We start from the raw sequence: 56,491 nt of genomic DNA on the forward strand, positions 1-56,491 counted from the left end.
GGATCGAGTTTTGCTGATATTCATTGCCTTCGATTGTTACAAACATCTCGTGCTCCATCGGCAAATCTGATGCCGACAGAGTGCCCCGAAACGGGACGTTTGAAAATTCGCATAGATGAAGGAACACATATGGCTTCACCCATATGTACGAAGGTCAAGTCCGTATGAGATGGAGCTTGATGGCCTTGGCAACCGCGTGGGGCATGTTCACGCAGTCAAGCTTGTGCCGCGCCGAGCGCATGTAGGTGCGGACAGTATGGTCTGAAATGCCGATGATCTTGGCAATTTCCTTGTGGTCCTTGCCCTCGGCTGCCCAATGAAGCGTTTCCAGCTCGCGACGACTCAGGGCCGGGATCGGGTCGCTTTCCCCGAACTGCTCGAAAACCGCCTTTTTATGCAGTGTCTGGGCAAGATCTGCCCAATCCTGCTTGTTGGCCTTGACGAGCTTGGACCAGTTCTTTTCATCGACCCTGGAATTGAGAGAGAGCAGGGCACGTCGCCCAACCTTGTCGGTGATGGGAATGGAATAGCCTTGCGCCCCAAGACCATGGGCCTGAGAGTCTTGCAGCATTTCCGCTGATGCGTCAGAGACGTCAATCGTCGACCAGTCAAAGGGCAGGCTTCGTCTCAGTCCCTCCAGGATGACCGGATCAACCTTGACATAACCCTTTGTCAGATATCGGGCAATCCACTCGGCGGGGTAAGTCGTGCGGACAAATGGATTGTCGATCTGGATTTTTCCCGTGATGGTCTGCGCCAAATGATAGGTGACATGACCTAGCTCGTACCGGTCGCGCAATAGAAAGACGGCCTGTTCAACACTCTCGGCATCCTGGATTTCGCTGAATGCGAGACCATAGATTTTTTCACCGCTTCTGGACGGATCAGGCATCAACTTTTTGCTCTCTTACGCTCAAAGGGGCTATTTCTACATGCATCATAAGCCGAATACACGCAAGCCCTATCCTTCCAATGGATGAGAATTCCTCGCAAAAACTATCGGGAGGGTCTCATCGCAAATATGCCGAGGATAGAAATGACGAGAAAAGAGGCGATCGGGATCAGGCCCAGATGACTTCAGCGTCAAGAATGTCCGGTATGGAATGCTGCATCGAGCTGCTGTGAGAGCTGTTGAGCAAGGTGAGCATGTCGTCCAATGGAATCGGGCGAGAAAAGAAAAAGCCCTGATACTGATCGCAGTGGTTCATCTGCAACCAGGCCAGTTGATCCACATTCTCAACGCCTTCCGCCACGGCTGTGACGCCGATCAGACGGCACAGGGACAAGATGAGATTGACGACCGAACTCTGGTCTTCGATCATATTGATGAAAGACCGGTCGACCTTCAGGCTGGAAATCGGATATTCCTGAATATAGGCCAGATTCGAATAGCCGGTGCCGAAATCATCAACAGCGATGGAGAAGCCTTCTCTTCTGAGATCGATCAGCACTGACTTGGCGTCAAATCCGACTCCCATCAACATGCTTTCCGTAATTTCGATCTCTATATATTTGGCCGGGCAATGGCTGCGCGCAAGCCCCATCTTGAGCCGACGTACGAAGTCGCTCCGCTCAAACTGTTTCGGCGAAATATTGATCGAAATCGGGAAGCAATGGCCGTTCCTTTGCAGAAACTGCTGGTCAAGCCCGACCTGTTCGATCAACCAGTCACCAACCTGATGAATAAGGCCGGTATCCTCCAGCGCTTCGATGAATTCGCCGGGCGAAATCAGTCCGCGTTGCGGATGTTGCCACCGGATGAGGGCTTCGGCACTGACAACCTGCTGGCTCTGACAGTCCACGCGGGGCTGATAGAAGAGCCGGAATTCTTTTCGCTCGATGGCTGCCAGCAGATCATTTTCCAGATTGCGTTTGGCAATGGCTGCCTTCTGCAAGGAGGGGCGATAATAACGATAGGTATCGCGCCCGCAATTCTTGGCATCATGCAGGGCCAGATCACAATGTTGAAGCAAGGTTGGCAGATCTGTCCCGTGTTCAGGACAGAGCGCAATACCGATGCTCGCATTGGCATTCACCAGATGGCCATCGGCATGGCACTCTGTGGTGATTGCGGTGAGAATGGCCTGGCACTGCTCGTCAAGCAGGAAACTGGATGTGAAGGGCGCAACAATGACAAACTCGTCGCCACCCAACCGCGCGATATGGGCGTCTTTGCCGAAAAAGCGCTGCAAGGATTTCGCGACATGCCGCAGCAGTGCATCGCCGGTAGAATGCCCCAAGGTCTCGTTGATCGATTTGAAGTGATCAAGATCGATCACCATGATGACCTGACGCTCTTCATTCTCGATCGCATCTTCAATGATCGCCGGATAATGCGAGTTGACATAATTTCGATTGTGCAGACCGGTAAGCAGATCGAAATGCGCCAGATAACGGGCTTTGGCCTCTTTTTCCTTCAGCTTTGTCACATCGGTTTCTGACAACATGAAAGCAGGTTTGCCGGTCGGACCGTCAAAACAGCGCATGATTGAAAGCTCATGCCAGCGTTTGCCTTCAGAGGTTTGAACCTGGCAGATCTTGGAGGCCGACTCGCTTTCCTGAATGCTGGAGAGAATGAAATGATAGTCCGAATCCTTGACAAAGCGCTGCTTGAGGCTGGGCAAGGCGCTGCCATACATCTTGTGAGCGGCCACATTCGAATAGAGAGGTTCGCCAGCGAGATCAAAAAGGGAAATCCCTATCTTGATGTGGTTGAGCGCTTCGGCGCTGCGAAGCTGTACCGGTGCTTCCTTCGATTCGGCAAGGGCTTCGATGCGCAGTCCCATGCGTCCGTCGGGCAGCTCATGGCCACAAATGGCGATGCGATAGGTCCGGGCAACCCCTTCGGGGTAAAGGGTCCACAGTTCGTGAAATGTACGATCAGTATCAGGGGTGTTGTTCTTGTATTGCTGAAGGCGTTCTTTCACGGCAGAGCTGATGTCGGCGCTCAAGTCACGCAGGCACAGTTCTTCCATAGAGTCCGCCTGCCACAAACGGCAAGCCTCTTGATTGGCCCAGACGACGCGAGAATTGTCTGCATCAAACACCCAAAGCGGGATTGTCAGCTTATCGATGTCTGTTGCGTTGAAAATTGCCCGTGCATCACCTTCAGGGTTAACCCCGATCATGATTCTCTTCCCAACAAATACTATCAGTTTCTGGCTTCTGATTTCGCCCGGTGAGTAACGACATGAATCGTCGCAAGGTCAGCAAAAAATAGGAATGAATAGACCCGTTCCCGCCTTTTAACCCTCCACTTGAATCCAGATCACCCACAAGTTGATCGCATTAAACGCCTTGAGCAGTAAATAATAGTTTAAGTTGCTAGTCTCAACTAACATAACGGAGCAAGATTTTGAGTTATAGATGTTTTTGAATGCAATAAAGTATAGTCAAAATTGCCAATAATTTTTTTAGAGCTGTCACTTGCTCGGTGAAATTGTAGCTGATTGTGGCGTTATTTTAGGCAATAATGACGAATTCGAGGAAATTGCAGTTGTGGTAAAGAAACTATTTCGAATTACAGCACCTGTGCCAAAATCAGAGCTGATTTCCGATATTTGTCCACTTGAGTGTTTCAACATCGACTGGATATTGAAAAATCCATTCTCTGCTGACCTTGTCCGGCTCGGCTCCTTTGCGCAAGTAAAACCGCCTTGCTCTGTCATTGCCGACAAGAACAGTCAAATACACATCTTGATATCCATTTTTGTCGAGATGATAAAAGCTCTCCCGCAGCAACAAACCGCCGATGCCCCGGCCCGTATTGGATGGATCGCAATGTAAATGGTCGATAAAGGGGCGGGGGCGACACCAGACGGATATGAACCCCAAAAGGGCTTGGCTGGCCCGATCTCTGGCCAAGAGGACGATATCATCTTTTCCGATCTTGCAACCCGCCCACAGTGCATTGAGGTCGTCCTCTACGCGGCTTTCCAGATAGGAGCGCGGCAAGTGGTTGCTGTAGGCGCTGCGCCAACTTGCGGCATGCAGGCGGGCAATGTCTGCAAAATCGGCGCGAACCGCACGGTTGAGGATGATCTCGGGCACATTGCTCTCCAAAAAGTTGCCTAGGCCGGGCCACCCTTGGCGTCTTGCGAGCTTTCTGGATGCTTGGTATCGGCTTGCGTCTGTTCCCGGCCTTTGCGCAGATGCTCACAGGCAGCGCTCGTTTCGGGCAGTTCCTTTGCCACGGTTTTTATCAACTCGCGAAACCATTTGTGCCGTGGCGAGTGTCGATTGCGAATATGCCAGACCATGTGGAACTCACCGGGATCGAGTTGCAAGGGCGCTTCAACCCATGCGAGATCGCGAAAGATCGAATGTGCCAGCCGAGACGGTGCCGTTGCCAACATTTTCGTTCCCTTGATGACCATGGCAACCGATGTGAAGCTTGGGCCAAGATAGGACACGCGCCGTGACAGCCCATGCTTTGCCAGCGCCTTGTCGACAGCGGTACTCTCATTGACGTCCCAGGACAGGATCGCATGGTCTGAATCGACAAAATCGTGAAGCGAACCGGGGGCGTTCCGCATGCTCGGATCGTAATAGGTGATCATGCGGTCCGAACAGAGCTTGCTGACCACAAGATCCGAGGAATCCGCGGGGGCATAGGGGCAAAGCTCGAGATCGGTAAAGCCTTTTTCCAGAGGATCCGCCACGCCGAGATTGAGCTGATATGTCTTGAGCGAGCAATTGGGGGCTTCTTGCTTCAGCCGCTTGAAAATCGCCGGGACCAGCAGATCATGTTCATAGTCATTGCAGACGATCGAAAATCGGTCGCTGGATTTTGCCGGATCGAAAATCGCCTGACGATAGAGTGTCTCGATCCCGCTGATGATATGCTCGATCTCATCAATCATCGACTCGACCCGCTCAGTCGGTACCATGGAGCGCCCGACTTTCAGAAACAGCGGATCGCCCAGCAGGCCCCGCAACCGGTCAAGGGAATGGCTGACCGATGACTGCGTTACGCCGAGCAATCTGGCCGCTTCGGTGACAGAGCGATGCTCATAGATCAGCTTGATCATGTAAAGAGAGCGCCCGTCAAGGGAAAGATAATCGATGTTTTTCATCATAAAGGGCACAATAATGCATGGTACATCATGAGATCAATTCTCCTTTCAGATATTGCGACGTGAGGGACAATACTCTTGTTAAGAAGATAAAAAATGAATTTAAATCATAGTGTTGTTGCATATTGAAGGAGCTGGCGCGCACCACCTAAACGCGGCTTGAAGGGCGTTTTGCAGCTTTTCGGCCTTCATGCGCTCTCAGTCTCTCTCCGCAGAAATTACGAGGGATGACGCCTTGGGGTTTTTTGTGTGCGGTGGGCGCTGGGCAATTGAGATTGGTGGCAATCGGTCTTAAGCTGCCCCGGTGACATGGATGCCAGCTAGGGGTCAGGACGAATCGTGCGATGACAGGCATATATAAATTCCAAACTTCCCGTCTCGCCAAGCTGGCCTTGTGGCAGGCCCGCCTGTCTGCTCCGGTGGCCATCTTGTCCTTTTTGCTGATGCGCTTTGCCGGACTTCATCCCTCCATTGCCCTGTATTGTTTTGCTGCTGCCGTTCTGATGGCGACCTTGTCGATCCTGACAAGTTGGGCTGCGTTCCCCGGTATCTGGTTCAAGGGCATGAAAGGGGGGAAATGGCTATGGGGCGCTTTCGTGCGCAGCCTGTTCGTGCTTTTGCCTGCTGCGGTCTTTGCCTATTTCTATTTCACGACGCCTCCCTTTTCCGATCTCTCGACCAACCCGGTTGATCCACCCGAATTCACTGTCGCCTGGCAGTTGCGACAGGATCAGGACAATGATCTGACCATTGCCAGTCTGGCCGAACGCGAACAGCAGGCGTTGGCCTTTCCAGAGCTGGAAAGCCTTGAGGTCAATCAGCCCATTGCTCTCATGCAAATGCTGATTGCCGATGAACTGGCAAAACGGAAATGGAACGTCCTGAGGGCCGACGAGGCAACGGAAAATACCGAAGAGAGCGAATTTGAAGCTTCCACCCGGTCAATCATTACCGGCCTTGTTTATGTCATGTCGATTCGGCTGAGGTCTGACGGTGAGGAAACGACGATTCTTGATATGCGCTCGGCGTCCTTGTGGGGGCCAAGGGATTTCGGCCTGAATGCTGGCAGGATCAAGAGTTTCTTGGTCGATGTGCGGAGTCGTATAGATCAGGGGGTTCAGCGCTACGAGTTGAAGCTTGAAGAGCTGGAACGCCTGCGGCGGTTGCAGCAGGGCCCGCTGCCAAGACCAAGACCAAAGGATCTGGGACCCAAATCGTCGTCCGGATAGCCTCCTTGTTTCAATCGGTGGGCTTGGCGAGCATCGGCGTGCTCCTGACACATGATGGGAACGCCGGGGCCGTTGGCCGGTGCTGGTGGAGCCTGACCGGTGCTGTTGCTGCGCGGCGAGGCCGGTGCAGCGTGGCGAGTTCGACCGGTGCCCGAGCGCAATCCGGTCGCCGTTTTCAGGCAAGCCTGTAGCGGGCTGTCATGGTTGCTGTTTCATCCAGACACACCACCAGACCGCGAGCGAGAAGATATTCCATCTGCGCAAACATCGACAGGGCCGCCGCTCCATGTAGCGAGCGGTCAACATCCTTGTAGACGGTTGCCACCATCTCCGGGATTGTTTCCTCTCCTGCCTCAAGGCGGGCGATCAAGGCTTGTTCACGGCTTTGCCTGTGCGCCCGAAGGCCGGCCAGAAAGGGAGTGGGATCGGAAATCACACCACCATGGCCCGGCCAGTAAACGGCATCATTGCGTTCCATAAGGCGTTCAAGACTGTCCATATAGGCATGCATCGACCCATCGGGTGGCGCGACAATTGTCGTCGACCACGCCATGACATGATCGCCGGAAAACAGGCCCGTCTCATCGGGAAAGGCAAAAGCGAGATGATTGACTGTGTGTCCCGGCGTATGCAGGGCTTCAAGCGTCCAGCCATTGCCCTTGATCAGGGTGCCATCACCCACGATCTCGTCGATCACGAGATCCGCATCACCTTCTGCATCCAGCGGATTGCGTTCATCCTGATGGAGGTCACGGGCCGGGCGGTGCGGCCCTTCTGCGAAAATCGGCGCCTTGCAGATTTTCCTCAGGCGTCTTGCGCCCGCAGAGTGATCGACATGGCTATGGGTGATCAGGATATGACTGATCGTTTCTCCCCTTGTCGCCTCGATCAGGGCCGCAATATGCGTTTCGTCGTCAGGACCGGGGTCGATCACCGCGACATGACCTTCGCCCACAATATAGCTGTTTGTACCGTGAAAAGTGAAAGGACTTGGATTGTTGCAAGTCAGCCGCCGAACGCCTGGACCAAGAGAGATGGCTTTGCCATGGTTCGGTGAAAATGCGGTGTCAAAATGAAGTTTTGTCATCCTGGTGATCGCGTCCTGACAGAGTTCGTTACGGCCCGCTCAGGGCAATCAGCCACAAGGAACCTCATTTCGGGATCATATGGCTCTTGCCTGATCATGGTCTTCTGATCGAGCAGACATCGGCCCTTCACGAATAGCCGAATTTCTCTTTAGAGTCAGCATCTTTGATCAGATCCGGCGGCCTCTTTGGCCGGTTGGTGAGTAATGTATAGACAATGTAGATTCTGTAAATTAGACACAAAATACAAAATTACTTGTTTTTGCTAATCGTGTATTTGAATAATACTTTGTTACTAAGGCGATTATTGCAACGGTTCGGCCAAAACAGGATGGTATTTGGATTGAATTATGCAAAATAAACATAATAAAATCAAACTGATCGCAGTAGTTTAGAAATGAACAAAATTATATTTCAGCTATTTAGATAGTCTTAACTTTGCTTAGTGCAAACTAACATTGGTAATTATGCATAGTGGACTAAATCGAGGTGTCGGTGCGCTTCGAAGTAATAGTCAAATAGAGGTGTGAGTATAAATGTCGACAGAAGCGTCGCTGACCGGTGTTGAAAGACATTTTGGCGAGGATGACATCATCGTGAGCAAGACCGACCTCAAGGGGCGCTTGACTTACGCCAACAAGACCTTTTTGGAGATTTCGGGCTATTCGGAAAAGGAAGTTCTCGGACAGCCACATAGCCTGATCCGTCATCCTCACATGCCCAGAACCATTTTCAATCTGCTTTGGAGCACCATCGAAAGTGGCAAGGAGATCTTCGCCTACGTCAACAATCGTTGCAAGAACGGGGACAATTACTGGGTCTTCGCCCATGTCACGCCGAGCTTCGACGGCAATGGGCGGGTTGCCGGTTATCATTCCAATCGTCGGATTCCGGATCGCAGGATCCTCAGTGAGCATGTGTTGCCTCTTTATGAGCAATTGCGCAAAGCCGAGCAGTCCGTTGTCAATCGCAAGGATGGAATGCAGGCCGGTATGAAGATACTCGATGCCGTGCTGGCAGAGCGTGGACTGGCCTATGACGAGTTTATCGCAACCTTGGGGCAAAGACGCCGACGTGGCTATCGCTAGCTGACGGGCGCCGGACAAGGGAAACAGCTTGCCGGGAAGTCTTTTCGCCAGAGCTGACAAGAATAACAAGAATAACAAGAATAACGATCAAACACGTTCCTTGAGAGGGATACCGATGGGTTTTGTTAGCAACAAAGCAGCAATCAGCAAGGCGACCGAGGTTTGCAAGGCCGTTGCCAGTGGGGACTTTGAGGCCCGCATCACAAATATCGATCAAAGGGGTGAACTGGGCGAGCTGCTGCATGCGATCAACCAGATGATCGACCGCTCGGATGCCTATATCAGGGAGTCCAAGGCCTGTCTTGATTATGTCTCCCGCAACCAGCATTTCCGCCTGATCGTCGAGAAGGGCATGGTCGGCAATTTTAAGCAAGCGGCCGAAAGCATCAACCGCGCCACCTGGCAGATCAAGGGACGCCACGATCGTTTCAGCGAAATGGGTGAGCGGTTTGAAAGTGAACTCGATCACATCGTGGGTGCCATGACCACGATGATCACAAATCTTCAATGTTCATCGAGGGCGGTTTCCGATGCATCCTTCGGGGCGCAGGAGCAATCCTTGCTGGTTGCCTCAGGTGCAGAAGAGGCCTCGGCCAACATGCAGTCGATCGCAGAGGCCGTTGACGAGCTGAACAAGGCCATTTCCGAAATCAACAAACAGGTTGTTTCCAGCACAGGCATCACGCTTCAGTCCGTCGAGCGTTCGCACGAAATGAACAGCGAGATCGCCAGTCTCTCGAATGCTTCGCAGCAGATCAGCGAGGTCGTCTCGCTGATCTCCGATATCGCTGCCCAGACCAATCTACTGGCCCTCAATGCCACGATTGAGGCCGCTCGCGCAGGCGAGGCAGGCAAGGGCTTTGCCATCGTTGCTCAGGAAGTGAAAAATCTGTCCGCCCAGACCGCAGCGGCTACAGAGCAGATCTCGGACCAGATCAACGGACTACAATCGGCAACATCGCGAGCCGTGAAGGCAAACGAGGAGATTTCCTCAACCATCGAAAAGGTGAGTGAAATCTCTGCTGCAATTGCGGCCGCTGTGGAGCAGCAAAGTGCCGCCACGCAAGAGATTGCCGGCAATATCGATGAGGCCGCAGCCGGTACGCGTGATGTCTCCAAAGGCGTGACGGAAGTGAAAGAGGCAACCACGACCACCGAGAATGCCGCCAAAGAGGTGTTGGCCGTTTCCCAGCATTTGGTCGAGCAGGAGAGCAATCTGGAAGATTTGCGCAAGGAATTGCAGAAATTTCTTATGGAAGTCCGCAAAGTGGGCTGACCACAATGGCGCAATCCCGGACCCGCCGGGCATGCGCCGCAAAGACAAATGGTAAACCTCCCCCCAAGACGCCATGAAAAAGGCGGCGCCCAAGATGGTGCCGCCTTAACGCTGTGACTGATCGCGCGGTGAGGGGCCGCATCGGTGATCAGGTGATGACGTCCGGTTCCTTGCGGCCAATGCGCGCTTCAAGGCCGGTCATTTCCAGCATGGCCGATACCAGCGGTTCGAGAGCCTGTTGCGGATCCATGTCATGCTTGCCATGGGTGCCGACATACTGCTCGAGATAGACACGCAAGGTAGCCCCTTCAGTGCCGGTGCCTGACAGGCGGAAGACAACACGGGCATCGCCATTGAACCAGACGCGAATCCCCTGACCGGTGCTGACAGAGCCATCAACCGGATCATTATAGGCAAACTCGTCGGCCTTCTTGACAGTCAGCTTGCCAAATGTCTGGCCCGGCAATGTATCAAGCTTGCCTCTCAGATCATCCATCAACTCGCTGGCAATGTCGGACGGAATAGCCTCATAATCGTAACGGGAGTAATAGTCGCGACCGAATTTCGCCCAATGGGTTTCCATGATGGTTTTAACCGGCTGACGGCGTTCGGCAAGAATGTTGAGCCAAAGCAGAACCGCCCACAGGCCATCTTTCTCACGCACATGGTTCGATCCGGTGCCGGCGCTCTCCTCGCCGCAAATGGTTACTTTGTCCGCATCCAGAAGATTGCCGAAAAACTTCCATCCCGTCGGGGTTTCGTAGGAATCAATTCCCAGCTTTGCCGCCACCCGGTCACTGGCCGCGCTGGTTGGCATGGAGCGCGCAACGCCCGAAAGACCGTTGCGGTAGGCCGGGGCAAAATGGGCGTTGGCTGCAAGCACGGCCAAACTGTCCGATGGAGTGACATAGATGTTGCGGCCCAGAATCATGTTGCGGTCGCCATCGCCATCGGAGGCAGCACCAAGGCATGGAGCCTTGTCCGACATCATCAGGTCCACAAGACTCTTGGCCCAGACCGGGTTCGGATCCGGGTGACCACCGCCGAAATCCTCACTGGGTTCGGCATTGAGCACAGTGCCTTCAGGAGAGCCGAGCACGTCTTCGAAAATCGCCTTGGCGTAGGGGCCGGTGACCGCATGCATGGCATCAAAGACAATCGTGAATCCGCCTGCGAACAGATTGCGGATGGCTGCAAAATCAAACAGCGACGCCATCAGGATCTTGTAGTCGGCAACAGGGTCTATGACCTGGACTTCCATGTCGCCCAACTGTTTGGCTCCGATAGAACCAAGATCGACAACCTCGCCTTCCAGAATTTTGTAGGACTTGATCGAACAGGTCTCTTTATAGATTGCTTCAGTGACATTTTCCGGCGCCGGACCACCGTTGGGAACGTTGTATTTGATACCGAAATCAGCATCGATCCCGCCCGGATTATGACTGGCTGAGAGGATGAGCCCACCGTCGGTCTTGTATTTGCGGATAAGGTTGGAAGCTGCCGGTGTCGACAGGAGACCGCGTTGTCCCACGATGACCTTTTTAGCGCCGTTGGCTGCTGCCATGTTCAAAATGATTTGAATGGCCTTGCGGTTGAAATAACGACCGTCTCCACCCACTACAAATGTCTTGCCCTCAGCGCCGCCAATGGCATTAAAAACCGACTGGATGAAATTTTCCAGATATCCCGGCTCCATGAAAATCCGGGTCTTTTTTCTAAGCCCAGATGTTCCCGGTTTCTGGCCTGAGATGGGTTCGCAGTTGATTGTGTTGATATTCATAGTGCAGCCTCCAGGTCATAGATACCAGAACATTAATAATGGATCCGACCAATGAACATAGATATGGATCAAATGCGGATAGCAAATTCGCATTTGGTTTTTTCTGTCGTGAAATTTTTCGGGTAATATGCGATTAACTATCTAATATTACGGAATTTTCACGGATTTAAAAGAAACAGCTCCAGCGGCAATTTGCGCATAAGTCTTTAGTCGAGAGTCCTTTCAAATCAGCATTCACGCCAATTTCGCGAAAACACGGACATCAGGCATTCGTTGCCGTATGTCTGCTCTGTTATTACGAATGGAAATTTCTTTTTATGCCGCAAGAACTATATATTGTGCGGCTTTATGGTGTCTAGGGTCTTTCAAGCGATAAAATCTTTTGAAAAAGGGTTTATGCGGAGCCATGTTGTCGCAGGTTTGGCCTGCGGCTGTTCAGCACGATTCCAAGTGCGATGAAGGCAATGCCGAGAAAATGGTAGCTCTGAAGCCGTTCGCCCAAAAAGAAGTAGGCCAGAATCGCGACCCACACGGGCATCAGGTGAATTGTAACACCGGCCTTGGAGGGGCCGATCATCCCCACCCCCTTGTTCCAGCTCACATAGGCAAGCAGAGAGGCGATCAACGTCACGTAGATGATCGCGGCGACATTGGTCGGAGTGATCGTAACAGCCTGATAGGTATAGGTTTCCCAGATATAGAGTGGAAGCAGGATGAGCGCACCAACGCCCGTGATCACCATCAGCATGACGAGAGGATCAAGGGCAGGGGGACGCATCTTGACGGTAATGGAATAAAGCGCCCAGACAATTGCCGCGCAGATCATCCAGACATCGCCCATGGAAAAATGAAGGCTGGCCAGTTTCGACAGGTCCCCCGAGGTGATCACGATCGCGACGCCAACAAAGGATACCACAATGCCGGCAATCTGGGCCAGACCGATCCGTTCTTTCAGAATGATCATCGAGAGCAGCGCCATGATTGCCGGACAGGTGGCCAGAATGAGCGTGGTATTGATTGCCGTTGTGCTGTGCAAAGCCTGATATTGCAGGGGATTGAACGCAGAAATGCCAGTTGCCGCCATGGCCAGCAGTAATTTCCAATGCTCTTTGATAACGGGTAAATTCTGTTTCAGTTTCGGGGCCGTGAAGAAGAGAAGGATGAGGCAGCAGAAGAGCCAGCGCCAAAATGATAGTCCCAAAGGCGGCAAATCACCCCGCACCGCTCGCCCGATGACAACATTGCCCCCCCAGCAAAGAGTGGCCAGAGCAAGCGGAAAATAGGCGAAAAAAGAATTGTTCTTCATGATTGCGACTTTGCAAGAAAAGGAAGGTCCTGTCTCCTTGCCACATTTTTTTTTGAGTTAAAAGCACTATTCCGTGCAAAATGTGCGATGATGATCAGAAGTGGTGAGATGGACGCGAGAACCGGAGATGACCAAACATATAGGAATTTTGATTTTTGACGACGTGGAAGAGCTCGACTTTGTGGGACCTTGGGAGGTTTTCTCGATGTCCAATCTGGTCGGTGAAAAGCTCTTGAACAAAAAGGACATCCACAGGATGTCGCTGATCAGCGAGCATGACCGAACGGTACGTTGCGCCAAGGGTATGCGGGTCTTGCCCGACAGGACAATTGCTGAAACGCAAGCTCTTGATGTTTTGCTGGTCCCCGGAGGGCAGGGGACACGCAGTGAGGTTGACAACCCGGTTTTGATCGACTGGATCAGCATGATGGGCGAGCGCGTGGAATGGATGACCAGTGTCTGCACCGGCTCATTGTTGTTGACCAGAGCGGGTCTGACCAAGAACCGCAAGATCACCACACACAGCGCCTTTGCCCAAACCTTGAGCGAACGGCATGAAAAGCCCGATGTGAGACCGCAATACCGCTATATTCGCGATGGCAATCTGGTGACCAGTGCCGGCGTGTCTGCCGGGATCGACATGAGCCTCTGGCTGGTCGGACATTGGTATGGCCCGGACTTTGCCCGCGCAGTGCAAAAGGGCATGCAATATGATCCTGCGCCGCCTTATCAGGCCATGGTATGACGGCGGAGGCGCTGCCACATGATACCAAGGCGCAGCGCCTCTTCGGCAATAAGGATCGAATAGGCCGCCAGCAGCGGCAAGTCGAACACCTGTATCATCAGCAACAGAAGCGGTACGCCAAAACACCATTGCAGTCCGACCTGCACGGCAAACACCCACTTGGGATTGTCTACCGCTCTCAGAACCGCACCGATGGTCACCGACAGCGTGCGCACAAGCACGAGCATGGCACCGAAAGGAACCAGAGTCAGGAAGTTGATCCGCACCGGATCGGAAATATGCCATGAGAACAGATCCACCAGCAAGGTAACTCCGATAAACAGAAGGGTCAGCCGCGGGGCCAGAATGCGCAGCGCCGCCAGGATGGAGCGTATCGCGTTGGCGAGCGTCTCGCTTCCCCGCTCTAGATCCGCGCTGGAAAGCGTCGCAGACATGGCAATCGCCCGCCCGACCACATTGGCAATGGAAATCCACGGAGCCATCAGGGCAAGGGCGGCGAAGGACAGATAGGGCATCTGGGCAAAAAGCAACTGATAGGCCTGCGCCCCGACAATCAGCGCCGCGACATTGAGCGTAACAGGCAGCACCACCGAACGCGGCAGGATCTCGTCAGAGAGCGCATCGGACTGGGGGGGCGATGCCGGAAACTCAGCAGAGCGCCGGTTCAGGTCTTTGAGTGTTAGAACAACAAGATAACAAAGCCTTGCGCCCTGACTGATCAGTGTGGCAATGGCCGCTCCCCTGATGCCCAGTTCCGGTGCGCCGAACCAGCCATAGATCAGCAGCGCATTCAAAATCAGGTTGAGCGGCAGCTCAATGCCATAGCCGCGTAACTCCCGCATCGCCTGCCGCCTCACATCAAAACTGATGGTCAGCAGATAGGCTGCAAAACTAAGGGGTGGCGCATAGACCATCAAGGCCAGATAGCGCTTGGCGGCATAGCCGATGCCCGATGTCGTCGCCAGACGGTCGACCAGAAAATTGATGTTGAAGCGAAACAGCAGCACCAGAATGACACTGAGAGCGAGCCCGATGGCAAGAATGGCGAGGAGCCGCTTGCTGAAAAGCTCTTTTTGCCCCGCTCCGAACGCACGCGTCAGCAGGATCTGGGCCGCAGATCCCAAGCCGAACAGCAGCGCCATGAAGACCCCGTAAAGCCCTGCGCAAAGGCCGAGACCTGCAAGGGTTTCATCGCCAATCGGCCCAACCATGTTGGCATCGACCAGAATGGCCGAGGTTGACAGCAACCCGGACATGGACAGAAATCCGGCCAGCCGCAGGATTGAGGGTGCACCCCTGTCGATGGGCAAATTGGCAGATGGTGTATTGATAGGCACGGGCTTGAGCTCGGTCTTTGCTGGATCGATCTTGAGGCGAATGATTTGCGTTTGTCGCACATTAGGGCTATTCCCCAAAGGAGAAAAGCAGAATTCCTTGGCAAGGGCGGCGTGAGGTTGCTATTCACCTTCCAAAGGATCAGGTGGGCCGCAAAGGCAACCAGGCCGCAAGGAAACGCCCAATGAGGCAAACAGAAGGAGAGCGATGTGTCGCAACTGGCCATAACAAACCCCTATCTCGGGATTGCTCTGCTTGTTGTCTTTGTGCTTGCAGGGAAAATCTTTCGCGATAACTGGAAACAGCAGGGCACGCACTGGAAACGCAATTGCTGGCTGGCGGGTCTTGTCGCAACCGCTTGTTTCTGCATCCTCGCCTTTATTCCCTTTGTGCCCCACTAAGAGGAAAGACGAGGGGAGGGGGAGCCATCACATCTTGTGGTCAGCCCTCGATATGGTCGAGCAGGGACGCCCTGATCGATGCGAGAAAGGTGGCTCTGTCCGGGTGTCTGTCCGTGATACCGGGTGGAAGCTCATCCATGAAAGTGAAATGGCCGGTTTCAGCCAGCCGCTCAAGGCGAAAGGCGCATGCTGCCGGCAGGCCTTTTTCAAGGATCAGCATCTGCTCTGGTGGCGTTATGGTGTCGTTCTCGCCAACCCAGAGTCTGGTTTCGGCGGTCACCTTGTCAAGGCAATGCGGAGCCTGAAAGAAAGCAACGGCGGGTGCCAACAGTCCAAGCTTGCGAAATGCCAGCTTGCGCGGTGCTTCAATCATCTCGCCAGCTCGCGTATGGGCTCTCGCTCCGGCAAGGATCATCAGGGCTGTGCCGCCGATGGAATGTCCCACACCAAAAAGCGGCAGGCCGTCCGGGGACACCCTGTCCAGCGCCGCAGAGAGATGGGACACGCGCAACGCCAGATCGGCTTTTGAGACCAATCCGGGAGCGAGCAGGTCAAAATGTGGTGCGATAACGCTGTATCCGGCATCAAAAAAGCGGCTCAGCAAGGCCATGTGCCGTTTTGGTTGTCCACCACGCCCGACGGCGAACAAAATCAGCCCCCTCGGGTTGTCGACCTGCAAGCAGGTTGCTTCGAACGGGGTACCCATATCTTCGTTTTCGACAATCATGACGGTATCGCTCTGCGGATAGGGAGGGGCTTGGCGAGAGAATTCAGGCCGGTTACCTGCGGTCCAGCACCAGGCGCCCGGCGAACAGCAAGAAGGCAAGACCCGCGATGCCGTCGATCCAGCGCCGAATCCGGTGCGCCATTTTCGAGACGCGCTGCGTCGTGAAAAGGAATGCGACGAGCGAATACCAGACGATGGAAACAGATGCCATCACGCCCACCCCCAACAACCCGTAGGGCAGGGGCAGACTTTCCGGCATTGCGGCTGCGAACAGGGCGGAGACGAAAATCGCTGTCTTGGGGTTGCTGAGATTGGTCACGACCCCCGCACCATAGGCCCGGCGGGGCGAAGCCTTTGTTTTCGGTGCTTCCGCAGTCGCAGGGGAATAGTCATTGCGCCAGGCTGCGCGCAACATTTTCAGCCCCGTGAAAGCCAGATAGGCCGCACCGGCAAGCTTGAGAAAAAGGAAGAGCTGCGGAAAGGTCACGAACAGCGAGACAATACCGAGCAGCCCCGCAAGACCCCAAACCATAGTGCCACTGGCAATCCCCGCTGCGGCCGCAAGGGCTTGGGGGCGCTGGCCAATCAGGCTGTATCGCAGCACCAGAAACAGATTTGGGCCCGGCGATATCACCGCAACAAGCCAGATCAGCAGGACCGAAACAAGAAAGGACATCAGCCCTGCGTCGCCATCGCCGCTTCCCGCTCGGCTTTTTCACGTTCTGCCTTTTTGCGCGGGCATTCACCATGAATGCGTTCCTTGAGCGGGCTGTCCGGATCCACCGATGCACCGCAGATCAGGCAATGATCGGCGTCGGAAATGGCATTGAGGCCACCGCACGATCCGGCGATCGGTTTGCGCTTGAACATCACGCCAATCGCCATGCCGACAACCACAATCAAGAAGGCGCCAAACGCCACGATAAAGGTTTGCATATTTCCCTCCATGCATCCGCTTCGGACCGCATAACGGCCCACATCGGACAATCACTTATTTCGCTTCAGACATCAAGGCTTCGAACGCCTTGCTGGCCGATGTTTCGAATCCACCCGCTTCCCGACGGATGAAATAGGCCGGTATGTCGAGTTTGTCAGCAAGGGCGCGTCCATCCGCCTCACCCAGTGCCAGAAGGGCGGTCGCCCATCCGTCGGCATCCTTTCCATCCGGGGCCAAAACGGTCACCGATGCCAGACTGTGCGTCACCGGACGCCCGCTCACCGGATCAATGATGTGTGATTTCCGCCGCCCCTCGCTGTCGAGATAGAAATTGCGGTAATCACCGGACGTTGCAATGCCCATGTCGGTCACCGGTACGACCATCTGCACCGATCTGCCGGTATCATCAGGCTTTTCGATGCCCACGCGCCAGCGCTCTCCCATGGCGTTGAAACCATGCACCATGAGGTCACCACCAATTTCTACCAGATAATTGGTAATGCCGTGCTTCTCAAGGGTGCGGCCAATCAAATCCGAGCTATAGCCCTTTGCAATCGCGCCAAGGGTGATTGTCACACCACTCCTGAGCTTGCGAATCATGGGTGGATTGTCCTTGATTTGCACGAGTCTGGATTGTCCGACATTGGCAAGCGCGGCCTCTATTTCCGCCTCGCTGGGCTCGCTCTTGCTGTCCTTGGGGCCGAATCCCCAAAGATCGACAAGCGGAGAGACCGTGATGTCGAATCGCCCGCCGCTTAGTGTGTGAATCTCGTTTGCGGCCTGTAGAACTTCAAAAAAGTGGGGGCTTATCTGTTGCCAATTGGTCGAGTGGCTTTCGTTGAAACGCGTGATTGAAGAATCCTCGATCCAGTTGGACAAGTCCTCGTTCGCTTCATCCAGAGTGGCCTTGATATCGTTATAAAGTGCTTCCTCGTCGACCTTGCCACGGGCATGCAATGCCTTGATGGTATAGCTCGTCCCCATGGTGTTGCCGCGCAACACATACTCATCGGTCTGTTCGGACAAAAGATCGCAGCCTGAGAGGGAAAAACATACGAAAATCAGGGGAATAAGCTTAAACAAAGAACGCAAATCGATCCTCGACCTTAACTTGACCATTGAGGCACATCGTGCTGAAACTATGGATGTCTGCCTTATTATGCATCATGTCGGCCTAGTTGAGCCGTTCTTTGACTGAAGTCAAGGTTTTTTAACTGGTTTGCCTCATGAACTAGTAAGGATGGCGGGGGAAAATTGCCTCATTTAATCGATTAAAAATTGCGACCAATGGCAAAAGCGGGCCATCTCGTCGCAAATGCACTTGAATTGTTTTCTTTCCCTCGTTAGCAAAGAACCGTGTTAGGACTACACCGTATATGATTAGGCGCGAGGGGCGCCGGGAAACTCATTCAGTCAAGGTATGCTATGAAGCTAAAAAAAGGATTGGATCTGCCGATTACAGGCGCTCCTGTCCAGACCATTCATGAAGGGCCAAAAATAACCAAAGTGGCAGTGAATGGTAGGGACTTCATCGGCCTAAAGCCCAAAATGCTTGTTGCTGAGGGGGACAAGGTCAAGAAGGGTCAACCTCTCTTTTTGCACAAAGCGTCCGAAGACGTGTTTTATGTGGCACCCGGTGCCGGAACCATCGTGGCCATCAACCGTGGCGAACGCCGCGTGCTTGAGACCATCGTGATCGCACTGGACGATGTCGAGGAAGAAGTCACCTTCGAGACGACAGCCGCCGACAAGCTGAGCGCGATGCCGCGTGAAACAGTGCAAAAACGCCTTTATGAAAGCGGGCAGTGGACCTTCTTCAAGACAAGGCCATACTCGTATGTGCCGCTTCAGGACACAGTGCCTCATTCCATTTTCGTCACCGCCATGGACACCGATCCACTGGCCGCAGATCCGGCGGTTGTCATCGCCGAGAATGACAAGGCCTTTACCGCCGGTGTCGATGCCATCTCGAATCTGACGGACGGACATGTCTATGTCTGCCATGCACCGGAAGCCAAAATGCCCGGTGTGACATCCGAGAAGGTCGTCTTCGAAACCTTCGAAGGTCCTCATCCGGCTGGCCTTGCTGGCACGCATATCCATTTCCTCGATCCGGTCAGCGCGAACAAGACCGTCTGGTCCATCTCCTATGCAGACGTGATTGCAATCGGCAACCTGTTCCTTACCGGCAAGATCGATACAGATCGGGTCATCTCGCTCTGTGGTCCGCTTGCCACCAACCCGCGACTTGTTAAAACCCGCGCGGGTGCCTCAACCGACGAACTGACCGCAGGCGAAATCGAAACTGGCATTGACTGCCGCGTGATTTCCGGTTCGGTCCTTTCCGGCGTCAAGGCCGAGGAGCAATTTGCCTTCCTTTCCCGGTCATCCCGTCAGATCACCCTGATCGAAGAGGATCACAAGCAACGCATTCTGGGCTGGGGCTACCCGTCCATGAATTACTGGTCCTTCAACAACGTGCATCTGTCATCCCTGCTTGGTGGCGACAAGAAATTCGCGTTCGGAACGAACCAGCGCGGTGGTCGGCGTGCCATGGTACCGTTTGGCTCCTATGAGCGCGTCATGCCGATGGATGTCCTGCCAACCCAGTTGTTGCGTGCCTTGCTGACGCTGGATACGGACTTGTCCCAGAAGCTGGGTGCTTTGGAACTGGATGAAGAGGATCTGGCACTGTGTACCTTCATCTGTCACTCGAAATATGAGTATGGCGAAGCACTTCGCGCCAATCTCGTCAAAATCGAAAAAGAGGGCTAAGCCTTGGGTCTGCGCAATTTCTTCGACAGCATTGAGCCGCATTTCCACAAAGGCGGCAAGCTGGAACGGTATTTCGCCCTTTACGAAATGGTGGAATCCTTCATCTACACACCTAAGTCGGTGACAAGAGCCGCGCCTCATGCGCGCGACGACATCGATCTGAAACGTGTCATGTCCTATGTGGTGATTGCCACATTCCCATGCATTCTGATGGCCCTTTACAATACCGGCTATCAGACCAACCTGGCGATCCAGTCCATGGGCCTCACCGAGGTTGAGGGCTGGCGTGCATGGATCCTGACGGCGCTCGGCATCGGCTTCAACCCCGACAGCATTTTCGCGTGCCTTGCGCACGGGGCGCTCTACTTCCTGCCAATCTATATTTTCACATTGGCAGCGGGCGGCGTCGTGGAAGTGATCTTCGCGATTGTCCGGGGCCATGAGATCAACGAAGGCTTCTTCGTTACATCCATGCTCTATGCGCTGATCGTTCCGGCATCCACCCCCTTGTGGATGGTCGTTCTGGGCATCATCTTCGGCGTCCTGATGGGCAAGGAAGTGTTCGGCGGCACCGGCAAGAACTTCCTCAACCCGGCTCTGGTTGGCCGTGCCTTCCTCTATTTCGCCTATCCGGCCGCAATGTCCGGTGATGCGATCTGGACCCCGGTCGATGGCTTCACCGGCGCAACCGCCCTCGGGGTGACCGCGCTGCAAGGCCATGAGGCCCTTTCCGGTATCGGCCTTTCCTGGTGGGATGCCTTTATCGGCATCATGCAAGGCTCTATGGGTGAAACCTCGGCGCTGGCCTGCCTTATCGGTGGCGTCATGCTGGTGGTCACACGCATTGCCAACTGGCGTCTGATCGCTGGCTGTGTAGCCGGTACGGTGGCTTTCTCCGCTTTGCTGAATCTCATCGGCTCTGACACCAACCCGATGTTCTCCATGCCATTCTGGTGGCACATGGTGCTTGGTGGCTGGGCATTCGGTCTTGTCTTCATGGTGACCGAACCTGTTTCCGCCGCTCACACGCAGGCTGGCCGTTTCTGGTACGGTTTCCTGATAGGCTTCATGGTCATCATGATCCGCGTCATCAACCCTGCTTTCCCGGAAGGCATGATGCTCGCGATCCTGTTCGGCAACATCTTTGCGCCGCTCATCGATTATTTCGTTGTTCGCGCCAACATCAAGCGGAGGGCTGCACGCAATGCCTGAGGCAACTGAAAAGAAAATGGGACCATGGGGTCGTTTTCTGGCAATGCCAGCCGACAACCCGGTTAAAACGGTGATCGTCGCTGTTGTCCTGTGCCTGTTCTGCTCCATGATCGTGTCCGCCGCCGCAGTGGCGCTAAGACCGGTTCAGGCTGAAAACAAGGTTCTGGACAAACGCCGCAACATTCTCGAAGTGGCAGGGCTCTACAAGCCCGGTATCGATGTTACCGAAACCTTCAACGAGAAAGTCGAGCCACGTCTGGTGGATGTCGAAGCCGGCACCTTCTCCGATGCCGCCGATCCGGCAACCTATGACCAGCGGGCGGCCTCCAAGGATCCGGCACGCTCAATCGGTCTTGACGATGATCCGGCAAGTATCGGCCGCATGGCCAAGCTCGCAAGTGTCTATATCATTCGCGATGACCAGGGCGGGATCGAAAAGATCATCCTGCCGGTTCACGGCTATGGCCTGTGGTCGACCATGTATGGTTTTGTCGCCCTGAAGGCCGATGGCAACGAAGTGGCCGGTTTCCAGTTCTATGAACAGGGTGAAACACCGGGCCTTGGTGCCGAGGTTGATAACCCGCGCTGGAAAGCCCAGTGGCCGGGCAAAAAGATCTATGGTGACGATGGCAAGGTCAAAATTGCCGTTTCCAAACAGGTGCCGAACGCAGACACGGCAAGCTATCACATCGATAGCCTGGCGGGCGCTTCCCTGACCAGCCGCGGGGTCGATAACCTCATTCATTTCTGGATGGGCGAGAAAGGCTTCAAGCGGTTCCTTGATAATCTGAAAGCGGGGACAGTCTAATGTCAGAACCAAGCAGAAAAACAATGCTGGTCGACCCGTTGGTCGACAATAACCCGATCACACTACAGGTTCTGGGCATCTGTTCAGCCCTCGCTGTGACCTCATCCCTGAAGGTCGCCTTCGTCATGGCCTTGTCCGTGACGCTGGTGACAGCCTTCTCGAACCTCTTCATCTCGGTCATTCGCAACCACATTCCGAACAATATCCGTATCATCGTTCAGATGGTGATCATCGCCTCGCTGGTGATCCTGGTTGATCAGATCCTCAAGGCCTATGCCTACGAGATTTCGAAAACCCTTTCGGTTTTCGTCGGCCTGATCATTACCAACTGTATCGTGATGGGGCGCGCTGAAGCCTATGCCATGAAAAACCCGCCAATCGAGAGTTTCCTCGACGGGATTGGCAACGGCCTTGGCTATTCGCTCATCCTGATGATGGTTGGTGTGGTTCGCGAACTGTTTGGTTCCGGGTCGCTGTTCGGTATCACCATTCTGCCGACGGTCAACAATGGTGGCTGGTATGTGCCAAACGGACTGCTGCTGTTGCCACCAAGTGCCTTCTTCATCATCGGCCTGATCATCTGGGCCTTCCGGACCTGGAAGCCGGAACAGGTGGAAGCGCGCGACTTCTCCATCATTGAACAAGAGGGAGGCCACTGATCATGGAAGGTCTTATTTCTCTTGCGGTCAAGGCGATCTTCATTGAGAACCTGGCACTGTCCTTCTTCCTCGGCATGTGTACCTTCCTTGCCGTTTCCAAGAAGATTGAAACGGCAATCGGTCTGGGGATCTCGGTGACCGTGGTGCAAGCCATTACCATTCCGGCCAACAACCTGATCCTGACTTTCCTTCTCAAGGACGGCGCCCTGAGCTGGCTGGGACTTGAAAATGTCGATCTCACATTCCTTGGTCTCATCTCCTATATCGGCGTGATCGCCGCCATGGTGCAGATCCTGGAAATGATCCTCGACCGCTTCTTCCCCGCGCTCTATCAGGCGCTGGGCATCTTCTTGCCGCTGATCACGGTGAACTGTGCGATCCTTGGTGGCTCGCTCTTCATGGTGGAACGCGATTACAACTTCGCTGAGAGTACCGTTTACGGCGTGTCCTCCGGCCTTGGTTGGGCCCTTGCTATTACCGCGATGGCGGGTGTGCGCGAGAAGCTGAAATATTCCGACATTCCCGCAGGCCTGCAAGGGCTGGGGGTCACCTTCATCACCGCAGGGTTGATGGCCATGGGCTTCATGGCTTTCTCCGGCGTGAAACTGTAAGGGAGGCGATACAATGCAAGAATTTGCCCTGGGCATTACCTTCTTTACGCTGATCGTGCTGGCGCTGGTGTTCCTGATCCTTTATGCCCGCAAGCATCTGGTTTCGACCGGTAATGTCAATATCACCATCAACGGCGAGCGTACAATTTCCGTTCCCGCTGGTGGCAAGCTGCTCGGTGTTCTGGCCGGTCAGAAAATCTTTGTTCCGTCTGCCTGTGGCGGTGGGGGCACCTGTGCCCAGTGCCGGTGCAAGGTTCTGGAAGGCGGCGGCTCGATCCTGCCAACCGAAGAGACCCACATCACCAAGCGTGAAGCACGTCAGGGGGATCGTCTTTCCTGTCAGGTTGCGGTCAAGCAGGACATGGTCATCGAAGTGCCTGAAGAGGTCTTCGGTGTCAAGAAATGGGAATGCACTGTCCGCTCGAACGAGAATGTGGCGACCTTCATCAAAAACCTGGTGCTGGAGCTGCCTGAAGGTGAGGATGTCAAATTCCGCGCCGGTGGGTATATCCAGATCGAGGCCCCTGCTCATGAAGTTGCCTACAAGGATTTCGACATCGAGGAGGAATATCGCGAAGATTGGGACAAGTTCAATCTCTGGCAATATGTCTCCAAGGTCGATGAGCCGGTAGAGCGTGCCTATTCCATGGCCAACTATCCGGAAGAAAAAGGCCTCATCATGCTCAATGTGCGTATCGCTTCGCCCCCTCCGGGCATGCCAAACGTCCCTCCTGGCAAGATGTCGTCCTATATCTTCAACCTCAAGCCCGGTGACAAGGTCACCATTTCCGGTCCGTTCGGCGAGTTCTTTGCCCGCGACACCAAGAAGGAAATGGTCTTCGTCGGCGGTGGTGCCGGTATGGCCCCTATGCGCTCGCACATCTTCGACCAGCTCAAGCGGATCCATACCGACCGCAAGATCACTTTCTGGTACGGTGCGCGCTCCAAACGTGAAATGTTCTTCGTGGAAGACTTTGACGAACTGGCAGCGACTAACCCGAACTTTACCTGGCACGTGGCTCTGTCCGACGCTCTGCCTGAGGATGATTGGGACGGTTACACCGGCTTCATTCACAATGTGCTCTATGAGCATTATCTGAAGACACACGAAGCACCGGAAGACTGCGAATATTACATGTGCGGTCCTCCGATCATGAACCAGTCCGTGATCAACATGCTGCTTGATCTTGGCGTTGATCGCGAAGACATCATGCTTGACGATTTCGGCGGCTAGACAGCGCCAAACCTGTCGAGAATTCAAAAAGGCCGGGGCATTGCTGCTCCGGCTTTTTCATGTCTGAGGCATGGTTTTCTGATGCATGGGTTTAGGGCCTTACCGAGGCTTTTCAAGCCAAAGCGCCCCGACCAAGGCACTACGGCTGTAGCTCTCAACAGGGCCGCGAATATATGCGATAATGTTTCTGTCCAGAAACAAATCAAACTTGACGTCTGGGAGGAGCAAGATGTTTGTAAAAGCAATAATCGGCGCTCTTGGACTTGGCGCCCTGATGCTCGCCACAAGTCCGGCATATGCAATCGGTGTTGGAGAATGCGCTGTTCGGGCCTATAGCGGAAATCGCGGCATCGATGAGGTGAGGGTGCTGCGCAGCCGGACAGGAAGCTACAATCGCGAAGTCTGCGGTTACTATGTGGGCGATTACCATGTCAGAAAGATCCATGAATGGCGCAATAAAAGCTATTGCGTCTGGATCATGTGTCGCTCGGGCAGCGGTCGATATGGGCAATGCAATCTGAGCGGATATAACTGCCGGCCTGCCAATTTCTGATCTGACCATGACAAACACCGTCTCCGCAACGCCTCAAATGATGTTGCGGAGAGGAGAGGGATTGTGCTCGCACTTGCCTGAAAGGACGTGGCGCGGCACGACAATGTGCCTTGCCGTTATCAGCCCCGTGTTCGAGATCTTGCTGCGTTACGATTTCTCGAACCGCAGCACTCCGGCAAGCCTGTTTTTGCCGTCCGTATCATTGGGATGGTTGACCCCGTCATGCACCGGGATTTCGGCAAAGTCGAACGGGCTGACCCCTTCAATGCAGGCGACATTGATCCCATACTCGTTGGGGTTCGAGCGCCGCTTGTGATGGGTATAGATACCGCATTTGGAACAGAAATAATGCTCGGCGGTCATCGTGCCAAACTGGTAGAGTGTCAGAAACTCTTTGCCTTCCAAGAAGTCAACCCCGTCCAGCGGAGCCGATACGGCTGCCGCCCCGCGCATCCGGCATATCGAGCAGGTGCAGCGTCGCGGCGCATTGGGGGCCTCGCACAGCCGAACACGAAACTTTACCGAGCCGCAATGGCATGATGCATTATATGTCTGCCCAGGAACAAGCATGTCCTTCCCCTCTCTTCTGATGGAACCGGTGCAGTGTGAAAGCTGAAAGGGCGTCTGGCAAGGGCAAAAGACCAGTTGGCACCGGCAAGGCAGGTAACACAAAGGAGGGTAACACTAAGGCGGGCAATACAATGGCGGGCGAAAAGCCACCCGCGATCTCTCACGCTTGCTTGCGGCATGAAGAACCGGCCTGAGGGTCGTGACAGGAGGGCCACTCACGGCTTCGTGGGACACCAGACTATGGAGACGCGTCGCGATCACCCGCAGAGGGAACAGTCAAAGGTGAGTAAGGGTCACCCACTCGAAGCAGTCAATTAGTCGAGTCTAATATTAGGCAGCGTCTTCTATAATTTTTTCAATGGCTTGCATAAGAACTGGAAAGTCGAATTCCACATTTCCCTGCCGTACTTTTTCGCGGCCGATACTATAGGCAAGAATTTGTGCGTCGAGTGTTCCCTGAGTTGCAGTCTGCTCTTTAAGATCGTAGCTAAGGGGCAGAATAGCTTCAGAGTCTATTGCAATTTCACGGGCAAGTTGAAAAAGTTCGATCTCTTTTTCATTGGAAGTCATTTGGGTCTCCTACTTTTGTAGAAGAATAATTAGGTTTTTTTGTCAGAAATTCCATCCGTATTTGTTAAAAAAGCGATTTTTTGCACTGCAAAATAACAGGTTTTTGCAGGTAAAAGCCGTTGTTTAGCGGAATTGGGCGTCATTGGAAGAAAAAAAGACCCGACTATTAGTCGTGCTTGACATAATAGCCGGGTCTCTTGAAGGGCGTAATCTGCAAGTGAAACAACAGTTCGCACCTGCATCAAAGCTCAGGACTTATGCGTCTTCCTCTTGGTAGACATCCATTGGCGGACAGGTGCAAACCAGATGCCGATCACCATAGGCGTTGTCCACCCTGTTGACGGGTGGCCAGTATTTGTCGATCTCAAAGGCCCCGGCAGGGAAGCAGCCTTGCTTGCGGCTGTAAGGCCGGTTCCAGCTGCCAACCAGATCCCGCACCGTGTGTGGTGCATTTTTCAGCGGATTGTTGTCCCGATCAATCTCGCCATCCTCAATGGCCTGCGCCTCGGCACGGATATCGAGCATCGAGGCAATGAAGCGATCAAGTTCGGCTTTCGGCTCGGATTCCGTCGGCTCCACCATCAGGGTTCCCGCGACCGGCCAGCTCATGGTTGGCGCATGGAAGCCATTGTCCATCAGCCGCTTGGCGATATCGTCGACCGTGACCCCACAGCTATCATGCAACGGTCGGGTGTCGAGAATGCATTCATGCGCTACGAGGCCCCTGTCGGACTTGTAGAGGGTTTCAAAGGCGCCCTTGAGGCTGACAGCGATATAGTTGGCATTCAGGATCGCCACCTTGGTCGACTGCGTGAGGCCCGCTCCGCCCATCAACAGGCAATAGGCCCAGCTGACCGGCAGGATGGACGGCGAGCCGAAGGGGGCCGCCGATACCGGCCCGATGGCGGCGTTACGCTCCGGATGTCCCGGAAGGAAGTCTGCCAGATGCGACTTGACCCCGATCGGCCCCATGCCCGGTCCGCCACCGCCATGGGGAATGGAGAAGGTCTTGTGCAAGTTGAGATGGCTGACATCGCCACCAATCTCGCCCAGTTTGGCCAGCCCGACCAATGCATTCATGTTGGCCCCGTCAATATAGACCTGCCCGCCGAATTCGTGGGTGATGGCACAAACCTGCTGCACAGTCTCTTCAAATACCCCATGCGTTGAGGGGTAGGTGATCATCGAGGCCGCCAGCTCGTCGGCATATTGCTCTGCCTTGGCGCGGAAATCGTCAAGGTCGATGTCGCCATTCTCTGCCGATTTGACCGGCACGACCTTGAAGCCTGCCATCTGGGCCGAGGCGGGATTGGTGCCATGAGCGGAGGTCGGAATAAGGCAGATATGACGATGCCCTTCACCGCGTGCCTTATGATAGTTGCGGATGGTGATGAGGCCCGCATATTCCCCTTGAGCACCGGAGTTGGGCTGCTGGGAGATCGCGTCATAGCCGGTTATCTGGCACAGCTTGGCATTGAGATCCTCGATCATTTCCTTGTAACCAAGGGCCTGATCTTCGGGCACGAACGGATGCAGATTGGCAAATTCCGGCCAGGTAATCGGGATCATCTCGATCGTGGCATTGAGCTTCATGGTGCAGGAGCCAAGCGGAATCATCGCCCGGTCAAGCGCCAGATCGCGGTCCGCAAGGCGGCGCATATAGCGGGTGATCTCTGCTTCGGCTCGGTTGAGATGGAAAATCTGATGGGTGAGATAGTCCGTTTCACGCAGGTTGCTGGTCGGCAGACGGTATTGAACGTCTTCCTCGCGCGCATGTTCATCAGCGCCGTAGACGAGGGTGCCGCCAAAGCTCTTCCAGACGGCCTCAACCGTTTCCGGTCTGGTCTGCTCATCAAGGCTGATGCCGATTTTGCTCGCGCCCACTTTGCGCAGATTGATACCGTTGGCAACGGCAGCATTCATGATGACGCCCTGTAGCGCGCCAACCTCGACAGTGATGGTGTCGAAAAACACGTCCGGCTCCACCTTGAAGCCGAGTTTCTCCAGCCCGTCCGCAAGGCGAACCGTGCGGCGATGGACATATTGCGCAATGGCCTTGATGCCATCTGGCCCGTGATAAACCGCATACATCGAGGCAATCACCGCCAGAAGGGCTTGCGCTGTGCAGACGTTGGAGTTGGCTTTCTCGCGGCGGATATGCTGCTCGCGGGTCTGGAGTGAAAGACGATAGGCCTTGCGGCCACGGCTGTCGATGGTCACGCCAATGATGCGGCCAGGCATGGAGCGTTTATAGGCGTCCTTGCAGGACATGTAGGCCGCATGTGGTCCGCCATAACCCAGGGGCACACCAAAGCGTTGGGTCGATCCCACAGCAATGTCAGCTCCCATCTCGCCGGGGGATTTCAACAGCGCCAGCGCCAGCGGGTCGGCGATCACGATCCCGAGTGCCTTGTTTTCGTGCAGGGCGGCCATGGTTCCGGTGAAGTCGCGCACATGACCATAGGTGCCCGGATATTGGAAAATCGCGCCGAACACCTCGGATGGATCAAGCTCTTCGGGCGCACCGATCTTGAGATCCAGACCAAGCGGCTCTGCCCGCGTTTCGATCACCGCGATGGTCTGGGGGTGGCAGTTCTCATCGACAAAGAACAGATTGGCCTTGGATTTCGAGGCCCGCTTGGCCATGGTCATCGCTTCTGCTGCGGCTGTGGCTTCATCAAGCAAAGATGCGTTGGCAATCTCAAGACCCGTCAGATCAGATACCATGGTCTGGAAGTTGAGAAGAGCCTCAAGCCGACCCTGACTGATTTCCGGCTGATAAGGCGTATAGGCCGTATACCATGCGGGATTTTCAAGAATATTGCGCAGGATGACCGGTGGAGTTGTGGTACCATAATAGCCCTGACCGATCAGCGATGTGAGCACCTTGTTCTTGTTCGCCACCTGACGCATGCGGTGCAGGGTGTCGCCTTCTGTCAGAGCGCCGCCCCATCTCAGTGGTTGCTTTTGACGAATGGAGGGCGGGACCGTGGCATCAATCAGCTCATCAAGGGTGGAAAATCCGATCACCTTGAGCATCTCCGCCATCTCCAAAGGCGAGGGGCCGATATGGCGCCGGTTGGCAAAATCATAAGCTTCATAATCGGTGAGTTTGAAAGTCATTGCCCATTCCTTATCGTCTTGCCTCTCTTTGCCGTCATGGTGGCAGTCCGGGAGGCGATTTCCAAGGGAAACGAACGGCTGGTATCGTAAAAGAAACAGGCGAAAAGACCAGAATGCCGCTGATTCCTGAGGTCATTACTATGTTGTGTTTCTTATAAGGGAAATTTCCACTTTGTGCAATATTGTGTTATGAAGAGGACGGTTGCTCGGTTGAAAGAGAACAGCTTTCATCTCCCGTGGCTGACCGCATCACGCAACAGCGTGGATTTGCTCAAAAGGTAGGGCTTTTTGCATGCCATTGAGGCAAGGAAGAAAGAGACGGAAGGAACAGATCCATGGGTGATCTTGAACGCGGTGAAACAGGGGCGATTGAGAGCCTACAGGAAGACATGTCCGTCACCGAAGCGATTCCGGCGCCATCCGCTCCCGCGCTTGCCAATGCACCCTCCGCACCGGGCATGGACGAATTGGGGCAAATGGTTCGCGATGCGCGCAAGAAAAAGGGCTGGACCCTTGAGGAAACCGGCCGCCATGCCGGTATTGGCCGCTCCACCTTGTCCAAGATCGAAAATGGCCAGACCAGTCCGGGATTTGATATCGTAAGACGCCTGACACAGGCGCTTGAGCTTGAGACGCCGAACCTGTTCTTGCAAACCGCCAAGAGCGACCTGTCCGGCCGTCGCGACGTAACGCGCAAAGGGGAGGGGGAGCAAAAGCTTACGGCCACCTACAGCCACGAGCTGTTATGCAATGAGCTGACCAGCAAATCGATGCTGCCCTATGTCAGCACCATAAAGGCCCGCGATATTTCCGACTTTGGCGACTGGATACGCCATCGCGGCGAGGAATTCATGTATGTGCTTTCCGGCGAATTGGAACTGCATACCGAGCATTACCGCCCCCTGGCCATGAAGACAGGGGACAGCGTCTATTATGATAGCTCCATGGGCCATTGCTGCGTTTCAACAGGTGATGAAGAGGCTGTCGTTCTCTGGGTCAGCCTGGAGCGCTGACACCAAGACAAGGCACAAGCGCTGAGATGACCCCGGAAATGGCGCATTGGTCCCTTGTCTATTCACCCTGACTTTCGGGCTGTTTGAAAAACAGAATGTCGAGATCCTGATCGGGAACAAAGTCCTTGGCACGGAATTCGAACTCTGTTGGCGCAATTTTGCGGATGTCATTGATGCAGAGTGAGACCAGATCGCCCGGTGCTCCCTTGTCGATGACGAGACGGAAGTCACCGATAGGCCCCATCCAGTTGTTGGCGGTTTGAAGAATATATTTCAACTCATCCACCTCCGCGTAAGTGTTGCCCGACTGAATGATCTTGTTGCGCATGGATTGAATGAAGCCATCATCGGGGCAGAAACGTTCAAGTTGAGCGGGATCTTCATACTCCGTCGAATAGAAGCTCGACCCCACGACCGGTTGATAGGCGTGATCAATGATGGTGCGGCTTTTCGCAGGGAAGGTCTGCCACCAGTGGTAAATGGTCTGCATTTTCCAGTTGGTGCCGTAGAAATCGACGCCGGGTTCCCAGTCGATCAATCCCTTGTCGGCAAGGATCCTGCGATTGGCTTCCGGCATTTTTTCCAGCCGGTCATAATAGTCGGGCGAAAAGCGGCTGAGCGGCAGACCACTGGCCAGAATGTCATCGGTGAAATCAACGCCGTTGACGGTCAGTTTGATTTCGATCTCCGGCTTGATGGCAACGCCGTTGGCTGTCACTGAAAAATTGAGGAAATTGATGGGGTCGTCCGATTGGACAGAATACTGGGCGTCCGGAAAGGAGTCGATCTCCGGCACCGGAAAGGCCACGAGAGTTTTGATGTCATAATCGGCTGTGTTGACAAACTCATAGTGGATCCGGATCTGGTCCGCACTGATATAGAGATCCTCGACATCAAGGGAAATACTGTAATTCTCGGTGAGCCGAATGCCACCCGCTTCCAGTAGCGCCGTTGAATCATTGGCGCTTGCGCGCTCACTCGTCATGCATGACAAGAGAAGGGCGGCAGAAAAAACAAAATGAACCGGACGGGATTGCTTGAAAACAGACTGAAGCATCGTGACCTCTCAGGCACTGGATGATGAATTGAAAATCCTACATCCAGATTATAGCGCCGAGGGGCCTCGTGAGCCAGTTCTGAAACGGACTAGCTCATTTTGAGTGAGTCTGACAAAAGCGGCCGCCAGAGCCGCGCAGCCCTATTAATCTGCCACGTCATTCATGGTCTGGTGCAGGTGTTCTGCCAACGCAGGTTCGATCCCGAGGCGGGCCGCAAGCATTGCCAGATAGGCTTGCTCCGATGGGTTGTCGGGGTCTATCGCCATCACGGACGCCAGATAGATCTGCATGGCCTGCTCTTTGGTCTGCGCCTGCGACACCAGACTGTCGATATCAAGCGGTTTGCTGAGCTGGTCCAGCAAAAAGGCCTTTTCTTCGGCGCTGAGTTTCTCTTCGCCAATTTTCTCGAAAATGGCCTTCTGTTCCTCCGCATCGATCTGGCCGTCGGCTTTGGCGGCTGCAATCATCGCGCTGACAAGTGTCGCTCCGAAACCGGAGGCCCGCTCTGTCATTTCGTTGATCTCGAAGCCGGATCCCATGGGCACCACGGGCACATGGGTTTCGACCTGTGGCACACCTTCAGGAACATGCAGGCTGGCCGGAATGGACTTTGGATCACTGCCCACCTTGCCATCAACGATTGGAACACCTGCGGTCTTGCCCTGATAATCCGAATAGGCCTTGTAGGCGAGACCGGCAATCAGCGCGAGCCCGCCATAAGTGGAGGCATTTTTTGCAAATTTGCGCCCGCCCTTGGTGCCAAGGACCAGACCGGCAAGGCTGCCTGCAATGGCGCCCCCGCCTATGCCGCCGGCGTTTTTCTCAAGATAGGACGTGCCGCGTCGCAACAAATCATCCGCGTCGATTGATGAGGATCCCAGAAATTCACCGATGATTTTTGATGCGTCAAACACGCTGCGCCCCCCTGAATTTGAAAGAATTGGAAAGTGAGAAATAAAGAATATAGGCGAGCCACATCTCTTGGCAAGATGGTTATCAGTGAGGGCACCGGCTTTTGGGATCAACAGAGCCGTCGCAAGGCCGCAGGATTTAGGGGCGGAGGCTTGTGACGCAAGGGCAATCGGCCAAAAGCATAGTTGCAACAAGATTGAAATAACGATAGCAACGACGAACTGGCGTCCTGCTCTGACCTGAAAGAGGACGTTTGCCGCAGGCGTGCCAGCACTAAAGCCCCCTCGCACGCCAATTCAGGAGCCTACATGTTCAAGATCCTTGATCAGATCTCTTTCCCGACATTGTTGATCGCCTGCTTGACGCTGGGTCTGGCTCCCTTCGTTCCCGAGCCCCACATTTGGCAAAAACTGAAGATGCTCACCTCTGGTACCCTGTCGCGGCCGATCGATATTTTCGACCTCCTGTTTCACGGATTGCCCTGGCTTTTGATGCTCATGAAATTTTTTCGAGATGCACTTGTAAAAACAGACAAGGACAATCACATATAGCCGGAAATATTCCGTGACCGACTTTGCGTGAACACGTGATTTACAGAGTCTGACCCGGATGACATCGGTTTGTTTTGCATTGATGCAAGATGAGTCGATTTGCTTGAAATTGGTATGGCAAAACTCGACGATCACGAAAATGTGCCGGGTAAAAACCTCTTCGAAAGACGAGCCAAAATAATTCTCCACAAGCTTCGGATTGATGGTTCGCAAAATATCGGCAACAATTTTGGGCTGAGCTGTAAGAAAAAATACCTGTTAGACGAGAGCAAACGTTTAACTGAATTCGAATGAACTGGTCGGTACATAACCTTATCGTCGTAACAGTCTTTTTGCCATTTAGTCGCAAAAACTCCTGATTGTGACAACTTGAATGGTACATTTTCACCGGTTTGGTAGTCTTCGACCTGTGTTTCCAGTCCAATATCTAAATCTCTAAATTTATTACGGATACACAATGAATATTTCTGAGCGTGTCTGTGATAGCTGCGTTGGAATGGCTACGAGCGTCTACGGGCTTGTCATTTGATTGTCATCTGTGATCCACTAGATTTCTGGTAGCGACGAATGGGTTTTGGGAATGAAATTATCAATCAATCAGATGCGGGCTGTCGAGGCAGTCGTGCGCACCGGCAGCTTTTCTGCCGCTGCAAAGGAGCTGGGCATTTCACAGCCCTCTGTTTCAAATCACTTATCTGCTCTTGAGAAGCACTATCACACATTGCTGATTCATCGGAATGGCCGACAAGCTGAACCGACTGCGACATGCCGGGAAATTCTGTCCCGCATCCGGTCCGTTCTGGCCATGACAGACGAGATCGAGTTGGCGCTGGAGGGGCGGCGACGCCTGCAAGTGGGGTCTTTGCGGCTTGGCTATTCAACTTATCAGTTTGCAATGCCAATCCTTTCACGCTTCATGCAGGGCTTCCCCGATGTGGACATTGAAGCTCGGGACATGGCTTCCAATGATCTGATTCCCTTGCTGCTTGATGGCAAGCTGGACGTCATTTTCATAACTGCCAAGGCACAACCTGACGTGATGCATACGCTCAAGATCAGAACCGAGCGGATTGTGCTTGTTGTACCGAAAGGCCATCCGTTTGAAATGAAGGGCCTCGTGAGCTGGCAGGATGTCGCCACGCAATCACTCGTACAGCGGGAAACCAGTTCCGGTACCAGAAGCCTGTTCGAGCAAGCCGCCGCAAAGGCCGGTGTCACTCTGAACACCGTTCTGGCTCTCGGCTCTTGGGGGGCGATTGTGAGCACGATTCAGTCGGGAATGGGCATCGGTGTGGCCATGGAGGGCGAAGTCCTTCCGTCCAATGATCTGGTGACGGTTCCTGTTGATGATGACGACCTGACAGTATCTCACTATTTGGCTTGCCTGCCCGAGATGCAACATGTCGCGGCAATCGATGCCATGTTCAAAGCTGTTGAGCCAAGAGGGTAATCGATTAATGTATAACGCCGAACTTATACATATAATTACAAGTTATAATTATCGGAAATTCATAAAACTGTAAAATAGATAAATTACTCAAGGTCAGGTTTCTGGCTACCCGGAAAGGGATGCTCCGATTTTCTGGTTGGGACCTGTTTGTCCCAGCCCCATTGAGGAAGCGTGACCATTCTCCGGTGTGGCTGGATAGGTATCTCTGTGTGCGTGACTGTCTGTCAGGAACCTGACTTCGCAAAGCGGACCTGTCAAACCGCTCTGAATCTGGAGCGGGATGACGGGCGTCCGTAAATGACGTCTGTTGTCAAATTGCGCAAGTCGAGGCGCTTCTGTCTCTATCGCCAACACACCGGTACCGAACTGATAGGCGGATGTATAGAGGTCTATACATCCGGATGAATGTGCCGTGATTTCTGTCGGTTTTGCATGCCAAAGCACAATCAAGATGACGGGAACAGGGCGAGATGAGGCAAAAGGCCTGAATTCGAGTTCAAGGAACCAGACAGTCATGATGTTGGACGAGCAAAACGAGAGCGAACAGCCTTTGCATGCAAATGGCTTGGCCGATCCGAAAATGGGCGAGCCTTTTCTGCTGACGCCCGGACCGCTTACAACCTCTTATGCAGTCAAGGCGGCAATGCTGAAAGATTGGGGCAGCTGGGATGCTGACTTCCGGGCGATGACCGCCGAGCTGCGCACCCGGTTGCTCGATCTTCTCGGAGAAGGCAAGGCAGATTTTGAATGTGTGCCGATCCAGGGGTCCGGTTCCTATCTGGTCGAGGCGATGCTCGGCACCCTGCTGCCCGAAGAGGGCAAGATTCTGATTTTGGCAAATGGGGCCTATGGCCTGCGCGCCGCAAAAACGATGGACTATATCGGTCGTGCCTATCATCTTCTGGACAAGGGCGACTATCTGCCACCGCGCGGAGACGAAGTCGCCGAGATCCTTGCCAAGGATCCCGATATCACCCATGTCCTTGCAATCCATTGCGAAACAAGCTCGGGGATTCTCAATCCGATCGCCGAGATCTCCGCAGCAACCTATGCTGCGGGGCGCAAATTGCTGATCGATTCCATGTCCGCATTCGGAGCCATCCCGGTTGAGCCATCCGAGATCCGTTTCGAGGCTCTGGTGTCTTCGGCCAACAAATGCATCGAAGGGGTGCCCGGTTTCGGCTTTGCTCTGGTCCGGCGTTCTGAACTCGTGGCGTCGAAAGGCAATTGCCATTCACTGAGCCTCGATCTTCATGCCCAGTGGGAAAATATGGAGAAAAGTGGCCAGTGGCGCTTCACTCCGCCCACCCACGCCGTGGCGGCCTTCCTCAAGGCCCTCACGGATCATGAAGCCGAAGGGGGCATAAAGGCGCGCGGTGCACGCTACGCAAGGAACCGGGACGTCATGGTCGCTGGCATGAGAGACCTTGGCTTTGAAACCCTGCTTGATGAGCGTTGGCTGTCGCCGATTATCGTGACTTTCTTCTGCCCGGAAGACGAAAAGTTCCGGTTTGAAAGTTTCTATGAGCTGATGAAAGCCAGGGGCTTCATCATCTATCCGGGAAAATTAACCATCGTGGACAGCTTCCGCATCGGCTGCATCGGCCAGATGGACGAAGCCATCATGCTGCGTGTCGTCAAGGCAGCAAGGGAATGCCTTGAGGTGCTGGGGGTCCGTTCCGCAGCCCCGCCACAAGCAGCCTTTGAAGAACGCAAGACGCTGAATGCCTGACCCATGCCGTTGCAGCGGGCAAGAGAGTAAAGTCCGGCAAAAGATATGGCGAAGGCAGACAAGAAAGAAAGGATTGAGGATGACCGACATCAAGGCTGTTGTCTTTGACTGGGCTGGAACCCTCGTTGATTTTGGCTCTTTTGCACCAATGGGTGTCTTTGTCGAATGCTTCAGGCAATTTGGCATCGAAAGCTCGATTGAGCAGGCTCGCGCCCCCATGGGACTGCCCAAATGGTCTCATATTCGCACCATGTTGGATGATCCCGACATTGCCCGCCAATGGCAGGAGAAATATGGCAAGGCCCCGGTCGATGCCGATGTTGACGAGATCTACAAGATTTTCGTGCCGATGAATGAAAAGGTTGCCGCAGACTATGCCGATCTGGTTCCCGGTGCGCTTGAGACCATTCGCTATTTGCGAGATCGCAAAATCAGGATTGGCTCGACCACGGGTTACACACGCTCGATCATGGAGCATGTTCTGCCCATCGTCAAAGAACAGGGGTTTGTGCCGGACAATCTGATTTGCTCCGATGATCTTTCCGAAGGGCGTCCGGGGCCGTTGGGCATGTATCAGACCTTCGTGGATCTGGCGGTCTATCCGCCATCCGCTGTCATCAAGGTGGATGATACGGTGCCTGGCCTTCAGGAAGGTGTTGCCGCTGGCTGCATCGCGGTCGGGTTGGCGCTTTCGGGCAATTTCGTTGGTAAGACGCCGGATGAGCTGGCTTTGATGTCTGAAAGCGAGATCGACACCCTTCGCCGTGCGGCTACGAAAATGCTCAAGGATGGTGGCGCAGATCATGTCATTGATACGGTTGCCGATCTGCCTGCACTGATCGAGCGCTTTTAGGCTCGCATTTTGCCCACACTGCGCATCAGCTTGTGGGCAAAAGACAAAATTTGGCAAAGCTGTCACAGGAATCAGCTTTGCTACGCCACAGAGCCTTCTTGTCACAAGCGGGCAAGGCAAACATGATCATTTGACGCTCTGACACTGTGACCTGGTGAACAAGTGATCGCGCATTTTGATCCCTTTGGCTCACCCCGAGCGGATCTGGCAAAAGACTACGTGAGGCCCTTCAATGACCCGTCCCAACATCATTCTTATAACAGCGGACCAATGGCGCGGCGATTGTCTGGGAAGCATGGGCCATCCTACCGTCAAGACGCCCAATCTGGATGCGCTGGCGGCGGATGCGGTGGCTTTCAGAAATCACTATTGCACCACCGCCCCCTGTTCACCCTCGCGGGCCTCGCTCTATACCGGCCTTTACCAGATGAACCACCGCGTGGTGCAGAATGGTGCTCCCCTTGCCGACCGCTTCGACAATATCGCCAAAGCAGGGCGCAGGGCAGGCTACAGGCCGACCCTGTTCGGCTATACCGACACCGCACTGGACCCGGCTGGACGCGACCCGAGCGATCCGGCATTGACCACTTATGAAGGCATATTGCCGGGCATGGAAGCTGGCCAGCTGCTGCTTGAGGATTACAAGCCATGGGTTAGCTGGCTCAAGGAGCGCGGCCATTCCATCGAGGACAGGACACAGCTTCATATCCCGGAAATGGAAGCGGGCGAGCGGGTGTCCCTCAAGGCTCCTTTCTTCAGCAAGGATGAAACGCAGGCCGCTTTCCTCATCAACAAGATGGAAAACTGGCTTGACGAGCGGGAAGGGGAAGACAATCCCTTCTTTGCCCATCTGTCTTTCATCGCACCCCATCCGCCTTTCATCGTGCCCGAGCCCTATAATGGCATGTATGACCCCAAGGCAAACGGCCCGGCCTATCAACGCCACAACAGCGCCGAGGAAGAAATGGCCGCCGATCCCTTCTCCGAGATGTTGATGAAGACCATCGGTGTGAATGGTTTCCTCACTTATGACGCCGAGGGCAATTACGGCTCGAATGATCTGGTCAAGGATTTGAGCGCCGATGACATCGACCGCATCAGGGCTATTTATTTTGGCATGATGTCCGAAGTCGACGATTGCATTGGTCAGTTGATCAATAGCCTCAAGCGGCGCGGCCTCTGGGAAAATACCCTTTTCATCTTCACCGCCGACCACGCCGAAATGATGGGCGATCACTGGATGATGGGCAAGGGCGGCTTCCACAAATCAAGCTATCATATTCCGCTCATTATTCGAGCCCCCGGCGGCGGACGCGGCGAGACCGTCGAAGCCTTCACCTCAAGCGCTGATGTGTTGCCAACCGTGCTCGAAATTCTGGGCCTTGAGGCGACCAACGCGCTTGATGGCACCTCGCTCATGGAACATGTTGATGGCAACCCGGTCTCAGGCTGGCGCGATGCTGCCTTCTACGAGTTTGATTTCCGCGGTCTGCGCGAAAGATATCCGGAGCTGAAGGCCCGCATGCGGCAGGAGGAATGCTCGCTGGCGGTGTTGCGCGACGAGAAATTCCATTATGTCCACATCCCGGGCTTCCCGGCTTTGCTCTATGATCTGGAGAAGGATCCCGATTGTCTCGCCAATGTCGCCGAGGAGGAGGCCTATTTGCGCACCCGCCTTGACTATGCCGAAAAGCTGCTGGCGGTTCGGGCCAGACATCTCGACGAAACCCTTGCCCGCTATCTCTTCACGCCCGAAGGCATGATCGCGACCGACTAGGGTGGCAAGGGGTGCTCCTTCCTGAAAATACAACGGTAATGGATCAGCCGAAAAGAAAGCCCGCCTCACGCGGGCTTTTTGCTTTATGCAATTGACCTTCTGCCCCCTAGAACACAAAGCGTTCCGAACGGTCTGTGAAATCATGCATATGGATCATCACCTGATCCGAGTTGGCCAGAACGATGCCATAGGCAGGGGCTTCGAAATTGCCATGCTGACCGCTGCCGGAACGCAGCAGTTCGAGCGAGACCTGATGGTTGAGCCCGCGCATGCAGGAGACCGATATCCCGCGCCAGTTGCCAAACACCACCCTGTGGGCATGACCGACAAAGATGTGCCGGATCCGATCCTTGTGCGGCTCAACGATCTCCCAAAAGGCCTCGGCATCCTCAAGCTTGCTGTCGTCTGTATCCGGAATGCCGATTTTGAAAGGCGGGTGGTGCATGAAAAGCATCACCGGCCCATCGGTTGCGCCCAAAACCCCTGAAAGCCACTTGCTCCGCTCTTCGCAATAGCGACCAGCGGAGCTGCCCTTGTGACTGGTATCCAGAAACAGGCACAGCCCGTAAGGCGTCCGCTTTGAGCCCTGTATGAAACCGCAATCGCATCTTTGGGCTTCGGGAAAATGGAACCGGAAAGTGCGTGTATCGTCATGATTGCCCATGAGAAGATGAGACGGAATCACAAGGCGCCGCAACTCTCGTGCAAAATTCTCATAGGCCGCATCGTCTCCATGGTGGGTCAGATCGCCGGTAATGACAACAAAATCAGCATCTTCGTGATCCCTGTTTATGCTGTCGATCGCCGCACGCAATTTGGTTGAAGGGCGCTCTCCATAGACGGTCTGGTCATTGCCAGCCACATGACAGTCCGTCATGTGAATGAATTTCAGCATCTCAGGATTCTTGTTCACGCAATTCCCTCCCGAATTCGGACTCTTCCCGATGGCTGAACGAGTTGCGCATTGTTCCTCGCAGGTCGCCTGTCGTCTGGGTCAAATCAAACTGGTGAATCGCAAACCGTCACTTTGTGTGAAACATCGGTCTGCAAGTCGCGCGACTATGCCGTTCGAAGATGACAGAATGATAATAAAACGACGACTCTTCGCTGAAAAACCACGAAAATCCGCACAAAGTGCGCGCATTTTGCCTCCATCCCGGTCGGTGAATGGAGGTTATCACTCTTTGTTGGTAATAATTCCAAAAATGCCCCGAAGAGAGAGTTCGTTTTGGTGTGAAATGTCCAGAACGGACGTCGCTCTTCCACCCCCATGCTCGGCTGAGTGCGCCCCATCGACTGGGCTGGCAATACGAGGGGTTCGAAGGCGCGTGCACCGTGTTGAGAGGCTCTTTGCGGCTGTCACAAATGCGCCATGTTCATTTGCGGCGTTGATGTTCATTTGAAAGCTGCATAGAAAATCAGAAATACAACAATGATGAGTAAAAACAAGTAGATACGGAAATTTGAAAAATTATCGATGTTCATTTTGGATTTCATTTGAATGTCACATAACGTTCAAATAGCTGAAATAATTGTTTCTTAACGTCTCCGAAAATTCAGATCATTCCTCCGAATTCACGCATCAAGCCGAAACGGCCGGCAACAGGGTTGGCGAGGGATTTTGCTCTGACGTCCAGAGAGTGTGGCCAATGCCGAGCCATTGTGCGCAATCGGGGCTTCAAGGCATCAGACACGAATAATTCGGAAACGGTAAACGGGCATGAAGCACTATAGTGATCGTCAAATGGAGATCATTCGAAAGGTCACCGAGAATGGGTTTTCGGCAATCGAAGCTCTGTCGGAGCATTTCGAGGTATCGACCCAGACCATTCGCCGCGATGTCAATGCCTTGTGCGAGCTTGGTGAGCTGCGCCGCGTCTGGGGCGGGGTCGAGCCACCGCCGGTTAGCGGCAACCTGCTTTATGCCAAACGCCGGATAATGAATGTCGCGGCAAAGCGTCAGATCGCCCGCGAAGTCGCACAATATATTCCCGATGGCAGCACAATTGCCCTGTCCATCGGTACCACTCCGGAAATGGTCATCGAGGCCCTTCAGGAAAAGGCGAACCTCAAGATCTTCACCAACAATCTGAATGTTGCCATGCAGGCAAGCGAACGTCATGACTGGTCCGTGACCATCGCTGGTGGTTCGGTGCGCCCCGGTGATCGGGACATTCTGGGGCTGGAGGTCGAGGCCTTCTTTGATCGCTTTGAAGTTGACTTCGGCATTTTCGGTGTCGCCGGGGTGACGCTGGATGGCGGTCTGCTGGACTTTTCCGAATCCGAGGTCGGGGCGCGACGCTCGATCCTCAAGAACTGCCGCACATCCTTTCTTGTCATGGATTTCTCAAAATTCGGACGCCCTGCTCATGTGCGGGGCGGGCATCTCTCTGATGTTACGAGCATTTTCTGCGACCGGCCCATCCCTGTGGATCTTGAGGACACACTTGGTCAGGCGCGACTCGTCATCGCCTCGGCGACCTCGCAAGAGGCGGACGATCTGCCCGGCCTCGCAGCCCAAAAGGAGGGCAAGTCATGAACGCTGTTCATCCGTCCCATCATGGCCGTTCCATCGAGCTGCATGACATCTCGAAACACTGGGATCAGACCAGGGCTCTCGATCAGGTCAATATCTCCATACCAGCAGGATCCTTTACGGCCTTGCTCGGCCCCTCCGGCTGCGGAAAGTCGACATTGCTGCGGATCATCGCCGGGCTGGAAACGGCGACCGAGGGGACCGTCAAGATTGGCAAGGAAGACGTAACGCGACGCCCGCCGGACAAGCGCGATCTGTCGATGGTGTTCCAGTCCTATGCCTTGTTTCCCCATCTCAATGTCGCCGAGAATATCATATTCGGCCTGAAAACCCGGCGTGAGCCGAAAAAGGCCAGAGCCGAGAAACTTCAGGCGGTTGCCGAACTCATGGGCCTTGAACAATTGCTGGATCGTAAGCCTGGAGAGCTTTCCGGTGGTCAGCAGCAGCGCGTTGCGCTTGCCCGCGCTGTCATCGCTGAACGGTCCATTTGTCTCATGGACGAGCCGCTTTCCAATCTCGATGCCAAACTGCGCCATGAAATGCGCATGGAGCTGCGCGCCCTGCAACAGAAACTCGGTTTCACCATGGTCTATGTGACCCATGATCAGGCCGAAGCCATCACCATGGCCGATCAGGTCGTGCTGCTCAATCAGGGACAGGTCGAGCAGATCGACACCCCGCGCTCCCTTTATGAAACTCCGCGAACGATCTTTGCCGCCCGCTTCATCGGCACGCCTCCGATGAGCCTGTTCGAGGCGTCGGTTCTGGGAGACATGGGCCAGCAACTGGAACGGGACGCCGACACAAAGCTGCTGGTCGGTCTACGTCCCGAGGCGGTTCGGCCCGCAAGCGAGGGTGCGCTCAAGGCCATTGTTTCAGCGGTGGAATATCTGGGTGCCGACACCATGCTCGACTGCAAGATTGATGGCGAACTGATCACCGTCCGCACCTCCGGGCGCGAAGACTTCACGCCCGGTTCGGAAATTGCGCTTTCCTTCGCATCTGAGGATTTGGCCTTGTTCGACAAGGCAACAGGTGCCCGTCTCATAAATCTCAAAACCGACTGAGGCGCTTCCGCCTCGGTTCCTAACCAAACCCATTGTCACAGTCACATACCATTAGAAGGTCCATAGACATGGCTTCCAAATTCTTGAAATCTGCAACAGTTGCAGCCCTTCTGTCCGCAGTCTCCATGCCAGCTCTGGCTGTTGATCTGCAATTCTACTTCCCGGTTTCCGTTGGTGGCAAAGCAGCTGACACCATTCAGGCCCTGACCGAAGAATATGTCAAAAACCACGATGATGTGAAGATCGATGCGATCTATGCCGGTTCCTACACCGATGCGCTCACCAAAGCCATCACCGCATCCCGCGGCGGCAAGGCGCCCCAGCTCTCGGTTCTGCTGTCCACCGACATGTATACGCTCATCGATCAGGATCTGATTGAGCCTTTCGATGATTTCGTTTCTGAAGAGGAAGGCAAGGAATGGTTCGGTTCCTTCTACCCTGCCTTCATGCTGAACAGCCAGACCGGTGGCAAAACCTACGGCATTCCCTTCCAGCGCTCCACGCCTGTCATGTACTGGAACAAGGAAGCCTTCAAGGAAGCCGGTCTCGACCCGGAAAAAGCACCAGCAACCTGGGAAGAAATGGTTGAATATGGCCATAAGCTGACCAAAAAGGACGACAATGGCAACGTCACTCAGTGGGGCCTGCGCATTCCGCTGGATGGCTTCCCATACTGGCTGTTCCAGGGTCTGTCCACGCCAGCCGGCGCAATCCTTGCCAACGCTGAAGGCAACGAGACCGATTTTGACAATCCAAAGGTTGTCGAAGCTCTCGAATTCCTGGTCAAAATGGCCAAGGAAGAAAAGATCATGGAAGAAGGCGTGACCGCCTGGTCTGCAACACCGAAAGCTTTCTTCGAGCGTGAAGCTGCCATGATCTGGACCACCACTGGTAACCTGACCAACATCCGCACCAACGCTCCTTTCGACTTTGGTGTTGGCTTCCTGCCAAAACACGAACGTTACGGCGCACCGACCGGTGGCGGCAACTTCGTTCTGTTCAAGGATGCCTCTGAAGAACAGAAAGCCGCAGCTGTTGACTTCGTGAAATGGATGTCCGAGCCGGAACAGGCTGCCGTCTGGTCCATCGCGACCGGCTATGTGGCTCCAAGCCCTGCGGCTTGGGAAACCGAAGCCATGAAAGCCTATGCAAAAGAAGTTCCTCAGGCTGCCGTTGCCCGTGACCAGCTCGAATATGCCGTTGCAGAGCTGTCCACCTACGACAACCAGAAAGTGACCAACTTCCTGAACGATGCGATCCACGCTGCTCTTGCTGGCGAGAAAAGCCCGGCAGATGCTCTGGCCGAAGCCCAGAAAAAAGCTGACCGCGTTCTGAAAAACTACCGTTAATCCAGACGGATTGCTTGCGAGGGGGGCTTTCTCCCCTCGCGTCCCTTTCATTTCGATTGCGAGGCTTCGATGAGACGCGAATGGATATATGCTCTGCTGCTTTTGCTGCCCGCGATGGTGCTGCTCATGGGCTTTACCCATATTCCAGCCGTCGAGACCGTCATCAGCAGCTTTTTCTCAACACCGACCGGACGTCGGCCGGCACGGTTTGTCGGCATCGAGAATTATCGCTACCTACTCGAAGACAATGTCTTCATCCGTTCCGCCATCAACAATGTGATCTACTCGGCCATCACGATTCCGGCCTCTATCATTCTGGCGCTGATCATGGCGCTCTTCGTTCATAACAGGATGAAGGGCTTGAGCTTCCTGCGCATGGCCTATTTCACGCCAACTGTGCTGCCAATGATTGCGGTGGGCAATATCTGGCTGTTCTTCTACACGCCGAGTTTCGGTCTCATCGACCAGATCCGCTCACTGTTCGGCTTTGCTGCGCAAAACTGGCTGGGCAACACAGACTCGGTGCTCTTTACCGTGATCGTTGTCGCTGTATGGAAAAATGCGGGTTTCTTCATGATTTTCTATCTCGCGGCACTACAGACGATCCCCGTTCAGCTGCGCGAGGCCGCAAGCCTTGAAGGGGCCGGGCGCTGGACCTTCTTCCGCCGTGTCACCCTGCCGCTCATCATGCCGACCACGTTGTTCATCATGGTCAACGCCATCATCAATTCGGTGCGCCTCATCGATCATATCTTCATCATGACCCTTGGGGGCCCCGCCAATGCATCCCGTCTGTTGCTGTTTCACATCTATGAGGTGGCCTTCGAATATTGGGATACTGCCTCGGCAAGCGCTATGACCGTTGTCATCCTATTCGTTCTCTCGCTGTTGGCGATTGGACAATTCTTCTGGCTCGATCGCAAGGTGCATTACAAATGACTGCTCAAGACTATACATTTGCCGCTCGCCTTGATCGCTGGCTGATGACGCTGGGGGCCTGGCTGCTTGCCATCCTCTGGATTTTGCCGCTGCTCTATGCAGTCTGGACGGCCTTCCACCCTTCCGCATATGAAACCCATTTCACGCTGACCGCGCCGCTGACCCTTGCCAATTTCCCCAAAGCCTGGGCGCAGGCACCGTTTGCCCGTTATTTTCTCAACACCATGATCATGGTGTTCATGACCCTGTCCGTGCAACTTGTCCTGAGCACATTTGCCGCCTACGCTTTCGCGCGCCTCAGATTTCCCGGCAAGAATATCCTGTTCACGCTCGTACTACTGCAATTGATGGTCACGCCCGACATCCTGCTGGTCAAGAACTATGAAACCATGAGCATGCTGGGCTTGGTCGACTCGATCCTTGCAATCGGGCTTCCCTATTTCGCCTCGGGCTTCTGTATTTTCCTGCTGCGCCAGACCTTCATGACGATTCCCAAAGAGCTGGATGATGCCGCCCGTATCGAAGGGGAAGGGCTGCTCGGAACCTTGTGGCGGGTCTATATTCCCCTTGCCAAGCCGACCTATCTTGCCTTTGGCCTTGTATCTGTTTCCGCGCACTGGAATGATTTCCTGTGGCCCTTGATCGTTACCAACTCTGTTGAGACCCGACCCTTGACGGTTGGTCTGTCGGTCTTCTCCATGACCGAATCCGGCGTCGAGTGGTCGGTAATCAACGCTGCCACCCTGATGACCTCGGGGCCGCTTCTTGTTGGTTTCCTTCTTTTCCAGCGTCAGTTTGTTCAAAGCTTCATGAGAGCCGGTATCAAATAGCGCAAATGGCCCGATTCGGGCTGCCAACCAGCCACCAACAATAAAAGACGATTGGATGAACTCATGTCTGACTTGCCGGTTTTGGGCGCTGCCCTCAATTTTACTCAAGTGACATCTCTCAAGGACTGGATCCTTGAAAAGGACCGCTGCCTCGAATTGCAGGACTTCTCGCCGGTTGAGGCTCAAGGGGATGATCAGGATGAACTGATCACATCCTACAAGAGCCTGCTCGATGGCTATAAGGGTACCTTCGGCATTCACGGTCCCTTTTTCGGGCTGGATCTGTCCTCCGATGATCCGCTCGTGCAGGATGTCATCACCAAGCGCTATCTTGACGCTCTGGTGAAATGCGAGAAGCTCGGCGCGAGCCATATGGTCATCCATAGTCCGTTCAACTATTTCCATTCCCTCAATTGGCTGAATTTCGGTTACATGAAAGCCGCCGTCTTCGCCGCCGCACAAGCTACACTGGCCCCCGTCGTCAAGCGTGCTGAGGACATCGGCTGTTGTCTGGTGCTCGAAAATGTCGGCGACGCTGATCCGTTTCTGCGCAAGGAACTGGCGGAGGCAATCCATTCCGACATGTTCAAGCTGTCCATCGATACCGGCCACGCAGCCTTTGCCCATGGCCAGTTCAAGGCACCTCCGGTTACCGATTTCGTGCTGGCTGCCGATGATATGCTTGCTCATGTCCATCTTCAGGACGCGGATGGCTATGCTGATCGCCACTGGCATCCCGGAGAGGGCAACATTCCCTGGGGTGGCGTTTTCAAGGCCATCAACGACATTCCTTCCGAACCGCGCCTGATCCTTGAAGTTGCAGACCGCAAGGAGCTTTTGCCAATCACCGTCAAGCGCCTTGAAGCGCAGGGTTTGGCGCAATAAACATGCCCTTCAGGCAAACAGGACAGCCGGGCTCGGGCTTGTGCCGTTCTGTTCGCCTGGGGTGGTTTCTCGGCTCGCCCCGAAATTCGGTTCTCCACAAAGGCACCGCAGTGCCCTTTCGGGCTACTGGTTTTTGCATCCGTTTTTGGCTAAGACCGTGCCCAGCCTGTTTTGCCAGCACGGAGATAACCGATAGCAGACCCTATGCCAGAGCTTTCCAAAGACAGCCCCGCCGATGCCAACAAGGGCAAGGCCCAAGGGGCAGGCATTACGATCACTCGATTGTCTCATCGTCTGGATGAAACGCCCATCTTCAGCAATCTGTCCGTAACGCTGACCGAGCGCCGTATTGGCCTCATCGGTCGCAACGGGTCGGGCAAATCGACGCTCGCGCGCCTCATTTGCGGGCTGCTTGAGCCGTCCGAAGGCGAGATCCTCACCCATGGTGCCGATCTGTTCAAGGATCGCAAGACCGCGATGGAAACCATCGGTCTGATCTTCCAGAATCCGGATCATCAGATCATTTTCCCGACGGTTGAGGAAGAAATCGCTTTCGGTCTTGAAAACATCATCGGCAACAAGAAGGACGCCCGGCGCAGAGCGAAGCAGTTTCTTGAAAAATTCGGTCGTGCCGACTGGGCTGAGCGCGGTACCTACAGTCTTTCGCAAGGCCAGAGGCATCTGGTCTGTCTGATGGCGGTGTTGGCGATGGAGCCAAAGGTGATCATACTGGACGAGCCTTTTGCCGGGCTCGACTGGCCGACCACCAAACGCCTGTATCGCTGGCTCGATGCGCTTGATCAGCAACTGCTGATGGTCACCCATGATATCGAGCATCTGGAGAGTTACGACCGCATCCTTTGGCTCGAGAAGGGCAGGATTGTCGGTGACGGGAGGCCTGAGGCAATCCTTCCCCTCTACCGCAAAGCCATGGAAGCGCTGGTCGACAGGGATGAACTTGTTCTTGATGAGCAGGATATTGCCCGGCAGTTGGCCGAAACTGGCGCCCATCAACCGGATGGAGAAGTCTGATGCTGTCTCTGACCGTTGAAACGAAAAGCTGGATGCACCGCTGGCCGGTGGAGACAAAGCTTCTGCTGGTCTGCCTCTTCTCGCTTCTCATGGTTCCCGTCAATGATTGGCGACTGGCCCTGTTCGGGTTGATCGCGGTGGCATTGCTCTATGCCTCTGCCGGCTGGGCCTTCGCCAAGATCGGTCTTGTCAGGTTAAGACCGCTGTCCTATCTCGTCGCGCTGTTGTTTCTCTATTTCGTCCTGACCGCGCGGCTTGAGGAAGGGCTGCTCGTCAGTTTCAAGCTCTTCGCCACCATCGGATTTGCCAATCTCGTCACCATGACGTCACGTCTTGATGATTTGATGGCTGTTGTCGAGTGGCTGGCCAAGCCCTTGCGCTTTTTCGGATTGCCACCAAGAGCGCTCAGCTTTGCCATGGGACTGGTCGTCCGTTTCACGCCGCTCTTCTTGCAAAAGTCGGAACTCTTGCATCAGGCCTGGCGGGCGCGCAGCCCCAAAAAGAGCAGCGCACGGCTGCTTGTCCCTCTCGCCCTGAATGTCCTTGATGATGCCGATCATGTTGCCGAAGCATTGCGCGCTCGCGGCGGGATCGGGTCGCACAAGGGCGCACAACCAACAAACAAGAACAAGTCTTAACCGGGAGAAAAAAGACCATGGAACGTCAGGTTGCCTATATCGCTCTGTTTGCTGCATTGATCGCGGCGCTCGGGTTTGTCCCGCCCATTCCAACACCGATCGGTGTGCCGATTACCGCCCAGACGCTTGGGGTCATGCTCGCAGGCACGATTTTGGGGAGCAAACGCGGTGCGCTCGCCTCGCTGTTGATCGTCGTCATCGCCCTTGCCGGTCTGCCGGTTCTCTCTGGTGGTCGTGGCGGGCTCGGCGTGCTGTTCGGCCCCACCGCCGGTTTCCTTGTTGGCTGGCCGCTTGCCTCTTATGTGACGGGTCTGATTGTCGAGAAGAGCCGCGCGGGCAATCTGTTTCTTGTCTCTAGCCTTGCTGCGATCATCGGCTGCGTCATCGTGCTGTATGCCTGCGGGGTTGTCGGGCTGAAGGTGAATGCCAATGTCGATATGATGCACGGCCTCAAGGGGTCTCTGATCTATGTGCCGGGCGATATCGTCAAGGCGATAGTTGCCGGTTTTGTTACCCAGCAGATCGCCAAGGCCAGACCCGGCATTCTGCTCTCGCGCACAAGCAGCTAACTCCAAAGACGAGAAGTCGAAGCGGGCTCGCCAGTTCGGTCGAGCCCGTGCTCTAGCCTGCCATCGCCTTGCAATAGTCACCGTGGGGGATCTGCTCCAGCCCCTCAACCGGATAGGTATAGAGATAAATGTAGGCTTCGATCTCTTCCCCGTTGTGCGCATGGACACGCACTTTGCGTCTTTCATATTCAAAAGGCTCTTCAAATGCCGGCCCGATGCCTTCATAGGCGTCGAGCCTTGGCCACAAGCCTTCCTGTTCCTCGACCAGAAACAACTCGCCTGCCAGTCGGTCTGCCGGATCGTCTGATGCGATAGCGCCGGGATAATCCCTGACATGATAGAGCTTGCCTGCAAAGCTGGCCTCGCCCAGGCTACGGGCACGGGTGACCAAAACCCCGTGCATCTCGTGGTCGCAGGGCTTGCGAAGGGTTCCATATACAAACAAATAGTCTTTGGTAATTGGCTATGTCCTTAAAAATTGGGCCGTTTTTCTGATAGCAGTCCGGGCTCACATCGCATCTGCCGCGTCAATGTCTGCTCGTTATGCACCAGCTTTGCACCAAAAGAAGTTTGCCAACAACAACTATTAATTTTGGGATGAAAAAAATTTCGATTCCATGTATGCAGAACGCATCGGTCCTGCATGAGCGGACCGTGGGACAAACTGGCAATGTCATTTGCATGAGCCGATTGTGAAAGGGAAAGACGATGCTGTGGGATCTTGTGGCCGATGTGGGCGGAACCAACATGAGACTGGCCGCCAGCGTTGATGGCCGTATCAAGGAACAGCATACTTACGACACCAAGGCAAACATGCATTTGACCGAGGCTGTCAGGAATTTCGTTGAAAAGATCGGCTCGGCCCCGCGCTATGTGGTTGTCGCCGCTGCCGGTGTCATTCAGAATGGCTATGTCACTCTGACCAATGCGGGTAATCAGCAATTCTCGCAGGCCGATATCATTGTTGCTGCCGGAGCGCAGAAGGCGCGGATCCTGAATGACTTCGAAGCCGCTGCCTGGTCGCTGGTAACCGCTGACCCCAATGACCTGACCCTGATTCAGGGCCAATTGCCAGAGCCCCTGCAAATTCCGCCAGTTCCAACCCAGCCACGCCTGATTGTCGGTCCCGGAACCGGCCTTGGCGTTGGCACTCAGGTCTGGGCAGGACACCAGCCTGAAGTGCTGCAAGGGGAGGGTGGTCATGTGCGCGTAGCTCCCCACTCTCTGGAGGAAGTGGAAATCTTCGCAAAACTTGCCGAGCTTTGGCCCGAGACACAAATGGATGAAGGCCCTTGCCTTGCCCTTGAAGCAGAGGCCCTTCTGTCCGGCACCGGTATTCCCTATCTGATGCAGGCGCTCGAAATGCTCGACGGCCGCGAACCGACAGGCATGTCGGCCCGCGACATTTTCGATGTCGCCCGCACCGAAGGAAACCTTCTGGCCGTCAAGGCCATCGAGATGTTCTCTCACCATCTGGGGGCAGTCGCGGGCGATCTTGCGCTTTATATTTCAGCCTATGGCGGTGTCTTCCTGACCGGTGGCGTGTTGCAGAAAAATGAATGGATCTTCCAGGACAGCCATTTCCTCAGAGGCTTCAATCAGGGTGGGCGCCACACGAAATTCCGCGTCAATCTGCCAATCTATCTTTATCGCAACAGCAATTTTGGCCTTGAAGGTGCCATCAATGCGATGCGGTTTGACCCTGATATGCAATAGGATTTTCCTATCCACCTATTGGAATACAGACATCACGAAAAATGACATGAAACAGCGTCTCGGGGTCCGGGGCGCTGTTTTTGCTATATTTTTATGCGTGCGAAACAAATAATCATAAAACTGCAACAAGCCATGCATATGAAAAACGCATAAGCGATGTCAGACGATTCGTCGCGCTGGAACAAAAGCGGACGACAAGGGACATGGCTTGACAGGCTGGCAGATGCATGGACCTTCCAACCACTCCCCTGCCAAGCCCAGGAGCCTTTCCTGTCTCGCTCTGTCTTTCGAGCAGAAAAAGGCATCAATCCCAACAATAGGGCCAGCTTTCCGTTCAGGAAGACAGTGCGCTCTATAAGCAGGAGAATAACGTGACTGAAACGCGAGTTTATCCCGATCGTGGCAGTATGGCAGCCGGCCTTGCCGAGCAAGTGGCTTCCGAACTGACCAAAGCAATCAAAAAACGCGGAAGAGCCACGCTAGCGGTTCCCGGCGGCGAGACCCCGACTGAGTTTTTCAGGCACCTGAGCCAACTGGACCTGGAATGGGACTGTGTCTCGGTCATTTTGACCGATGAGAAATTTGTCCCCGAGAATGCGAACCATTCCCACGCCTCTCGCGTGATCAAAGAGCTGATGCAGAACAAGGCTGCCGTTGCGACGTTTCACTCTTACCACCATGATACGGCAACGCCACATGACGCAGTGCCCGATATCATGGGGGTCTTGCACGACCTGCTTCCCATCGATGTTTGCATTCTGGGCATGGGACTGGACACCCATGTTGCCTCGCTATTTCCGAATGCCGACAATATCGACGAGGCGCTGGGCCTCTGGGCGCCAACCGTCATGGTCATGAATGGTCCCGAGGTGGAAGATTCTCGCTTCACCCTGACTGCCCCTGTCCTTGAGCGGGCTCGCAAGGCTCACATTCTGATTGTCGGCGAAGACAAGAAAGTCGCCTTGAGAGAAGCGCAAAAAGTGGGACTGGTCGAAGAGGCTCCAGTGCGCGTCATTCTCAATCGTGCCCGCGCCACGACGATCCACTATGCGGATTGACAAAGACCTTCCCAACCAGCCAGCAGCTTGTTACATTTGTCCTGAGACGTTTTTTTGCTGTCTGCCGTGAGACCTTTTGTCCGCTTTGTTTAGAATGGTGGAAAACTGGCGATTCGGAGGGGTGCAATTGTCAATTTAGGCAGTGTGATACAGAAAATTAGATGGGGCAAAAGGCCTTTACCCACAAGGAATTGAAGAAAATGTGGTCTGCGCAGAAAATTTTTGTGCAGACCGGCAATGGTTTGCCGCTTGGATCGCCAAGACCCGCCTCTTGAGCAACATTCGAAAAAAATCAATTATCAATTTTGTAGAATTGTTATTCGAATAAGCAGATATACCTATATACGATTGCCAAGTGTGCGAGGCATAAAGTCGCAATCCGAACCTGCCAAACCACTCCCTTGAGAAGGGGGGTGAGTATCGTTTGATCGGGGGTTTGTATTATGGATATATACCTATTTGCTGGGAAAATCCCACGATGTGGGACGAATTCTGGTGAATTGCATCGGATAATGCGCAACTGATCCACAAAGATGACTTGGCAATTTTACTTTCGTCTGCACTATAAGAGCCGGAGGGTAAATTGCCTCTTCTCTGAGGGGGCATAACTTTGTTTGTGAGAAGGGAGTCTGTCGTGAAGATAGGTACACCTAAGGAGCTGTTCGAGGGAGAGGCGCGCGTTGCAATGACGCCGTCTTCGGCAAAACAGCTCCAGAAATTAGGATACGACTGCGTTCTTGAAAGTGGTGCCGGTGCTCTAGCCGGTTTCTCGGACCAGTCCTATGCAGAAGCGGGCGTTGAAATTGTTCCCAACGCCGATGCGCTGTGGGAGGCTGCTGATATCGTCGCCAAGGTGCGTCAGCCTCAGCCTGAAGAATTAAGGCATCTTGTCAAAGGCAAGACGCTGATTTCATTCTTCAACCCGGCGGGCAATGAAGAAGGCATGGAAGCGGCCAAGAATGCCGGTGCCAATGTCATCGCTATGGAAATGGTGCCACGTATTTCCCGTGCCCAGAAAATGGACGCTCTGTCCTCCATGGCAAACATTGCCGGTTATCGTGCCGTTATCGAAGCTGGTAACAATTTTGGTCGTTTCTTCACCGGCCAGATCACCGCTGCCGGTAAGGTTCCGCCTGCAAAAGTATTGATTGTCGGTGCTGGCGTTGCCGGTCTTGCCGCAATTGGTACATCTGTTGCACTTGGTGCCGTCACCTATGCATTTGACGTGCGTCCGGAAGTGGCCGAACAGGTCGAATCCATGGGCGCAGAATTTGTTTATTTGGACTTTGAAGAAGAACAGCAGGATGGAGCCTCTACCGGCGGATATGCTTCTGTTCAGTCTGAAGAATTCCGGAACGCCCAGCTCGCCAAATTCCGCGAGATTGCTGCCGACATGGATATCGTGATCACCACCGCGTTGATCCCGAACCGTCCGGCTCCAAAACTGTGGCTTGCGGACATGGTCGCATCCATGAAAACCGGTTCTGTCATCGTTGACCTTGCAGCGGAACGCGGCGGCAACGTTGAAGGCACGGTCAAGGACGAGAAGGTCGTCACCGAAAATGGTGTGACCATTGTCGGCTACACCGACTTCCCATCCCGCATGGGTGCCCAGGCTTCCGAGCTGTATTCCACCAACATCCGTCACATGATGACCGACCTGACCCCTGAAAAAGATGGTCAGATCGTGCATGACATGGAAGACGACGTGATTCGTGGGGCTACGGTGACCTTCGAAGGCGAAATCACATTCCCGCCTCCACCTCCCAAAATTCAGGCGATCGCGGCCCAGCCCAAGAAGGATGTCGTTGAAAAGACACCCGAAGAAATTGCCGCTGAAGAAGCTGCAGCTGCCCGCAAGGCAGGACGTCAGCAGATCACCCTGCTGGTTGTCGGCGCTGCCCTGATGGGTCTCATCGGCATGTATGCTCCGGCAGCCTTCATGGGACACTTCATCGTGTTCGTGTTGGCAGTGTTTGTTGGCTTCCAGGTCATCTGGGGCGTCAGCCACTCCCTGCATACCCCACTCATGGCCGTGACCAACGCCATCTCGGGCATTATCGTCCTTGGTGCGTTGCTTCAGATCGGCTCGTCAAACTGGATTGTCCTGCTGCTTGCGGGCATTTCAATTCTGATCGCCTCGATTAACATCGTTGGCGGTTTCATGGTAACGCGGCGCATGCTGCAAATGTTCCAGAAATCCTGATAGGCGGAGGTAAAAATGACTGCTCAATTGCAAACCGCCGCCTATATCGCGGCTACTGTCCTGTTCATCCTTTCTCTGGGTGGACTGAAGGACCAGGAAAGCGCCAAACGGGGTGTCTGGTTCGGTATCGTCGGTATGGCGATCGCTGTTATCGCAACCGTCTTTGGTCCGATCAACCCACAAGACATGTCTCTTGGGAGCGTGCTTGCGGCCAACCCGATCATTCTGATCCTCGCCGTCGCAATTGCTGCCGTAATCGGTGCTCTTGTTGCTTCGCGCGTTGAAATGACCGGTATGCCGGAACTGGTTGCCATGCTCCACTCTTTCGTGGGTCTGGCCGCTGTCTTCATCGGCATTAACTCCGACATCACGGCGCATCATTTTGCCAGCCATGCTGAAGAAGTCATCCATGAGATCGAGATTTTCCTTGGAGTCTTCATCGGTGCGATTACCTTCACCGGTTCCGTGATTGCCTGGGGCAAACTCAATGGTCGCATCGACGGCAAGGCGCTTACTTTGCCAGGTCGCCATCTGCTCAACCTTGCCATGGTCGTCGCTTGCCTTGTGCTGATGATCATGTATATGGGCGGCTCTGGTAGCTGGACCCTCTATCTCATGACCCTTATCGCATTCGTAATCGGTGTGCATATGGTCATGGCGATTGGCGGGGCTGACATGCCTGTGGTTGTTTCCATGCTCAACTCCTATTCCGGTTGGGCAGCGGCAGCGACCGGCTTCCTGCTTGGCAACGACCTTCTGATCGTGACCGGTGCTCTGGTTGGCTCCTCCGGTGCCATCCTCAGCTACATCATGTGTAAGGCAATGAACCGTCACTTCGTATCGGTTATCATGGGCGGCTTCGGCAATTCCACCGGTCCGGCTCAGGAAATCGAAGGCGAAATGATTGCCATCGACGTGGACGGTGTTGCTTCTGCTCTTGATGAAGCAGACAGTGTCATCATCGTTCCGGGTTACGGCATGGCCGTTGCTCAGGCACAGCAGAATGTGGCCGAACTGACCCGTCGTCTGCGCGCCAAGGGCAAGAATGTCCGCTTCGCCATCCATCCGGTGGCTGGACGTCTGCCCGGCCATATGAACGTGTTGCTTGCTGAAGCAAAGGTTCCATATGACATCGTGCTGGAAATGGATGAAATCAACGAAGACTTCCCTGAAACCGATGTGGTCATCGTTATCGGCTCGAACGATATCGTGAACCCGGCGGCTCAGGATGATCCAAACTCCCCGATTGCCGGCATGCCGGTTCTGGAAGTCTGGAAAGCAAAACAGGTCTTCGTCTCCAAGCGTGGTCAGGGCACGGGTTACTCCGGTATCCAGAACCCTCTCTTCTTCAAAGAGAACACCCGCATGTATTACGGCGACGCGAAAGCCTCTCTGGACAATCTGCTTCAGCAGATCCACTAGAGAAGACGCGACAGTCCTTGAACATGAAACGCCCGGTCATCGACCGGGCGTTTTGCTTTTCGGAAATCGGAATCATCCGCGAGGCGCATCGAACAATCGATAGGCGAGCAGGTGATCGATCAGCGCCCTTATCCTCAAAGGCATGTGTTTGCGAGAGGGATAGACCAGAGAGAATATCATGTTCTCGCCTTGCAGATGCGGCAGCACCGGCACCAGCCGACCCGCGGCAACCTCGGCCCTCACGGTAGAGGGAAAGAGCTGCGCCAGACCCATCCCGGCAAGCGCCATGGAAATGACCATCTGCGGGGAGTTGCAAAGCTCATAGTGCCGCGCATGGATCGAGACCATTTCGCCTTCGCTATAGAGGCGACTGATGCCGCCCGGACTGATCTTGGAGAGGCAAACCCACTGGTGAACGAGCAGATCCTTTTCGTCACTCGGCATCCCGTGACGTTCAACATAGTCAGGGCTGGCAAAGAGGCGGAAGGAATCCTCATAAAGCACCCGCGCGATGAGGCTGTCATCGCGAGGCAGTCCTATCCGAATGCCCAGATCGATCCCCTCTGCGATCAGATCCAGCCGTTCGTCGCTGAGGATGATATCGAGCTGCACTTCGGGATAGCGTTTGCGGAAGCTCAGAAGGGCAGGCGGCAGATGCGTGACCCCGACATCCTGCGTGGCAGTGATGGACACCCGCCCTGCCGGTTTCTCCTGTGTTGCAATCTCTACCGCTTCTTCCAGCAATCGCGGCAAGGTGCGCACACGATCATAGACCTGCCGACCTTCCTCGGTGAGCGAAAGCTTGCGGGTTGACCGTTGCAACAGGCGAATGCCGAGATCCGCTTCCAGTTGAGTGACCTGCTCGGAAACGCGGGAGCGGCTGGTTCCCAGATAGCGGGCTGCACCGGCGAAGCTTCCCTCATTCACCACACAGACAAAGACCGCAAGCGGTCTGAAATGCTGAAATCCTATTGTACTCATTTTCCGAACTCATCATTCTGAAATTGCCTTCTAGTGATAACAATGCCTCAGGCGCATATAGAGGTCAATGACAGTCAAACAATGATCGCGCCAGACGGCGCTGGAAAGGAAAAGACAATGATTGCTATCACCGGAGCATCCGGCCATCTCGGTCACCTTGTTATCAAATCGCTTTTGGCCAAAACGGACGCCAGCAACATTCTTGCGCTGGTTCGCAGTCCGGAAAAGGCGCAGGACCTCAGGGAACTGGGCGTGGTCGTTCGTGCGGCAGATTATGATCAGCCAGAAAGCTATGTCGAGGCGCTCAAGGGCGTTGACAAACTGCTCCTCATCTCGGGCAGTGCCGTTGGTCAGCGTGTGGCTCAGCACAAGGCCGTCATCGACGCAGCAAAGGCCAATGGCGTGGCGCTGCTTGCCTATACCTCCATTCTGAAAGCGGATAGCTCTCCCATTCTGCTGGCCGCCGAGCACAAGGAAACCGAAGCCCTGATCAAGGCATCCGGCGTGCCATTCACCCTTTTGCGCAACGGTTGGTACAGCGAAAACTACACCGAGAATCTCGCCCATGTTCTGGCCCATGGTGCCGTGATCGGGCATGCCGGTGAGGGCCGCGTTGCGACCGCTTCGCGTGCCGATTTCGCAGATGCCGCCGCTGTGGTTCTGACCAGCGCCGAAAGTCATGCGGGCAAAATCTATGAGCTGACAGGGGATGCGGATTTCTCCATGGCCGACTATGCTGCCGTCGTTGCCGAGCTGTCCGCAAAAGAGATCGCCTATGTCGACATGCCATTTGAAGACTACAAGAATGCTTTGATCGG

General features: G+C 54.5%; 55 protein-coding genes (1 of these 55 cut by a window edge). 34 read left to right on the forward strand and 21 right to left on the reverse strand.

Annotated features, from left to right (window positions below; translation table 11 throughout):
* Positions 1–154: 154 nt before the first annotated feature.
* From ACHZB8_RS21800 to ACHZB8_RS21810, 3 genes are all read right to left on the reverse strand, one after another.
* Entirely contained in the window at positions 155–892 is a 738-nt protein-coding gene (locus tag ACHZB8_RS21800) for a LuxR family transcriptional regulator (protein ID WP_316863412.1), read from the reverse strand.
* Positions 893–1,061: 169 nt separating this feature from the next.
* The gene (locus tag ACHZB8_RS21805) at positions 1,062–3,128 is read right to left on the reverse strand and encodes a bifunctional diguanylate cyclase/phosphodiesterase (protein WP_316863413.1); all 2,067 of its coding nucleotides are present in this window, start codon (positions 3,126–3,128) and stop codon (positions 1,062–1,064) included.
* A 412-nt stretch (positions 3,129–3,540) separates the two neighbouring features.
* Complete coding sequence (locus tag ACHZB8_RS21810; protein ID WP_394706247.1) at positions 3,541–3,864, reverse strand: GNAT family N-acetyltransferase; 324 nt, start codon at positions 3,862–3,864, stop codon at positions 3,541–3,543.
* On the opposite strand from ACHZB8_RS21810, the gene ACHZB8_RS21815 reads away from it, so the two are divergent.
* Positions 3,787–4,074, forward strand: coding sequence for a hypothetical protein (locus ACHZB8_RS21815; RefSeq protein ID WP_316863417.1), 288 nt, complete (start codon positions 3,787–3,789; stop codon positions 4,072–4,074). The two genes, ACHZB8_RS21810 and ACHZB8_RS21815, sit on opposite strands and share 78 nt — an antisense overlap.
* Here ACHZB8_RS21815 and ACHZB8_RS21820 read toward each other — a convergent pair.
* Positions 4,071–5,078, reverse strand: coding sequence for a LysR family transcriptional regulator (locus ACHZB8_RS21820; protein ID WP_316863418.1), 1,008 nt, complete (start codon positions 5,076–5,078; stop codon positions 4,071–4,073). The genes ACHZB8_RS21815 and ACHZB8_RS21820 overlap by 4 nt on opposite strands.
* A gap of 341 nt (positions 5,079–5,419) precedes the next feature.
* Here ACHZB8_RS21820 and ACHZB8_RS21825 point away from each other — a divergent pair, with 341 nt between their 5' ends.
* Positions 5,420–6,304 carry a DUF1499 domain-containing protein gene (locus ACHZB8_RS21825; protein WP_316863419.1) on the forward strand — a complete coding sequence of 295 codons (885 nt, stop codon included), beginning with the start codon at positions 5,420–5,422 and terminating at the stop codon, positions 6,302–6,304.
* Positions 6,305–6,479: 175 nt separating this feature from the next.
* Here ACHZB8_RS21825 and ACHZB8_RS21830 read toward each other — a convergent pair whose 3' ends face one another.
* Positions 6,480–7,391: an MBL fold metallo-hydrolase gene (locus ACHZB8_RS21830; protein WP_316863421.1), complete on the reverse strand. Its 912-nt coding sequence runs from the start codon at positions 7,389–7,391 to the stop codon at positions 6,480–6,482.
* A 534-nt stretch (positions 7,392–7,925) separates the two neighbouring features.
* On the opposite strand from ACHZB8_RS21830, the gene ACHZB8_RS21835 reads away from it, so the two are divergent.
* Positions 7,926–8,477, forward strand: a complete 552-nt coding sequence (locus ACHZB8_RS21835; RefSeq protein WP_316863422.1) for a PAS domain-containing protein — start codon at positions 7,926–7,928, stop codon at positions 8,475–8,477.
* 115 nt (positions 8,478–8,592) lie between these two features.
* On the forward strand, positions 8,593–9,753 hold the full coding sequence (locus ACHZB8_RS21840) for a HAMP domain-containing methyl-accepting chemotaxis protein (RefSeq protein ID WP_316863424.1): 1,161 nt from the start codon (positions 8,593–8,595) through the stop codon (positions 9,751–9,753).
* Positions 9,754–9,901: 148 nt separating this feature from the next.
* Here ACHZB8_RS21840 and ACHZB8_RS21845 read toward each other — a convergent pair whose 3' ends face one another.
* Positions 9,902–11,533, reverse strand: a complete 1,632-nt coding sequence (locus tag ACHZB8_RS21845) for an alpha-D-glucose phosphate-specific phosphoglucomutase (protein WP_316863426.1) — start codon at positions 11,531–11,533, stop codon at positions 9,902–9,904.
* Positions 11,534–11,927: 394 nt separating this feature from the next.
* Positions 11,928–12,839 carry a DMT family transporter gene (locus tag ACHZB8_RS21850; protein ID WP_316863427.1) on the reverse strand — a complete coding sequence of 304 codons (912 nt, stop codon included), beginning with the start codon at positions 12,837–12,839 and terminating at the stop codon, positions 11,928–11,930.
* 127 nt (positions 12,840–12,966) lie between these two features.
* Between ACHZB8_RS21850 and ACHZB8_RS21855 the strand changes: the two genes are divergently transcribed.
* A complete protein-coding gene (locus tag ACHZB8_RS21855; RefSeq protein ID WP_316863428.1) occupies positions 12,967–13,584 on the forward strand; it encodes a DJ-1/PfpI family protein in 618 nt (205 codons plus the stop codon).
* Here ACHZB8_RS21855 and ACHZB8_RS21860 read toward each other — a convergent pair.
* Positions 13,569–14,981, reverse strand: a complete 1,413-nt coding sequence (locus ACHZB8_RS21860; protein ID WP_316863429.1) for an MATE family efflux transporter — start codon at positions 14,979–14,981, stop codon at positions 13,569–13,571. The genes ACHZB8_RS21855 and ACHZB8_RS21860 overlap by 16 nt on opposite strands.
* A 147-nt stretch (positions 14,982–15,128) precedes the next feature.
* Between ACHZB8_RS21860 and ACHZB8_RS21865 the strand changes: the two genes are divergently transcribed.
* Positions 15,129–15,320: a hypothetical protein gene (locus ACHZB8_RS21865; protein ID WP_316863430.1), complete on the forward strand. Its 192-nt coding sequence runs from the start codon at positions 15,129–15,131 to the stop codon at positions 15,318–15,320.
* Between the two features lie 40 nt (positions 15,321–15,360).
* Here ACHZB8_RS21865 and ACHZB8_RS21870 read toward each other — a convergent pair whose 3' ends face one another.
* Genes ACHZB8_RS21870 through ACHZB8_RS21885 form a run of 4 tightly spaced genes read right to left on the reverse strand, consistent with a single transcriptional unit; the run spans position 15,361 to position 18,010 of the window.
* Positions 15,361–16,047, reverse strand: a complete 687-nt coding sequence (locus tag ACHZB8_RS21870; RefSeq protein ID WP_316863431.1) for a hypothetical protein — start codon at positions 16,045–16,047, stop codon at positions 15,361–15,363.
* 52 nt (positions 16,048–16,099) lie between these two features.
* Positions 16,100–16,723, reverse strand: a complete 624-nt coding sequence (locus ACHZB8_RS21875; protein WP_316863432.1) for a LysE family translocator — start codon at positions 16,721–16,723, stop codon at positions 16,100–16,102.
* Entirely contained in the window at positions 16,723–16,983 is a 261-nt protein-coding gene (gene nqrM, locus ACHZB8_RS21880) for a (Na+)-NQR maturation NqrM (RefSeq protein WP_316863434.1), read from the reverse strand. Before nqrM ends, ACHZB8_RS21875 begins: the two co-directional genes overlap by 1 nt.
* 55 nt (positions 16,984–17,038) lie before the next feature.
* Positions 17,039–18,010, reverse strand: coding sequence for an FAD:protein FMN transferase (locus ACHZB8_RS21885; protein WP_316863435.1), 972 nt, complete (start codon positions 18,008–18,010; stop codon positions 17,039–17,041).
* Positions 18,011–18,409: 399 nt separating this feature from the next.
* On the opposite strand from ACHZB8_RS21885, the gene ACHZB8_RS21890 reads away from it, so the two are divergent.
* The 7 genes from ACHZB8_RS21890 to ACHZB8_RS21920 all read left to right on the forward strand — a co-directional run bounded on the left by ACHZB8_RS21890 (position 18,410) and on the right by ACHZB8_RS21920 (position 24,836).
* A complete protein-coding gene (locus ACHZB8_RS21890; RefSeq protein WP_316863436.1) occupies positions 18,410–19,759 on the forward strand; it encodes a Na(+)-translocating NADH-quinone reductase subunit A in 1,350 nt (449 codons plus the stop codon).
* A 3-nt stretch (positions 19,760–19,762) separates the two neighbouring features.
* On the forward strand, positions 19,763–20,971 hold the full coding sequence (locus ACHZB8_RS21895) for an NADH:ubiquinone reductase (Na(+)-transporting) subunit B (RefSeq protein WP_316863438.1): 1,209 nt from the start codon (positions 19,763–19,765) through the stop codon (positions 20,969–20,971).
* Positions 20,964–21,779, forward strand: coding sequence for a Na(+)-translocating NADH-quinone reductase subunit C (locus ACHZB8_RS21900; RefSeq protein WP_316863440.1), 816 nt, complete (start codon positions 20,964–20,966; stop codon positions 21,777–21,779). The genes ACHZB8_RS21895 and ACHZB8_RS21900 overlap by 8 nt, the downstream gene beginning before the upstream one ends.
* Positions 21,779–22,438 (forward strand): NADH:ubiquinone reductase (Na(+)-transporting) subunit D, encoded by a 660-nt coding sequence (locus tag ACHZB8_RS21905; protein ID WP_316863441.1) that lies wholly within the window; start codon positions 21,779–21,781, stop codon positions 22,436–22,438. Before ACHZB8_RS21900 ends, ACHZB8_RS21905 begins: the two co-directional genes overlap by 1 nt.
* 2 nt (positions 22,439–22,440) lie before the next feature.
* Positions 22,441–23,049, forward strand: a complete 609-nt coding sequence (gene nqrE / locus ACHZB8_RS21910; protein WP_316863442.1) for an NADH:ubiquinone reductase (Na(+)-transporting) subunit E — start codon at positions 22,441–22,443, stop codon at positions 23,047–23,049.
* 13 nt (positions 23,050–23,062) lie between these two features.
* Positions 23,063–24,283: an NADH:ubiquinone reductase (Na(+)-transporting) subunit F gene (gene nqrF, locus ACHZB8_RS21915; RefSeq protein ID WP_316863444.1), complete on the forward strand. Its 1,221-nt coding sequence runs from the start codon at positions 23,063–23,065 to the stop codon at positions 24,281–24,283.
* 229 nt (positions 24,284–24,512) lie between these two features.
* Positions 24,513–24,836, forward strand: a complete 324-nt coding sequence (locus ACHZB8_RS21920; RefSeq protein WP_316863445.1) for a hypothetical protein — start codon at positions 24,513–24,515, stop codon at positions 24,834–24,836.
* Between the two features lie 147 nt (positions 24,837–24,983).
* Here ACHZB8_RS21920 and ACHZB8_RS21925 read toward each other — a convergent pair whose 3' ends face one another.
* The 3 genes from ACHZB8_RS21925 to gcvP form a co-directional block, all read right to left on the reverse strand.
* Complete coding sequence (locus ACHZB8_RS21925) at positions 24,984–25,406, reverse strand: GFA family protein (RefSeq protein WP_316863446.1); 423 nt, start codon at positions 25,404–25,406, stop codon at positions 24,984–24,986.
* Positions 25,407–25,736: 330 nt separating this feature from the next.
* Complete coding sequence (locus ACHZB8_RS21930; RefSeq protein WP_316863447.1) at positions 25,737–25,976, reverse strand: hypothetical protein; 240 nt, start codon at positions 25,974–25,976, stop codon at positions 25,737–25,739.
* Positions 25,977–26,231: 255 nt separating this feature from the next.
* Positions 26,232–29,099 carry an aminomethyl-transferring glycine dehydrogenase gene (gcvP, locus tag ACHZB8_RS21935; protein WP_316863449.1) on the reverse strand — a complete coding sequence of 956 codons (2,868 nt, stop codon included), beginning with the start codon at positions 29,097–29,099 and terminating at the stop codon, positions 26,232–26,234.
* 335 nt (positions 29,100–29,434) lie between these two features.
* Here gcvP and ACHZB8_RS21940 point away from each other — a divergent pair, with 335 nt between their 5' ends.
* Complete coding sequence (locus ACHZB8_RS21940) at positions 29,435–30,112, forward strand: cupin domain-containing protein (RefSeq protein WP_316863450.1); 678 nt, start codon at positions 29,435–29,437, stop codon at positions 30,110–30,112.
* Positions 30,113–30,170: 58 nt separating this feature from the next.
* Here ACHZB8_RS21940 and ACHZB8_RS21945 read toward each other — a convergent pair whose 3' ends face one another.
* Together ACHZB8_RS21945 and ACHZB8_RS21950 are read right to left on the reverse strand one after the other, a co-directional pair.
* Positions 30,171–31,169 carry a DUF4424 family protein gene (locus tag ACHZB8_RS21945; RefSeq protein ID WP_316863452.1) on the reverse strand — a complete coding sequence of 333 codons (999 nt, stop codon included), beginning with the start codon at positions 31,167–31,169 and terminating at the stop codon, positions 30,171–30,173.
* Between the two features lie 144 nt (positions 31,170–31,313).
* Positions 31,314–32,084 (reverse strand): tellurite resistance TerB family protein, encoded by a 771-nt coding sequence (locus ACHZB8_RS21950; RefSeq protein ID WP_316863454.1) that lies wholly within the window; start codon positions 32,082–32,084, stop codon positions 31,314–31,316.
* A gap of 306 nt (positions 32,085–32,390) precedes the next feature.
* On the opposite strand from ACHZB8_RS21950, the gene ACHZB8_RS21955 reads away from it, so the two are divergent.
* The 3 genes from ACHZB8_RS21955 (at position 32,391) to ACHZB8_RS21965 (ending at position 34,083) form a co-directional block, all read left to right on the forward strand.
* Positions 32,391–32,633 carry a hypothetical protein gene (locus ACHZB8_RS21955; RefSeq protein ID WP_316863456.1) on the forward strand — a complete coding sequence of 81 codons (243 nt, stop codon included), beginning with the start codon at positions 32,391–32,393 and terminating at the stop codon, positions 32,631–32,633.
* Positions 32,634–32,747: 114 nt separating this feature from the next.
* Positions 32,748–32,927: a hypothetical protein gene (locus ACHZB8_RS21960; protein WP_316863458.1), complete on the forward strand. Its 180-nt coding sequence runs from the start codon at positions 32,748–32,750 to the stop codon at positions 32,925–32,927.
* Positions 32,928–33,213: 286 nt separating this feature from the next.
* On the forward strand, positions 33,214–34,083 hold the full coding sequence (locus tag ACHZB8_RS21965) for a LysR substrate-binding domain-containing protein (RefSeq protein ID WP_316863460.1): 870 nt from the start codon (positions 33,214–33,216) through the stop codon (positions 34,081–34,083).
* A gap of 105 nt (positions 34,084–34,188) precedes the next feature.
* Here ACHZB8_RS21965 and ACHZB8_RS21970 read toward each other — a convergent pair whose 3' ends face one another.
* Entirely contained in the window at positions 34,189–34,599 is a 411-nt protein-coding gene (locus ACHZB8_RS21970) for a hypothetical protein (RefSeq protein WP_316863462.1), read from the reverse strand.
* Between ACHZB8_RS21970 and ACHZB8_RS21975 the strand changes: the two genes are divergently transcribed.
* From ACHZB8_RS21975 to ACHZB8_RS21985, 3 genes are all read left to right on the forward strand, one after another.
* Entirely contained in the window at positions 34,598–35,815 is a 1,218-nt protein-coding gene (locus ACHZB8_RS21975) for a 2-aminoethylphosphonate--pyruvate transaminase (protein ID WP_394706246.1), read from the forward strand. The two genes, ACHZB8_RS21970 and ACHZB8_RS21975, sit on opposite strands and share 2 nt — an antisense overlap.
* A 79-nt stretch (positions 35,816–35,894) precedes the next feature.
* The gene (gene phnX / locus ACHZB8_RS21980) at positions 35,895–36,668 is read left to right on the forward strand and encodes a phosphonoacetaldehyde hydrolase (RefSeq protein WP_316863463.1); all 774 of its coding nucleotides are present in this window, start codon (positions 35,895–35,897) and stop codon (positions 36,666–36,668) included.
* Positions 36,669–36,900: 232 nt separating this feature from the next.
* Positions 36,901–38,445 carry a sulfatase-like hydrolase/transferase gene (locus ACHZB8_RS21985; RefSeq protein ID WP_316863464.1) on the forward strand — a complete coding sequence of 515 codons (1,545 nt, stop codon included), beginning with the start codon at positions 36,901–36,903 and terminating at the stop codon, positions 38,443–38,445.
* Positions 38,446–38,551: 106 nt separating this feature from the next.
* Here the strand turns inward: ACHZB8_RS21985 and ACHZB8_RS21990 are convergent, their stop codons facing one another.
* On the reverse strand, positions 38,552–39,358 hold the full coding sequence (locus ACHZB8_RS21990) for a metallophosphoesterase (RefSeq protein WP_316863466.1): 807 nt from the start codon (positions 39,356–39,358) through the stop codon (positions 38,552–38,554).
* Positions 39,359–40,165: 807 nt separating this feature from the next.
* On the opposite strand from ACHZB8_RS21990, the gene ACHZB8_RS21995 reads away from it, so the two are divergent.
* From ACHZB8_RS21995 to ACHZB8_RS22035, 9 genes are all read left to right on the forward strand, one after another.
* The gene (locus ACHZB8_RS21995; RefSeq protein WP_316863467.1) at positions 40,166–40,984 is read left to right on the forward strand and encodes a DeoR/GlpR family DNA-binding transcription regulator; all 819 of its coding nucleotides are present in this window, start codon (positions 40,166–40,168) and stop codon (positions 40,982–40,984) included.
* A complete protein-coding gene (locus ACHZB8_RS22000) occupies positions 40,981–42,048 on the forward strand; it encodes an ABC transporter ATP-binding protein (protein WP_316863469.1) in 1,068 nt (355 codons plus the stop codon). The genes ACHZB8_RS21995 and ACHZB8_RS22000 overlap by 4 nt, the downstream gene beginning before the upstream one ends.
* 68 nt (positions 42,049–42,116) lie before the next feature.
* Complete coding sequence (locus ACHZB8_RS22005) at positions 42,117–43,397, forward strand: ABC transporter substrate-binding protein (RefSeq protein WP_316863471.1); 1,281 nt, start codon at positions 42,117–42,119, stop codon at positions 43,395–43,397.
* Positions 43,398–43,466: 69 nt separating this feature from the next.
* Positions 43,467–44,336 (forward strand): sugar ABC transporter permease, encoded by an 870-nt coding sequence (locus ACHZB8_RS22010; RefSeq protein ID WP_316863472.1) that lies wholly within the window; start codon positions 43,467–43,469, stop codon positions 44,334–44,336.
* A complete protein-coding gene (locus tag ACHZB8_RS22015) occupies positions 44,333–45,166 on the forward strand; it encodes a carbohydrate ABC transporter permease (RefSeq protein WP_316863474.1) in 834 nt (277 codons plus the stop codon). The genes ACHZB8_RS22010 and ACHZB8_RS22015 overlap by 4 nt, the downstream gene beginning before the upstream one ends.
* Positions 45,167–45,229: 63 nt before the next feature.
* Positions 45,230–46,051, forward strand: a complete 822-nt coding sequence (locus tag ACHZB8_RS22020) for a TIM barrel protein (RefSeq protein ID WP_316863475.1) — start codon at positions 45,230–45,232, stop codon at positions 46,049–46,051.
* A 204-nt stretch (positions 46,052–46,255) separates the two neighbouring features.
* Complete coding sequence (locus tag ACHZB8_RS22025) at positions 46,256–47,083, forward strand: ABC transporter ATP-binding protein (protein WP_316863476.1); 828 nt, start codon at positions 46,256–46,258, stop codon at positions 47,081–47,083.
* Positions 47,083–47,721, forward strand: a complete 639-nt coding sequence (locus ACHZB8_RS22030) for an energy-coupling factor transporter transmembrane protein EcfT (protein ID WP_316863477.1) — start codon at positions 47,083–47,085, stop codon at positions 47,719–47,721. The genes ACHZB8_RS22025 and ACHZB8_RS22030 overlap by 1 nt, the downstream gene beginning before the upstream one ends.
* Before the next feature lie 17 nt (positions 47,722–47,738).
* Positions 47,739–48,290, forward strand: coding sequence for a biotin transporter BioY (locus ACHZB8_RS22035; RefSeq protein WP_316863478.1), 552 nt, complete (start codon positions 47,739–47,741; stop codon positions 48,288–48,290).
* 52 nt (positions 48,291–48,342) lie between these two features.
* Here ACHZB8_RS22035 and ACHZB8_RS22040 read toward each other — a convergent pair whose 3' ends face one another.
* On the reverse strand, positions 48,343–48,735 hold the full coding sequence (locus ACHZB8_RS22040; protein WP_316863479.1) for a gamma-glutamylcyclotransferase family protein: 393 nt from the start codon (positions 48,733–48,735) through the stop codon (positions 48,343–48,345).
* 263 nt (positions 48,736–48,998) lie between these two features.
* Here ACHZB8_RS22040 and ACHZB8_RS22045 point away from each other — a divergent pair, with 263 nt between their 5' ends.
* The 4 genes from ACHZB8_RS22045 to pntB all read left to right on the forward strand — a co-directional run bounded on the left by ACHZB8_RS22045 (position 48,999) and on the right by pntB (position 54,692).
* The gene (locus tag ACHZB8_RS22045; RefSeq protein ID WP_316863481.1) at positions 48,999–50,006 is read left to right on the forward strand and encodes a glucokinase; all 1,008 of its coding nucleotides are present in this window, start codon (positions 48,999–49,001) and stop codon (positions 50,004–50,006) included.
* Between the two features lie 371 nt (positions 50,007–50,377).
* Positions 50,378–51,064, forward strand: a complete 687-nt coding sequence (gene pgl, locus ACHZB8_RS22050; RefSeq protein WP_316863482.1) for a 6-phosphogluconolactonase — start codon at positions 50,378–50,380, stop codon at positions 51,062–51,064.
* Positions 51,065–51,698: 634 nt separating this feature from the next.
* Positions 51,699–53,270 (forward strand): Re/Si-specific NAD(P)(+) transhydrogenase subunit alpha, encoded by a 1,572-nt coding sequence (locus ACHZB8_RS22055; RefSeq protein WP_316863483.1) that lies wholly within the window; start codon positions 51,699–51,701, stop codon positions 53,268–53,270.
* Between the two features lie 15 nt (positions 53,271–53,285).
* On the forward strand, positions 53,286–54,692 hold the full coding sequence (pntB, locus tag ACHZB8_RS22060) for a Re/Si-specific NAD(P)(+) transhydrogenase subunit beta (RefSeq protein WP_316863484.1): 1,407 nt from the start codon (positions 53,286–53,288) through the stop codon (positions 54,690–54,692).
* A gap of 72 nt (positions 54,693–54,764) precedes the next feature.
* On the opposite strand, the gene ACHZB8_RS22065 is transcribed toward pntB, so the two are convergent.
* Positions 54,765–55,673: a LysR family transcriptional regulator gene (locus ACHZB8_RS22065; protein WP_316863485.1), complete on the reverse strand. Its 909-nt coding sequence runs from the start codon at positions 55,671–55,673 to the stop codon at positions 54,765–54,767.
* Positions 55,674–55,790: 117 nt separating this feature from the next.
* Between ACHZB8_RS22065 and ACHZB8_RS22070 the strand changes: the two genes are divergently transcribed.
* A protein-coding gene (locus ACHZB8_RS22070; RefSeq protein WP_316863486.1) for an SDR family oxidoreductase crosses the window boundary here: on the forward strand, positions 55,791–56,491 show its 5' portion. It continues 151 nt past the right edge of the window; only the first 701 of its 852 coding nucleotides appear in the window; the start codon lies at positions 55,791–55,793; the stop codon falls past the right edge of the window.

It is taken from the genome of uncultured Cohaesibacter sp., from assembly GCF_963556055.3.
Lineage (GTDB): Bacteria > Pseudomonadota > Alphaproteobacteria > Rhizobiales > Cohaesibacteraceae > Cohaesibacter.

What these genes read in the sequence shown, in the direction of transcription:
- ACHZB8_RS22015 (WP_316863474.1), top strand. Translation starts at nt 44,333, where the DNA reads ATGACTGCTCAAGACTATACATTTGCCGCTCGCCTTGATCGCTGGCTG.
- ACHZB8_RS21800 (WP_316863412.1), bottom strand. Translation starts at nt 892, where the DNA reads ATGCCTGATCCGTCCAGAAGCGGTGAAAAAATCTATGGTCTCGCATTC.
- ACHZB8_RS21870 (WP_316863431.1), bottom strand. Translation starts at nt 16,047, where the DNA reads ATGATTGTCGAAAACGAAGATATGGGTACCCCGTTCGAAGCAACCTGC.
- ACHZB8_RS21985 (WP_316863464.1), top strand. Translation starts at nt 36,901, where the DNA reads ATGACCCGTCCCAACATCATTCTTATAACAGCGGACCAATGGCGCGGC.
- ACHZB8_RS21825 (WP_316863419.1), top strand. Translation starts at nt 5,420, where the DNA reads ATGACAGGCATATATAAATTCCAAACTTCCCGTCTCGCCAAGCTGGCC.
- ACHZB8_RS21900 (WP_316863440.1), top strand. Translation starts at nt 20,964, where the DNA reads ATGCCTGAGGCAACTGAAAAGAAAATGGGACCATGGGGTCGTTTTCTG.
- ACHZB8_RS21805 (WP_316863413.1), bottom strand. Translation starts at nt 3,128, where the DNA reads ATGATCGGGGTTAACCCTGAAGGTGATGCACGGGCAATTTTCAACGCA.
- ACHZB8_RS21945 (WP_316863452.1), bottom strand. Translation starts at nt 31,169, where the DNA reads ATGCTTCAGTCTGTTTTCAAGCAATCCCGTCCGGTTCATTTTGTTTTT.
- ACHZB8_RS22065 (WP_316863485.1), bottom strand. Translation starts at nt 55,673, where the DNA reads ATGAGTACAATAGGATTTCAGCATTTCAGACCGCTTGCGGTCTTTGTC.
- ACHZB8_RS21815 (WP_316863417.1), top strand. Translation starts at nt 3,787, where the DNA reads ATGGTCGATAAAGGGGCGGGGGCGACACCAGACGGATATGAACCCCAA.
- ACHZB8_RS22025 (WP_316863476.1), top strand. Translation starts at nt 46,256, where the DNA reads ATGCCAGAGCTTTCCAAAGACAGCCCCGCCGATGCCAACAAGGGCAAG.
- ACHZB8_RS21970 (WP_316863462.1), bottom strand. Translation starts at nt 34,599, where the DNA reads ATGACTGTCTGGTTCCTTGAACTCGAATTCAGGCCTTTTGCCTCATCT.
- ACHZB8_RS21830 (WP_316863421.1), bottom strand. Translation starts at nt 7,391, where the DNA reads ATGACAAAACTTCATTTTGACACCGCATTTTCACCGAACCATGGCAAA.
- ACHZB8_RS22030 (WP_316863477.1), top strand. Translation starts at nt 47,083, where the DNA reads ATGCTGTCTCTGACCGTTGAAACGAAAAGCTGGATGCACCGCTGGCCG.
- ACHZB8_RS21930 (WP_316863447.1), bottom strand. Translation starts at nt 25,976, where the DNA reads ATGACTTCCAATGAAAAAGAGATCGAACTTTTTCAACTTGCCCGTGAA.
- pntB (WP_316863484.1), top strand. Translation starts at nt 53,286, where the DNA reads ATGACTGCTCAATTGCAAACCGCCGCCTATATCGCGGCTACTGTCCTG.
- ACHZB8_RS21820 (WP_316863418.1), bottom strand. Translation starts at nt 5,078, where the DNA reads ATGATGAAAAACATCGATTATCTTTCCCTTGACGGGCGCTCTCTTTAC.
- ACHZB8_RS21965 (WP_316863460.1), top strand. Translation starts at nt 33,214, where the DNA reads ATGAAATTATCAATCAATCAGATGCGGGCTGTCGAGGCAGTCGTGCGC.
- ACHZB8_RS21925 (WP_316863446.1), bottom strand. Translation starts at nt 25,406, where the DNA reads ATGCTTGTTCCTGGGCAGACATATAATGCATCATGCCATTGCGGCTCG.
- ACHZB8_RS21835 (WP_316863422.1), top strand. Translation starts at nt 7,926, where the DNA reads ATGTCGACAGAAGCGTCGCTGACCGGTGTTGAAAGACATTTTGGCGAG.
- ACHZB8_RS22045 (WP_316863481.1), top strand. Translation starts at nt 48,999, where the DNA reads ATGCTGTGGGATCTTGTGGCCGATGTGGGCGGAACCAACATGAGACTG.
- ACHZB8_RS21955 (WP_316863456.1), top strand. Translation starts at nt 32,391, where the DNA reads ATGTTCAAGATCCTTGATCAGATCTCTTTCCCGACATTGTTGATCGCC.
- ACHZB8_RS22010 (WP_316863472.1), top strand. Translation starts at nt 43,467, where the DNA reads ATGAGACGCGAATGGATATATGCTCTGCTGCTTTTGCTGCCCGCGATG.
- ACHZB8_RS21960 (WP_316863458.1), top strand. Translation starts at nt 32,748, where the DNA reads ATGGCAAAACTCGACGATCACGAAAATGTGCCGGGTAAAAACCTCTTC.
- ACHZB8_RS21840 (WP_316863424.1), top strand. Translation starts at nt 8,593, where the DNA reads ATGGGTTTTGTTAGCAACAAAGCAGCAATCAGCAAGGCGACCGAGGTT.
- ACHZB8_RS21940 (WP_316863450.1), top strand. Translation starts at nt 29,435, where the DNA reads ATGGGTGATCTTGAACGCGGTGAAACAGGGGCGATTGAGAGCCTACAG.
- ACHZB8_RS21875 (WP_316863432.1), bottom strand. Translation starts at nt 16,723, where the DNA reads ATGTCCTTTCTTGTTTCGGTCCTGCTGATCTGGCTTGTTGCGGTGATA.
- ACHZB8_RS21850 (WP_316863427.1), bottom strand. Translation starts at nt 12,839, where the DNA reads ATGAAGAACAATTCTTTTTTCGCCTATTTTCCGCTTGCTCTGGCCACT.
- ACHZB8_RS22005 (WP_316863471.1), top strand. Translation starts at nt 42,117, where the DNA reads ATGGCTTCCAAATTCTTGAAATCTGCAACAGTTGCAGCCCTTCTGTCC.
- ACHZB8_RS22000 (WP_316863469.1), top strand. Translation starts at nt 40,981, where the DNA reads ATGAACGCTGTTCATCCGTCCCATCATGGCCGTTCCATCGAGCTGCAT.
- ACHZB8_RS21975 (WP_394706246.1), top strand. Translation starts at nt 34,598, where the DNA reads ATGATGTTGGACGAGCAAAACGAGAGCGAACAGCCTTTGCATGCAAAT.
- ACHZB8_RS21920 (WP_316863445.1), top strand. Translation starts at nt 24,513, where the DNA reads ATGTTTGTAAAAGCAATAATCGGCGCTCTTGGACTTGGCGCCCTGATG.
- phnX (WP_316863463.1), top strand. Translation starts at nt 35,895, where the DNA reads ATGACCGACATCAAGGCTGTTGTCTTTGACTGGGCTGGAACCCTCGTT.
- ACHZB8_RS21995 (WP_316863467.1), top strand. Translation starts at nt 40,166, where the DNA reads ATGAAGCACTATAGTGATCGTCAAATGGAGATCATTCGAAAGGTCACC.
- ACHZB8_RS21905 (WP_316863441.1), top strand. Translation starts at nt 21,779, where the DNA reads ATGTCAGAACCAAGCAGAAAAACAATGCTGGTCGACCCGTTGGTCGAC.
- ACHZB8_RS21845 (WP_316863426.1), bottom strand. Translation starts at nt 11,533, where the DNA reads ATGAATATCAACACAATCAACTGCGAACCCATCTCAGGCCAGAAACCG.
- nqrE (WP_316863442.1), top strand. Translation starts at nt 22,441, where the DNA reads ATGGAAGGTCTTATTTCTCTTGCGGTCAAGGCGATCTTCATTGAGAAC.
- nqrF (WP_316863444.1), top strand. Translation starts at nt 23,063, where the DNA reads ATGCAAGAATTTGCCCTGGGCATTACCTTCTTTACGCTGATCGTGCTG.
- ACHZB8_RS21855 (WP_316863428.1), top strand. Translation starts at nt 12,967, where the DNA reads ATGACCAAACATATAGGAATTTTGATTTTTGACGACGTGGAAGAGCTC.
- ACHZB8_RS22035 (WP_316863478.1), top strand. Translation starts at nt 47,739, where the DNA reads ATGGAACGTCAGGTTGCCTATATCGCTCTGTTTGCTGCATTGATCGCG.
- nqrM (WP_316863434.1), bottom strand. Translation starts at nt 16,983, where the DNA reads ATGCAAACCTTTATCGTGGCGTTTGGCGCCTTCTTGATTGTGGTTGTC.
- ACHZB8_RS21890 (WP_316863436.1), top strand. Translation starts at nt 18,410, where the DNA reads ATGAAGCTAAAAAAAGGATTGGATCTGCCGATTACAGGCGCTCCTGTC.
- ACHZB8_RS22020 (WP_316863475.1), top strand. Translation starts at nt 45,230, where the DNA reads ATGTCTGACTTGCCGGTTTTGGGCGCTGCCCTCAATTTTACTCAAGTG.
- gcvP (WP_316863449.1), bottom strand. Translation starts at nt 29,099, where the DNA reads ATGACTTTCAAACTCACCGATTATGAAGCTTATGATTTTGCCAACCGG.